This window comes from Umezawaea sp. (assembly GCF_036375055.1).
In the GTDB taxonomy this organism is placed as follows: domain Bacteria; phylum Actinomycetota; class Actinomycetes; order Mycobacteriales; family Pseudonocardiaceae; genus Umezawaea.
In genome coordinates, this window is record NZ_DASUSQ010000127.1 from 1 (window position 1) to 42826 (window position 42826).

Genomic DNA, 42826 nt, shown 5'->3' on the forward strand with positions numbered 1-42826 from the left:
ACGGTCATCGTCGGGGCCGGCGGCGCCGGCATGCGGGCGGCCCTGGAGGCCAGCAAGCGCAGCCGCACCGCGGTGCTCACCAAGCTCTACCCGACCCGGTCGCACACCGGCGCGGCCCAGGGTGGCATGTGCGCCGCGCTGGCCAACGTGGAGGACGACAACTGGGAGTGGCACACCTTCGACACGATCAAGGGCGGCGACTACCTGGTCGACCAGGACGCCGCCGAGATCATGGCGAAGGAGGCCATCGACGCCGTCCTCGACCTGGAGAAGATGGGCCTGCCGTTCAACCGGACGCCTGAGGGCCGCATCGACCAGCGCCGGTTCGGCGGGCACACCCGCAACCACGGCGAGGCCGCCGTCCGCCGGGCCTGCTACGCGGCCGACCGCACCGGCCACATGATCCTCCAGACGCTCTACCAGAACTGCGTCAAGCACGGTATCGAGTTCTTCAACGAGTTCTACGTGCTCGACATCTGCATGACCGAGACGGCCGACGGCCCGGTGTGCACCGGCGCGGTCGCCTACGAGCTCGCGACCGGCGAGATCCACGTGTTCCAGGCCAAGTCCGTGGTCTTCGCGACCGGCGGCTTCGGCAAGGTCTTCAAGACCACGTCGAACGCGCACACCCTGACCGGCGACGGCATGGGCATCGTGTTCCGCAAGGGCCTGCCGCTGGAGGACATGGAGTTCTACCAGTTCCACCCGACCGGCCTCGCGGGCCTGGGCATCCTCCTCACCGAGGGCGCCCGCGGCGAGGGCGCGATCCTGCGCAACGCCGACGGCGAGCGGTTCATGGAGCGGTACGCGCCGACCATCAAGGACCTCGCGCCGCGCGACATCGTCGCCCGCTCGATGGCGCTGGAGGTGCTGGAGGGCCGCGGCGCGGGTCCGAACAAGGACTACGTGCTGCTGGACTGCACCCACCTCGGCGCCGAGGTGCTGGAGACGAAGCTCCCGGACATCACCGAGTTCGCCCGCACCTACCTCGCGGTCGACCCGGTGACCGAGCCGGTCCCGGTGTACCCGACGGCGCACTACGCCATGGGCGGCATCCCGACCAACGTCCACGGCGAGGTGCTGCGGGACAACGACCACGTCGTCCCCGGCCTGTACGCGGCGGGCGAGTGCGCGTGCGTCTCGGTGCACGGCGCCAACCGCCTCGGCACGAACTCGCTGCTGGACATCAACGTGTTCGGCCGCCGCGCGGGCATAGCCGCCGCCGAGTACGCGCTGGCGCACGAGCAGCTCGACCTGCCGGAGAACCCGGCCGCCGCCGTCGAGGCGCAGGTCGCGCTGGTGCTGTCCGAGCACGGCCACGAGCGCGTCGCGGACATCCGCATCGCGCTCCAGGCCACGATGGACGCCAACGCGTCGGTGTACCGCACCGAGGACACGTTGAAGCAGGCCCTGCACGACGTGCAGGCGCTCAAGGAGCGCTACGCGCGGATCACCGTGCAGGACAAGGGCAAGCGCTTCAACACGGACCTGCTCGAAGCGGTCGAGCTGGGCTTCCTGCTGGAGCTGGCCGAGGTGCTGGTCGTGGGCGCGCTGGCGCGCAAGGAGTCGCGGGGCGGTCACGCCCGCGAGGACTACCCCACCCGCGACGACACGAACTTCATGCGCCACAGCATGTACTACAAGCAGGGCGAGGCGCTCAGCGCCGACATCAGGCTTGACTACAAGCCCGTGACCTTTACCCGGTACCAGCCGATGGAGCGCAAGTACTGATGACCGCCTCTACTGCTGAACAGACGTCCGCTTCGGGTTCCAAGGGGTCCGAGCCGCCGGTGCCCGAGGGCGCGATCACCGTCACGCTGAAGATCCGGCGCTTCAACACGGAGTTCGACGACGAGCCGCGCTGGGACTCCTTCGAGATCCCGGCCCTCCCGTCGGACCGCGTGCTGAACCTGCTGCACTACGTGAAGTGGTACCTGGACGGCACGCTGACGTTCCGCCGGTCGTGCGCGCACGGCATCTGCGGCTCGGACGCGATGCGGATCAACGGCGTGAACCGCCTGGCGTGCAAGGTGCTGCTGAAGGACCTGCTGTCCGCGGGCGGCAAGCCGACCACGATCACCGTCGAGCCCATCAAGGGTCTGCCGGTCCACAAGGACCTGCTGGTCGACATGGAGCCGTTCTTCGAGGCGTTCCGCGCCGTGCAGCCGTACCTGATCAACTACTCCCCCGAGCCCACGCGGGAGCGGTTGCAGTCGGCGGCGGACCGCGAGCGGTTCGACGACACCACCAAGTGCATCCTGTGCGCCTGCTGCACCACGTCGTGCCCGGTCTACTGGTCGGACGGCTCGTACTTCGGGCCCGCCGCGATCGTGAACGCGCACCGGTTCATCTTCGACAGCCGTGACGAGGGCGCCGAGGAGCGGCTGGACATCCTCAGCGACAAGGAGGGCGTGTGGCGCTGCCGCACGACCTTCAACTGCACCGACGCGTGCCCGCGCGGCATCCAGGTGACGAAGGCGATCCAAGAGGTGAAGCGCGCGCTGCTGTTCAAGCGCGTCTGATCCCCTGCTGCGGCGAAGCCCCCGTCCGGACTCCGGGTGGGGGCTTCGCCGTGTCGCCGGGGGCGTACCGGACACCCCCCAGAAAGTTGGGATATCGACCCTCGCGAGCCCCTCGTTAAGTTGAGTCGAACTCACATAACGGCTCTTCTCGGGGGCAGGACATGCGGTTATCGGTTCTCGGCGAAGTTCGCCACGATCAGGTGGGCGACGAGTTCGCGGCGGCTGCGCGTGCCGGTCTTGGCGAAGATGGACTTCAGGTGGTCCTGCACGGTCACCTGCGCCATGCCCAGCAGCCGGGCGATCTGGGCGGTGGTGCGCCCGCGCACCGCGTGCAGCGCCACCTCCTGCTCCCTGGTGGTCAGCCCGTAGGACACCAGCGCCACCGGGACCAGTTCGGCGGGCGTGGCCTCGGTGACGACCACCGCGACCGGACCGTCCGCGCGCCGCTCCAGCAACGAGGCCTGCGCCACCAGCCAGGTCCCCTCGCGGGTGCGCACCCTGGTCCTGGCGGGCAGCCCCCGGCGGGCGCGGTGCGCGACCACGAGGAACGGCGCGGGCGCACCGCGCACCGTCGCGCCAGCGGTCAGGTCGGCGATCACCGCCTCGGCCCCCTCGTCCGCGGCCACCAGCGCGTTGTCCGGTCCCAGCACCGCCACCGCGGGCAGTGCGACGAGCCGCGGGTCGAGCCGTTCGTCCGGCACGTGCAGGTCGCGCAGCGCCACCCCGATGCGCCGGGCGACGACGCGGGCCAGCCGCAGCTCGTCCGGCCGGAAGTGACCGCGCCCCTCGTCCCGCATGAACGCCGCGCAGCCCCACAACCCGCCCTGCGCGTCGAAGTTGGCCCGCAGCTCGTCGCCGTAGCCCAGTGGCCGCAGCTGTTCCCGGTACCGGGCGCTGACCTGCGGCCTGCCGCCGGTGGCCCGGCTGATCGTGTCCGCGAGCTCGCCGGACCCGCGGATCTTGTCGAACGTCGTCACGTCGTCGAACGTGGTCGCCAACTCGATGGCCAGCGCGAACCCGCGCAGGTCCAGCTCGTCGGACTGCACCGTGCTCACCAGCCCGGTGACCGGGTCGTTGAGGTGCCAGCACACCGCGTCGAACCCGAGTGCCGCGGTGAGCACGCGCCCGCTCTCCCGGAACAGGTCCTCGGCGGGTGGCCCGGAGCGGAGCACCTCGTCCAGCTCGCCCAACGTCCTGCGCTCCACGTCCCGCCGCGCGACCACGCCTGAAGCGTACTGACCGCGCACCTCTCCGCGACAGCGGAACCCCTTGCCCGGAGCGCGATCCCGCGTTCCGCCGGCGCTTGCCGCCCCTGCGCGGAAAGCGCTTGCTCCTCCTGTGAAGGGAACCGATGAACCAGTCATCCCGCACGTCCGGCCGAAGAGGGGTCGCCGCGCTGCTCGGCGCGCTGCTCCTCTGCTCCACCGCCACCGGCCAGGCGGCCGCCGCCGCACCGGAGAAGGACTCCACCACCGCGTCCACCCCGGCGGCCACCGCCGTCGGCCCCACCGGCGACGACGTCCTGATCTCGCAGCGGATGCAGGCGCTCGTCGCACCGGTGCTCGGGATCGCGGCCGACAGCCAGGTCCGGTCGCTGGTGCGCACCATCGCCGCCAGGCAGACCGACGGCGACACCGACGCCCTGCTGCTGACCGTCTGGCAGGAGGCGGAGGAGTCCGGGATCGTCAACACCTCCGACCCGAAGTGGATCGCGTTCAAGAACGCGCTCCCGTCGTTGGGGATCATCAACGGCTACACCTACTTCCCGCAGGTCTACATCCCCAACCTGGACGAGGGCCTGCCGACCAGCAGCACGGTCGTGGTCGCCGTGGCGCCCGCCGACGAGAGCGCGGAGAGCGCGGCGGGCTACGTGCTCAACGCCTCCGGGCAGGTGGTGAACACGACGGCACCGGTCACCGAGGCGGTCGCGGCCGCGCAGGAGGTGTGGGTGCTGTCGGCCGACGAGCCCGACCCCGGCAGCGGCGGCGCCAGCGGCGTGCCCGTGCTGCACGCCGAACCGGCCGACGAGGTGTTCGGGGCGGCGGTGACGTGCAACCCGACCGGCCTGCGCAACAACAAGGGCCAGGAGTACCTCCAGCGGTGGCGGCTGAAGGACAAGAGGTCGTTCGGCGGCCTCTTCGAGGGCAAGCGCGAGATGCGCGCGCTGGTGATCACCTCGGCCGGGGCGACCATGCGCACGATCGTGTTCCCCAGCGTCAAGAAGAAGAACATCGAGTCCTGGCAGAACTCGGACCTGTTCGTGACGACGTGGGACCGGGCGCTGTGGGGCGACGTGCTGGCCTACCAGTGGTACGAGGAGGACGGCGGACCGGAGATCACCGTCGGGGTGAAGATCCCGATCTACGGGGTGGAGCTCGGCGTCAACGTCAAGTGGGCGGCGCGGGACGACAACGCGGGCAACACCGTGGTCGTGTTCGAGGAACCCACCAGCACGCCGTACAGCACCGGCTCCGTCGAGATGAACGTGTGCGGCCAGGGTGGCGAGGGCGGGACGGGCAACGACAACCTCGCCTGCGGGTCCACGGCCTCCGCTTCCAGCACGTACACCGGGTACTCGGCGTCCAGGGTGAACGACTGCAAGCGCGACACCACCCTCGGCGCGCCGCACAGCTGGTCCAACGCCGCGGGCACCTACCCGCCCAGCAACCCCGAGTGGGTGCAGGTCGACTTCGGGGTCACCAAGACCGTGCGGCGAGCCGTCGTCCACACGACCGCGAGCTACCCGATCCGGGACTTCGACGTCCAGGTGTGGAACGGGGTCACGTACCTGACGGTGGCCTCGGTCCGGGGCAACACCAGCCCCAGCGCCACGGTGACGTTCGCCGACCGCTCCACCCGGCTGGTCCGGGTGCTGGCGCACAGCGGGCCCACCCACCAACCGGGGTTCGCGCGGGTGAACGAACTGGAGGTCTACGCGACCTGAGCACCGCACCGACCTGACCGGAGGGAGGAGAAGCCCCCACCCCGATCGGGGTGAGGGCTTCTCCTCCCTCCGGAACGCCTCTCACAAGCCGAGTTGCGCCAGCTTCGCCTCCTGCTCGGCGGCGCGGCGGGCGCGGGCGGCCTTCGCGCGCCGGGTCCTGAGGTACATCAGCAGGCCCAGCACGACACCCAGCGCCGCGACGCCGGTGATGGGCAGGCCGACGTTGCCGAACGCGGCCTCCATCGGGGTCTTGCCCGCCGTCAGCCTGTTCCCAGCGCTGCTGTTGCCCTTCGGGGCGCCGGGGGCGGCACTGGTCTCGGTCGGCTTGGGCTCGGTGGTCTTCTTCTTCGGCTGGGGCGCGCCGTCGACCAGCTTGCCGACACCCTCCGAACCCTGGAGCTCGAAGCCGTGGTCGAGCAGCGCCGCAGCCTGGTCGACGATCGGCACCGGTTCCTGCGTGCCGCGCAGCAGCGCGACGACGAGCCGCTTGCCACCGCGTTCGGCCGCGCCCACGTAGGTGTTCAGGGCGTCGTCGGTGAACCCGGCCCGGCCGCCCAGCGCGCCCTCGTAGTTGCCCAGCAGGAGGTTGTCGTTGACGACCTGGATCGTGCCCCGGCCGCTGCGGGCGGGGAAGCTGATCTGCGGGGTGCTGATCGCCTTGGCGAACTCGGGGTACTTCATGGCCGCGCGGAAGATCACCGCCACGTCGTAGGCCGACGTGCTCGTGCCGGGGGCGTCCAGGCCGGACGGGGTGATCGCCCGCGTGTCCAGGGCACCCAGCTCGGCGGCGAGGGCGGTCATCTTGCGGACCGCGCTGGGCACGCCGCCCAGCCGTCGCGCGAGCGTGTGCGCCACGTCGTTGCCCGACATCATCAGCAGCGCCTGCATGAGCTGCTCGACGGTGTACTCACCGCCGTCGCGCAGCCCCACGCACGTGCACTCCTGGTCCACGTCCTCCTGCGTCGCCACGACCGTCGTGTCCAGCGGCAGTTCCTTGGCCACCACCATGGCCAGCAGCACCTTCATCACCGAGGCGGGCCGCTGCCTGCCGTGCGGGTCCTTCGCGGCGAGCACCACGCCGCTGTCCATGTCCGCCAGCACCCAGCCCGCCGCCGTCACCTGGTCCGGCGCGGGCTTCGCGTTCGGCGACTGCACCAGGCCGCACTCCGCCATGCGCTCGCCGCCCACGGGCGTCTCCGGGACCGGGAGCGGGCTCGGCGGCTTCGTGCCGTCCGGCACCTGCTCCGACGTGTCCACCGGCGGCGGAGGACTCAAGCGGTTCTCGCAGTTCGCGGGCTGGGCCACCCGCACGGGCGCGGGCTGCGCGGTGCCGACCGGCGCGCCCAGTGCGGCGCCGGCGATCAGCGTGCAAGCGGACAGGAGAAGGGCGAGGGCGGGCCGTCGAACGGTGGAAGGCACCCGACCAGGCTATCCACCCCCGTCGAGTGACGTGCACCCACCACGTCCGATACTCGTCGGGTGAAGCTCTCCCGGTGGATGTCCGCGTTCCTGGTCGCCTTCGGGGTGTGGTCGTGGGTGATCTGGCCTACCTTCCTGCGCAACATCTGGAAGGACCCGCGCTCCTGGGCCGACGGCGCGACCGCGTTCTTCACCGTGCACCTCGTGCTGGTCGTGGCGTCGTTGACGTTCGGGACCGTGATCGGGGTGCTCGGGGTGCGGGGCCTGCTGGCCCTGCGCGCCCCGCGTTCCTGACCCACCACGACTTGGAGGCTCGTCCCGTGGAATTCGTGCGGCTGCTGCTGGTGTTCCTGCACCTGCTCGGCATGGGGATGCTCGTCGCGATGTTCTTCCTCCAGATGCGCGCGGGAGCGGGTGCGCCGCTCAACAAGGGCTGGCTGCACGGCGCCGGGCTGCAACTGCTGACCGGTCTGGCGCTCGTCGGCCTGGCTCCGGTGACGGACCAGGACTACGACCACGTCAAGATCGGCGTGAAGCTGCTGGTGCTCGTGGCGATCGGCGTGCTCGCCCTCGTCTTCGCGCGCAAGCCCGCGGCACCGGCCTGGCTGCCGCGGGCCCTCGCGGGCCTGGTCGTGCTCAACGTGGGCGTCGCGGTCTTCTGGACCTGAGGGTCAACCCGGCCAGCAGACCCGCACCGACGAGGCTCGCGGCGGTGCGGGTGCTGGGACGGCTGGTGACCATGATCGTCGGCCGGATGACGGCGGGCGGCGGCGCCGCGACGGGCTCGTCCGGGAGGTTGTCCTTCGCCGTGGCCGTCCACGCGGTGATGAACAGCAGGAACTGCGCGACCAGGTTCGCGAAGACCAGGATGCCGATGACCGGTCCGAACGCGGCACCGGCCGGGGAACTCGTGACGCTCGACAGGTAGATCGTGGCCACCTGCTTGAGGACCTCGAACCCGATGGACGCGGCCAGCGCGCCCTTGACGGCGCTGCGCCAGGTGACCGGGTCCCTGGGGAGCTTCGCCAGCACCCAGAGGAAGACGAGCCAGTTGGCCGCCAGCGCGAGCACGATGGTGCCCACCTTCAGCATGAACTCGGCCCAGCCGACCCCGTCCAGGCCGACGAGGCGCAGGAGCAGGTTCGCGAACCCGGAGCCCGCGGCGGTGAGGCCGAAGGAGACGACCAGGGCGGCTCCGAGGCCGATGAGGGCCAGGAAGTCCTTCAGGTAGGTCTTCAGGAACGGCAGGTCGGCCTTCGGGTGGCCCCACTGGGCCGTCAGGGCGTCCCGGAGGTTGCCCATCCAGCCGAGCCCGGAGTAGGCCGCGCCCAGCAGGCCGAACACGCCCACGGTGCCCTTGGACTCGATCGCCTGCTCGACGATGTCGTTGAGCGTCTCCCCCAGGGTGCCGGGCACGGCGTCCTGTATGCCCACCCGCAGCTCGTCGAGCAGGGCCGGTTGCGAGGAGAGGACGAAACCGGCGACCGCGAAGGCGATCATGAGGATCGGGACCAGTGAGAGGACGCTGAAGTACGTCACCGCGGCGGCGTAGTGCGAGCCGTAACTCTCGGTGTACCTCTGCGCGGCTCGCATGATGTGGTCCAGCCACGCGTGCTGACGTCGGAGCTTGTCTAGCTTGGATTCGCTTTCCGCCACGGGGTGACGTTACCCAGAGCTACCTTGACCTGCACGTTGGTGCCGTGCGTCCGGCCGTCCCGCCGGTTGGTCCTGGGGTCGGGGTCCGTGCGCCCAGGGGTGGCCGGGTGTTCGGCCGATGCGACTCGGGGACCCCTCATCCGAGCCTTGGACCGGGCCGAAGGGGCAAATCCAGGGCCCCGAGTCACACCGACCGCACCCACCCGACCAAGACCACTACGCGGGCGCCAGGAAACCGATCCGCTCATAGGCCCGAGCCAAGGTCACCGACGCGACCTCCCTGGCCCGCTCAGCCCCACGGGCCAGCACCTTGTCCAACTCGGCCGGGTCGTCCAGGTACGACCGCACCCGAGCCTGGAACGGCGTCGCGAAGTCCACGAACACCTCACCGAGGTCCTTCTTCAGGTCCCCGTACCCCTTGCCCTCGTACGCGGCTTCCAGCTCGGCCACGGCCCGGCCGGTCAGCGCCGAGTAGATCGTCAGCAGGTTGCTCACACCCGGCTTGGCCGCCGCGTCGAACACGACCTCGCGACCGGTGTCCGTGACCGCCGAGCGGATCTTCTTGGCGGACCTCTTCGGGTCCTCCAGCAGCTCGACCACACCGCCCGGCACCGACTTGCTCATCTTCGCCGTCGGTTCCTGGAGGTCGAAGATCTTGGCCGTGTCCTTGACGATGTAGACCTCGGGGACGCGGAACGTCTTGCCGTAGCGCTTGTTGAAGCGCTGGGCGAGGTCGCGGGTGAGCTCCAGGTGCTGGCGCTGGTCCTCGCCGACGGGCACGTGGTGCGCCTGATACAGCAGGATGTCCGCCGCCTGGAGGATCGGGTAGGTGAACAGGCCCACGCCCACGTGGTCGGCGGTCTGCCTGGCCGACTTGTCCTTGAACTGGGTCATGCGGCCCGCCTCGCCGAAACCGGTGAGGCACTGCATGACCCAGCCCAGCTGGGCGTGCTCGGGGACGTGGCTCTGCACGAACAGCGCGCTGCGGTCCGGGTCGATGCCCAGGGCGAGCAGCTGCGCCGCCGAGACCCTGGTGTTCTGCCTGAGCGTCTTGGGGTCCTGCTCGACCGTGATGGCGTGCAGGTCGACGACGCAGTAGAACGCGTCGTGCGTGTCCTGGAGGGCCACCCACTGCCGGATCGCGCCGAGGTAGTTGCCCAGGTGGAACGAGCCCGCCGTCGGCTGGATGCCGGACAGGACTCGGGGACGGCTGGTGGGGGCTGCGCTCTCGGTCGACACGGGACTGATTGTGCCGGGTGCTCAGGCCTGGGTGGTGGCCGGTGCTGGTGTCGGGGCGTCCGGAGCGGGCGGCGCGACCACGCGCTGGTTCTGCTCGGAGACGACCACGCCCTTGCGGCGGCGCAGGAAACCGGTCACCAGACCGATGACGCCCACCGCGACCGCGCCGACACCGACGGGGCCCGCGAGGGCGCTGTCGAACGCCGTCCGCGCCACCGTGCCGTCAGCGGCCAGGGCGACCCCCGGCAGCAGGACGGACGTGCTGGACACGACCACCAGACTCAAAGCCGCACTGCGACCGCGCACTGCCGAGCCTCCTCAGAAGACAGCCGTCACCGTTTCGGGTGAACTCTGTGGCCTGGATGTCGCGACTGCACCGAAGCTGTGCGATTGTCTTCGGCCACTCCGGTGAACGCGACCGGCCGAAGATTAGCGGTCGACCGGTGCGCGCTCCACGAGTGGGGTCTTCCTCACAGTGTCGATTCGACCATATGTCGTAGTCCGCTGTCGCGCCGGGCGGCCCGCGAGGGCCGCCGTGGCCTCCAGCTGGTGGGCCGTGCGGGCGGACCCGTGCTCCGAGCCCGCCATGCGGCTGATGGTCTCCTCCATGAGCGTTCCGCCCAGGTCGTTGGCCCCGCCGCGGAGCACCTCGGAGGTGCCCTCGTCGCCGAGCTTCACCCACGAGACCTGCACGTTGTCGACGCGACCGTGCAGCGCGAGGCGGGCGAACGCGTGCACGGCGCGGTTGTCGCGGCGGGTCGGGCCGGGGCGGGCGACACCCGCGAGGTAGATGGGGGCGTTGCGGTGCACGAAGGGCAGGCCGACGAACTCGGTGAGGCCGCCCGTGCGGTCCTGGAGGGCCGCGAGGGTGCGGAAGTGGCCGAGCCAGTGGCCGGGGTGGTCCACGTGGCCGTACATCATCGTGGACGACGAGCGGATGCCCACCTCGTGCGCCGTGGCGACGACCTCCAGCCACGTGGCGGTCGGCAGCTTGCCCTTGGTGAGGACCCAGCGGACGTCGTCGTCGAGGATCTCGGCGGCCGTGCCGGGGATCGTGTCGAGGCCGGCGTCCTTCAGCTCCTGGAGCCACTCGCGGACGCTCACGCCCGCCTTGGCGGCGGCGCTGACGATCTCCATCGGGCTGAACGCGTGGACGTGCATCCCCGGCAGCCGCTCCTTGATCGCCCGCACGACGTCGGCGTAGTACGTGACCGGCAGCTTCGGGTCGATGCCGCCCTGCATGCAGACCTCGGTGGCGCCCGCGTCCCACGCCTCCTGCGCGCGGTCCACGACCTCGTCGGTGGACAGCCGGAACGCGTCCGCGTCGCGCTCGCGCTGCGCGAAGGCGCAGAAGCGGCAGCCGACGTAGCAGACGTTCGAGAAGTTGATGTTGCGGTTGACCACGTAGGTGACGTCGTCGCCGACCACGCTCGCGCGCAGCTCGTCGGCGAGGCGGGTCATGGTCTCCAGCGCGTCGCCGTCGGCCGTCAGCAGAGCCATGGCGGCGTCGGTGTCGTCCAGGATGCCCGCCGGGTCGTCCGCGGCGAGGCTCAGAGCCCTGCCGACGTCCTCGGGGAGCCGGGAGATCGCCTTGGGCACCGTGAGCGAGGACCAGTCGCCGTAGACGGTCTCGAAGTCGCCCCTGCGGTCCTCGGTGCGGCCCTCGGTGTCGATCGACGTGTTGAGGTCGGCGCGGCCGTAGGTGTCGACGCCGCCGTCCGGCTCCTGCCACTCGCGTCCGACGACCTCCGCGGAAGCGTTTGCGAGCCCGTCGGCCTGCGCCAACGCGGCGACGTGCCCGGTGAGCCTGCTGTCGATCCACTGGCCGGCCATCGCCCGCACGTACCGCGGGTAGACGTTGAGGCGCTCGCGGAGGTCGTAGCCCGCCGCCGCGGTCCGCTCGGCCAGCTCGTCGATGTGCGGCCAGGGGCGTTCGGGGTTCACGTGGTCCGGGGTGATCGGCGAGACGCCTCCCCAGTCGTCGACGCCCGCGCGCAGCATCATCGGGAACTCGTCGCCGACGAGGTTCGGCGGCGCCTGCACGCTCGTGGTCGACGGCATGAGCAGCCGGGCCACCGAGATGGTCGCGGCCAGCTCGTGCAGGTCGGCGTCGGGCATGCCGCGCATCGCCGTGTCCGGCTTGGCGCGGAAGTTCTGGATGATCACTTCCTGGATGTGCCCGTACTGCTGGGCGATCCCCCGGATCGCCATCAGCGACTCGGCACGCTCCGTGATCGTCTCGCCGATGCCGATCAGGATGCCGGTGGTGAACGGGACGTTCACCCGGCCCGCGTCGGTCAGCACCCGCAGGCGGACCGCGGGCTCCTTGTCCGGGCTGCCGTGGTGCGGCCCGCCCTTCTCGCTCCACAGCCGCGTGGCCGTGGTCTCCAGCATCATCCCCATGCTGGACGCGACGGGCTTGAGCCGCTGCAACTCCTCCCAGCTCAGCACGCCGGGGTTGAGGTGCGGCAGCAGGCCGGTCTCCTCCAGCACCGCGATGGCGCACGCCCGCACGTAGTCGAGCGTCGACGAGTACCCGCGCGCCTCCAGCCACTCCCCGGCGGCGGGCCAGCGGTCCTCCGGCCGGTCACCGAGGGTGAACAGCGCTTCCTTGCACCCGGCGGCCGCGCCCTTGCGGGCGATCTCCAGGACCTCGTCGCGCTCCAGGAACGCGGCGGGCAGCTTGTGCGGCGCGGTCGCGAACGTGCAGTAGTGGCACCGGTCGCGGCACAGCCTGGTCAGCGGGATGAACACCGACCTGCTGTAGGTCACGACGCCCTCGCGGCCCTCCGCTCGCAGGTGCGCGTCCCGCACCCGCCCGGCGGCGCCGAACAGCGCTTCGAGGTCGTCGCCGCGCGCGTGCAGCAGCACGGCGGCCTCGGTCACGTCGAGGGCGACCCCGTCGTTGGCCCGCCGGAGCGCCCGCCGCATCGCACTGGCGCTCGGCACGGGCTCGGGTGCGTTGAGGGAGATGTCCACTGCCACGTCAACGACCCTAGGCGGTGGAAATTCCTTCCCGTGCGCCGAGTGAGATGCCGCACTCGCGCCCATCAGCGCGTGGCCAGCAGCAACTCCGTGTTCCGGTCGGCCGGGGTGCCGACCTTGGCCGGGTTCGCGTGGCGGTCGTTGAAGGCGAACTCCCGGCCCAGCGAGGCGAGCCCGGTCGCGGAGAAGTCGTCGTAGCCCGTCTCGTACGGCGCGTCGACCTCGACCAGCGTGGTGAACAGCGACAGCGTGCCGTCCCCGTTGTCGGCGATCTCGATCACGCGCGCGTGCTGCGGGTAGTCGACGTGCGCGGCCGTGTTGATCTCCCAGAACGCCCGTTCGGGCGTGGCGTGGCCGTGGGCGGTGATGGCGTTGGTGTGCGTGTGGCCGTTGACCCACGCCACCACGTTCGGGAAGCGCTGGAGCAGCGAGACGAGCGCGTCGCCGTTCAGCCGGAGGTCGAGCGGCCTGCGGCGGTCCGGCAGCGGGTTCGTCATCGTCGTGCTGGTGTGGTGGCTGAAGACCACGAAGCGCTCGTCGGTCACCGACCGCCGCACCAGTCGGCCGAACGGGTCGTAGTAGCGGGAGCTGCCGCGCTCCAGCACGTTCTCCAGCCACCGGTACTGGTGCAGCCCGATCGAGCCCTCGGAGAAGCCGCCCAGGGTCGTGGTGTCGAGGCTGACGCCCGTGACGCCCGGTGCGATCCGGAACGTGTAGAACACGTCGACGCCGTCGGCGTTGTCCGGCGTGAAGCCGTGCCCGACCGGACCGGGTCCGGTGTTGCGCGGGTCGAGGTGCGCGCGCACGAACTCGGCCGTGCTGAACGGCTTCCGGCGCGCGTCGGGCGTGACGGTGCGGACGAGGCCGCGGTTCGAGGCGAGCACCGCCGCGGCGTCGAGCACGTGCGCCGGATCGGTCATCGCACGGGCGACGGCGGCGTTCCCGGCGTCGTCGAACCCCATGATCTTGGTGCTGCCGGTGTAGAGCCCGTCGACGACCGGCAGGCCGTCCGGGAGCGTGCCGACCACGCTGTCGTCGTGGTTGCCGAACGTCGAGTACCACGGGACGTTCAGGCCCCGGCTGGTGATGGGCCGGACGGCCGCGTCCAACAACCCCGGCACCGTCGGGAAGCCCAGCGCCTTGTAGTCGTCCACGAACGACGAGTCGGGCTGCCAGTACGTCCGGCTGCCCGAGTTCTGCACGCCCTCGTACCGCGTCGGGTCACCGGTGTTCGGCGTGAGCGTCCCGCCGTTCAGCGTCGTCAGGTACCAGTCCAGCTCGACCTGCTCGTGGTTGTCGGTGTTGTCGCCGGTCGTCACCACGAAGTCGATCGGCCGCCCGGTGAACGGCCCACCGCGCAGCCCGTTGACCCGGTCGACCAGTGCCGCCGAGGTGTGCTGCGCGAACAGCTCCTGCGCCCGGTGCGCGCCCGCGCCGATCAGCGGGTGCGTGTACTCGAACCGCGCGGGGCTCTGCGCGTCCACCAGGTGCATGTCGGTGAACTGCACGAAGCACGCCAACGCGGTCCGCCGCTCCGCCCGCGCCGGGTTGGCCGTAGCCAGGTCGGGCCGCACGACGACCGGCCACCCCGGCCCGGCGGCCAACCGCCGGTACCCCGAGGCGCCCACGGGCGTGGCCGCGGTCTCCAACGTCGTACCCGCCACGACGGCCCACGCGGGTGGTGCGACACCCAGACCCCACAGCGCTCCGGCACCCACGACCCCGGTGGCCCGGAAGAAGTCCCGACGACTCAGCGACCCCATTGGCGCTCCCCTCTCGACCTGGGAGAACCGTTCCACGGGAGTTGCCCGCGAGTCACCAGCTCCGGGTGAACGTCGCCCGAACGTCCCCGAGTCGGTCGTCTTACCGCGACGTCAGGTCGGATCGGGTGGTCCGTCGGGCGAGAAGCTCCGCCACCTCCTGAGCAGCTCGTGCCAGGGGCGGTCGGATCCGCGGATCAGTCCTCGTACCGCACGGTCACCGGTGCGTGGTCCGACCAGCGCTCGGCGTAGGTCGCCGCCCGCTCCACGACCGCCGACACGGCCCGCTCGGCCAGCCCCTCCGTGCTCACCTGGTAGTCGATCCGCCACCCGGAATCGGCGTCGAACGCCTTCCCGCGGTACGACCACCACGTGTACGGCCCGGTGACGTCGGGGTGGAGCTTGCGCACCACGTCGACGTAACCGGAGTCGAAGACGCGGTCCATCCAGGCGCGTTCCCCCGGCAGGAAGCCGGAGGACTTCTGGTTGGTCTTCCAGTTCTTCAGGTCGGCCTCGCGGTGGGCGATGTTCCAGTCGCCGCACACGACGACCTCGCGCCCGCTCGCGGCGGACTTCTCGCGCAGCTCGACGAGGTACGGGAGGAACTCGGCGGTGAACCGCTCCTTCTCGTCCTGCCTCGGCGTGCCGACGTCACCGCTGGGCAGGTAGAGGCTGGCCACGACGACGCCGGGCAGCTCCACCTCGACGTACCGGCCGCTCGCCTCGAACTCCGGCGCGCCGAAGCCGATCCGCACGGCGTCGGGCGCGACGCGGCTCAGCAGCGAGACGCCGCTGCGGCCCTTGACCTCGGAGTGGGCGTGCACGACGTGCCAGCCGTCCGGCTCGCGCACCTCGTCGTCGAGCTGCCCCGGCTCGGCCCGCACCTCCTGGAGGCACACGACGTCGGCCTCGGTCGCGTCGAGCCACTCCAGGTAGCCCTTCTTGGCGGCGGCACGCAGGCCGTTCACGTTCACGGTCGACACGGTCAGCACGCGAGGAGCCTATCCACGGGCCGCGGTGCGGAAGCCGTACGGGTAGCGCGCCCGGCAGCCGGTGCAGTGCGCGACCAGCCCGAGCATGCCGACCAGCACGCTCGACTGCTCCGCGGGCACGGCCTCGATCGGCTCCCCGTAGGCCTCGGTGACCAGTCCGGGCCACTCCGGGTCGCACGCGCACGTCATCAACTCGGCGTCACCGCCGCGGAACCACCGGGAGAACATGGACACATCAGACCATCAGGTCACCGAGCACTCGCTGTCGGAGGTCGGTGCGACGAACTCCTCGTTCACCCAGCGCCCGGTGTCGAGCATCCGGTAGCCGTTCTCGACCTTGCGCTCGGCCCGCGTCACCGCGTCGCGCTGCAACGTCGACAGGATGGGCTGCGTGTCGGCGGGCCCGGACCGCACGTTGAGCACGTCCGCCGTCACGGTCATCCGGCACACGGTCGAGGCGTCGGCCGCTCCCATCGGCTTCCCGCCGCTGGCGGCGTACATCAACCCCGCACCGGCCAGCACGCCGATCACGATCATGCCCCGCACCGGAATCCCGAACATCACTCGCCTCCCCGATCAGCTTCCCACCAGCAGGTATAGCTACTGGGAGGCCGGTGTGGACGGTTCGACGGGACAACCACCCCGCAGGCCCACCCAACGGGTGAGGCGGTCACCGAGCGGTGAAGGCCCGACCACCCGGTCGGGCCTTCACCTGCGTCCCGGTGCCGGCCCCCTACGGGGCGGGCAGGAGCCCGGTGTACCAACCGGCGCGGCAGTGGGTGGCGCAGGTGCCGATGGTGAACTCCGCGTGGCCGTGCTCGAACCGCCACGGCCCGTGCGGCTCCAGGTCGTACGGACCCGCCGGGAGGTTGGTGAACTCCAGCCTGCCGTCGGCGTCGGTGGTCGTCGTGGCGACGACCTGGTCGGCGATCCGGTCGATCGCGGCGACCTCGACACCGGCCACGAACTCGTCGGCGTCGGCGACCGAGTCGCCGTCCTCGTCGTGGTACAGGCGGCCCCAGGTGTCGCCGGGCCCGGCGCCCGGCACCCGCGCCTCGGCGCGGACGGCCGGGTAGCCTGCGGGGTCCTCGCCGGGGCCGAAGTCGCACACCGCGGAGACCGCCGCGAAGCCCGCCGCCTTCGCGGGCACGACACCGGTGAGCGTGAACGTCCGCGACGCACCCGCGGCCAGCGTGACGCCCTCCGCGTCCCAGGCCAGGTCGCCGAGCGCCATGTCGACGACGTGCGGTCCCTCGCCACCGCTGCGGTCGCAGCCCGCCTTGACGCCGCTGATGGCCGCACCGCCCCTGTTGGCCAGCACCAGCGTCATCTCGGCGGTCTGCCCCACCGCGTAGGTGTCCTCGGTGAAGGCGATGGACGCCGTGAGCTGGTCGCTGAGCGGGCGGACCGCCCGGTACTCCAGGTACTCGTCGCCGTCGACGTCGACGTACCGGGAGGGCGGCAGGACCCAGCCGTCCGGCGCCTGGTGCGCGAACACCCCGTAGGTGCGCGCGGGGAGGTCGCCGACCGTGAACCGGCCGTCCGCCCCGGTGCGGGCCCGCACCACCCCCGTGCCCGCGCTGATGTTCACGTCGACGCCCGCGAGCCCCTCGCCCGCGTCCGCCGCGCCGTCGCCGTTGGCGTCGCCGTAGATGAGGCCGCTGATCGACCCTGGCGCGTCGACCGGGGCGGACCGGTCGACCGGACCCGTGGTTCCCGGTCCTCCGGCGTGGGCGGTGGCGCTCAGCGTTCCGCTGAGCGCGAGAGCTGCTGCGAGCGCGACGAATCTGCGCGCGAGATACGCGGACATGATGGTGTTCCCCCCGGACGAGGCCCCACGACGTGGAGCAGGACAGGCCCCCCTGACCTGTCCAGGACCATAGCGGTCCGGCCCACCCGCCCACCGGGCTTTCACCGATCCCGCACGACGGAGGGCCCGACCGGAACCGGTCGGGCCCTCCGCCTCACGAGATCAGATCAGAAGGAGGCCATCTTCTTCTGGAGGTTCTCGTCCAGCGTCGCGAGGAAGTCCTCGGTCGTCTGCCACTCCTGGTCCTTGCCCACGAGCGCGGCGAGGTCCTTGGTCATCTTGCCGCTCTCGACGGTCTCGATGACGACCTGCTCCAGGGTCTCCGCGAACTTGGTGACCTCGGGGGTGCCGTCGAGCTTGCCGCGGTGCTTCAGGCCACCGGTCCACGCGTAGATCGACGCGATCGGGTTCGTGGAGGTGGGCTTGCCCGCCTGGTGCTGGCGGTAGTGCCGCGTCACGGTGCCGTGCGCCGCCTCGGCCTCGACGGTCTTGCCGTCCGGGGTCATCAGGACGGAGGTCATGAGGCCCAGCGAGCCGAAGCCCTGCGCGACGGTGTCGGACTGGACGTCGCCGTCGTAGTTCTTGCACGCCCAGACGTAGCCGCCCTCCCACTTCATCGCGGCGGCGACCATGTCGTCGATCAGGCGGTGCTCGTAGGTGAGGCCCTTGGCGTCGAACTCCGCCTTGAACTCCTCGTCGAAGATCTTCTGGAAGATGTCCTTGAAGGCGCCGTCGTACGCCTTGAGGATGGTGTTCTTGGTCGACATGTAGACCGGGTAGTTGCGCTGCAAGCCGTAGGAGAACGAGGCGCGCGCGAAGTCCTCGATGGACTTGTTGAAGTTGTACATGCCCATCGCGACGCCGCCGTCGGCCGGGTACTCGGCGACCACGTGCTCGATCGGCTCGGAGCCGTCCTCGGGCTGGAACGTGATGGTCAGCTTGCCCGCGCCGGGGACCTTGAAGTTGGTCGCCTTGTACTGGTCGCCGTGGGCGTGGCGGCCGATGATGATCGGCTTGGTCCAGCCCGGCACCAGGCGGGGAATGTTCGAGATGATGATCGGCTCGCGGAAGACGACGCCGCCGAGGATGTTGCGGATCGTGCCGTTGGGCGAGACCCACATCTTCTTCAGGCCGAACTCCTCGACCCGCGCCTCGTCGGGCGTGATGGTCGCGCACTTGACGCCGACGCCGTGCTTCTTGATGGCGTTGGCGGCGTCGATCGTGACCTGGTCGTCGGTCGCGTCCCGGTGCTCGATGCCCAGGTCGTAGTACTCGAGGTTGACGTCCAGGTACGGGTGGATCAGCTTGTCCTTGATGAACTGCCAGATGATCCGGGTCATCTCGTCGCCGTCGAGTTCGACGACGGTGCCCTGCACCTTGATCTTGCCCATGTTCTCGGACTGCTCCCTTCGAGTTCCTACTCGCGACCCGCGCAAGCGGTACAAGCGTACTGCTAAAGCCTGATGGCCGTCGGTCGACCGTGACGTAAACGACGCCGCGACTTCACCGAGCCTGCCATGAGCCCCCGGAACGCGCGGAACTGACCGGTAGGTTCCGGTGATCACCTACGCTTCCCCGAACGAGTGATCTTGGGGGGGAAGCAGTTGTCCACGGGACCAACGCACGCCATGAGCGGACTGCTGGCGTGGGCCGCCGTCACGGCGTTCGCCGCCGAGCACCCGATCGGCCAGCTGGAGCCGCGGAGCTGGGCCGTCGGCGCCGTGCTGGCGACCGGGGCCGCCCTGCTGCCCGACCTGGACCACCCCGGCTCGACCGTGTCGCGCACCTTCGGACCGCTCACCCAGGGCATCTCCGGCGGGGTGAGCGCGGTCAGCGCGTTCGTCTACCGGACCACCCGCACCAAGCGCGACTCGAAGCGCGAGGGCGGCCACCGCGGGCTCACGCACACGCTGGTGTTCGCGCTGTTCGCCGCCGTCGGCACCACCGCGATCGTGCAGACCAGCGAGAAGTGGGTGCTGCCGCTGCTGATGTTCGTCTTCGCGGGCCTGGCCGTGCGCGGGATCATGAACGACTGGTGCCCCAAGCAGGACGCCCTGCTGATCACCGGCGCGTCGGCGGCGATCACCTGGATCTGCCTGTCGTGGACCGCGCAGACGTCCGCGAGCGCGGCGGCGTGCGGGCTGGCCGTCGGCATCGGCTGCGTCGCGCACTACCTCGGCGACGCGATCACCGAGCAGGGCTGCCCGATCCTGTGGCCGATCCCGCTGGGCGGCAAGACGTGGTTCGCCGTGGCCCCGCCCAAGGTCATGCGGATGAAGACCGGCGGCAAGGTCGAGATGGCCGTCGTCGGACCGATCATCACCGTGCTGTCGGTGTGGCTCTCGGCCGCCGCGCTCCAGAACGCGGGCGTGCTGCCGTTCCTCGGCGGGTTCGACCTGCTGCCGGTCTGACCGGCGGGGTTGTTCACCGACCAGCCATTCGGCGGCTACCGGCGCATCACCCGATCGGACTAGCCTCCACGCGCAGGACCAACGCCGAGGAGGCGCCGGTGCAGGGCAGCACCTGGCTGGGGCTGGACGCGGACCACCGCACCCCGGACGACGTCGACACGACCGCGCTCCACCTGCACGCCGCCCTGCTGCACACCGCCAGGGTGGTGTGCGCGCACGAGGTCGACGGGCACCACGCGATGTCGTTCCGGCTGGCCGAGCAGCCGTCGGAGAACACCATCTCCACGCTGGTCGAACGCGGCTACGGGGTGGCCGTGCACAACGGTTCCCTGCAACGGCTCGAAGGCCCGGAAGCGCTGCGGCGCGGGGCGCTGCGCGCCGCGCTCGCCCACCGCGACCGGGTCGAGGGCCGCGCGCTGCGGTTCCCCGGCCAGAGCGCGCTGCGCGGCAGGCACGGGGTGTCGGACGTGCTCGCGTTCAGCGCCATCGACGAGGTCCTGCCGCACGGCGTCAAGAGCGTCGACGCGCGCGGCGACCTCCGGCCGTCGTTCGAGCACGGGAGGCTGGTGCTGCGCTGCGCACCGGAACGCGGCCGGGGCGCCTAGCCGGGATGGGCGCCGACGGTGTCGCGGATCTGCGCGCCGAGGCCGCTCGCACCCTCGCGGGCGCAGTGGGCGCAGCAGAAGAACCGGCCCTCCACCTCGACGCCGTGGCCGAGGATGCGGCAGTCGCAGTGCTCGCACCGGGGCGCGAGGCGCTGGACCGCGCACTCGAAGCTGTCGAACGTGTGCACACCACCGCTCACCGTGCGCACCTCGAAGGCCATCCAGTAGTCGTTTCCGCACACGTCGCAGGTCGCCATGACGCGGAAGCCTGGGGCAGGTCCCACCCGCCCGCAACTTTTCGCCGCGCGACGGGCACGGCGAGCGCGCTGACCACCGACCGCTGCAGGGCGGGCCGGTGGCCAGCGCCTCCGATCAGCCGACGCCGTCCTGCACGACGGTGATCAGTTCACCGTTGGTCGCGCCTCCCGCGGGCTCCGGGGAGAACGCGCCACCGAGGTTCGGTCGGCCGACCGGGCGGCGGCGGGCATCCGGTCGGTGTCGAGGTGTTCGGAGCGTGATCGTTCGAGCACACCAAAGTTAAGTGGACTAGACCACTGAGTCAATGGCTCGCGCGTGTTTGGCCGAACTTCACCCCGCCCCGGCGGACGGGTCGGTCGGCGGGGGCCGGGGCCAGGAAGCCCTGGGGCTGAGGGGGTTCCACTCCGGGTGGACTCGACGCGCCCTCGACCGCGCGCGCCGACGGCAGGCGGAAGGGCGGACCAACGGACCAGGCCGGACTCGAACCGGCGTGCTCCCGCTCTGAGTGAGAGGGCGCGACAACCACTGCGCTACAGGTCCCCGTGTGAGCCGGGCCGGATTCGAACCGGCGTCCTCCCCACGTTCTGTGGAGCGCGACAACCACTGCGCTACCGGACTCGTGGTCCAGCTTAGTGGCTCCGCGTGGAGGTGGTGCCAGATCAAACCCAAAGGAGCAACGGGGGCGCGGCGGGGCGGCCGTCGACCGGTCGGGTGATCAACTCACGACGGGTCTGTTCGGCTGGTTCGGCCGCACGCAATAAGGTCTGCTCCGCGGGGTCACTGATGATGGGCGGTTTCGTGCACGCGGTCGACTACTACGAGGTGCTTGGCGTCGGGCGCAGCGCGTCCACCAGGGAGATCAAGTCCGCTTACCGGGCCCTCGCCAAGGTCGTCCACCCCGACGCGGGTGGCAGCGGGGACGGCTTCCGGACGCTCCAGGAGGCCTACGAGACGCTCCAGGACCCGGTGCGGCGGTTCCACTACGACCGCGCGGGCGCGACGACCACCGTCGCCACCAGGGCGGCGTCCCGGCACCGGCGGTCCGCGAAGCTGCGGGTGTTCGGCGACGACCCGACCTTCGTGCCGCCGCGGCCGAGGGTCGACCTCGGCGACCTCCCCTGGTGGCACCTGGTCGACCTGACGCAGCGCGTCCGGTACGTGCCGACGAGCGGCCCCGGCCACGCGCCCGCGCTGGCGGCGATCACGGGCTGGCTGCTGCTGTTCCTGGCCGTGGCGGTGTTCGGGTTCTCGCTGCTGCTGCTCGCGGTGTGGCTGCCGCTGGTGGCGGCCGCGGCCTCGGCGGCGTTCAAGCTGGTCCGCAAGCACCTGCGCACGGCGCGGGAGGACCGGGCGTTCGCCGGGCGGTTCGACACCGGCATCGTCTACGGCCAACCGGACGAGCGGCTCTGCGAGCGGTACAGCGCCGACGTGCTCGGCGAGTACCTGACCAGGCTGCCCGGCGCGCGGATCTTCCACGGCCTGTCGTGGCCGGGGTCGGTGTTCGCCGACGTCGACCACGCCGTGCTGTGCGGGAAGCGGCTCGTGCTGGTCGAGTCGAAGTCCTGGTTACCCGGCCACTACGGCGCGGACGACGACGGCACGCTGTGGCGCAACGGCCACGTGTTCCGCGGCGGCGGCACGATGCTGCCCGAGGGCCTGGCGGCCTACCGGCGAGCGCTGCCGGACGTCGAGGTGCGCGGCGCGCTGCTGCTCTACCCGAGCCGCGCCGGGGAGATCACCACGGACGAGGACGAGAACCAGGAGGTCGTGCCGATGACGCCCGACCAGTTCGTGGAGGTCTTCGGCGAGTGGTTCGCCGAAGACCCCGCGACCGTCGACCGCGAGGCGCTCCGGGTGCTGCTGAACCAGGTGGTCGCTCAGGCCCGCGCGGCGGGCGCCTGAGCGACGAGGTCGTCCGGCCCCTTGCCCGCGAGCTGGCGCGCGGTGTCCACGTACAGGTCGAGCAGCAGGCTCATGTCCACGATCTTGCGGCGCACCTGGTCGGCCTTGGTGCCCTCCTTGGTGAACGGCGGCGGGAAGAGCGTGATGCCCTCCCACGGTGCCGCGCGCGCCGCCTCGGAACGCCAGTCGGGCCAGTAGCAGTCGGCGTAGAACTTGGTCAGCGCGCCGCCGAGGAACCACTCCAGCATCCCGCTGTAGGTCGAGTCGATGCTCTCCCACTCCAGCGTGTCCGGGGCCCAGTACCAGAGGCCGCCCGGCGGACCGTCCAGCGCGGTGCCGTTGAGCGCGAAGCGGCCGCCGAGCAGGTCGTAGCCGACCGTCATCTTGCCCACCTCCTCGTACTCGCCGAGGGCGGGCAGTGCTCCGCCGCCGCCGAGCAGGCGGACCCAGTTGTCGATGACGAGGCCACCGGTGTGCAGGGCGATCGCGCCGAGCGCGGACCCCGCCGTCACCTGGAGCCGGTGCAGCGTGCGCCGCGCCGACTCCGGGCCGACCGGCAGCACTTCCACCGACAACTCGGACTTCTGGATCAATCCCTGCACCCAGGGCCATGCGGGACGGTCGACGTCGACGAGATCCTCGACCTGACGTGGTGCGCTCACCCGACCATTCTCACCTACTCCGGGGCTTCAATCACCCATTCCGGGGCACCGAGCTTTTCAACTTCTACTGGACGTAACCGTGGGGAAGAACACGTAACGTTCGAGCCGTGTGGTGCGAGCGCTGTTCACAGGTCTCTGATCAGGCGTTGAGCGTCAGGCCATGATCGACCGCGAGTCGCCGAGCAGATCAGCCGACTCTGTAGCTTGGCCCACATGAGCGCCGACCTGGTGGGCCGATGGAGCGTCGACTACGGCTACCACAGCGCGATGGAGGACGAGGAGCTCGTGTTCCGCGCCGACGGCACCGGCTGGTGCGAGTGGGCGCGGCCGGGGATCTGCGAGTTCACCGTCTTCGACTGGACGCCCACCGGACCGGGCGCCGTCCGGATCGTGCCGACCCGCACGGCGCGGGGCGAGTTCGAGGCGATCGTGGAACTCGACGTGCCCGAGCCGGTCGACGTCGAGTACTCGATCGTCGAGGAGTCGAGGCCGCTCTACCCCGGCATGGAGGTGCTCGCGCTGCGGATGGCGCTGCCCTTCGCCGTGTTCCCGGCCGAGAGCTACGGGCTCGTCAACCGCGAGACCCCGGAGGGCGACCGGCCCTACGTGTCGTGGTTGGACGACGAGCTGTAACCGTCCCGGCCTCGTATCGCGGACGCCACGGCCTTACATTGCCCGCGAGACCACTAGTCAGTTCGGAGCGTTACAACCATGCAGTCGCATCACGAGTTGGTCGGCACGCAGGTCTGGCGGACGTCGTTCGACCACCAGGTCCGCCTCACGCTGGTCGCGCACCCGCGGCTCAGCGCCGAACTCGTCGTGGAGGTCCCGTTCCAGCTGTGCGACGGGACGGGCGGGAAGCACGAGATCAAGCCGGGTGAGCCCGGCACGCTCACACCCGTGCTCGGGCTGTTCATGAAGACCGTCGCCTCGGTCGACGTGACCGACGAGGAGTCGCTCACGCTGACGTTCGAGGACGGCTGGTCCCTCGCGGCCCGGCCGGAGGGCGACTTCGAGTCGTGGAGCATCGTGGAGCTGTGAGGCGTTCCCCCCAGGAACATTTACCGCCAATGGGTGCAGAAGCGCGACAAACCGTAATCAGATTCTCTCCGCTCCACGGAATTCGCTAGTCCGAAGCGGTGAACCTCGCGAATAATTCGAACGACCTCTTTCCGAACTCCTGAGCTCCGTTACCTTGGGGCGTCGGCGCCACCGAACCGGTGAAGCTGATTCACGGAGACCTGGCGGGGGCATGGAGCACAACGAGGACGAAGTCGGCGACCGAACGCACAACGAACACTCGGGCGCGGCTCACCACGCCCTGCAAGCACGCGACATCCAGGGGGGAATCAACTTCCACACCACCACCCCGGAACCGCTGCCACCGTGGCCCAGGAGTTATACGGCCGCCGCGTACGGGGCGCTTTTCGCGGTGACGAGCGCGTACTCGTACACAATCGGCAAGATAGACCTGTCGGTCTGGGACTGGCTGAAACTGACCCTCAGCGCAACGATCCTCATCCCGGTCTTCATCACCACCGAGTACCGCCTCCAGGGCACAGAATTCGCACCACTGCGATTCCTCGCGGCGACCGTGCTCATCGCGTTGGCGATCAACCAGGGCCCGAGCCTCCTACCGGGCCTCGTGCCACTGCTGTCGAACTGGATAATCTGGCGCTTCTGACGGACGGTGACCGCGCCCGGCTTCGCGATCACCGCAACGAAGCCTTCCCACCGAGCGGCTCGACCGGGAACGCGCGGAACACACGACGATCACCGGGAAGTATTGGATCTTCTTCTCCATGGTCCAACCGGATGAACGCCCACCCTCCTCCGTAACGCGCAGTTACAGCAGCCCGATGGCTTGAGTACATCAGATGGCGGACCTGGTGCGTTGCTCACGATGGGGAGGGAACGCGTCCATGGAGCCGTCGCAGAACCACGATGCCGGTGCACGTCCGCCAGCCACCACCGGTGTCATCACCTACCTCTTCCTGACGATCAGCCCATTCCTCTTTCTCGTGGACTGGGTGCACGAACTTCCCACGAACACCTTCTGGTCGCTCGTGACGATCGTCGCCGTCCTGTACGTCCGCACCGCCCTCGACACGGCATCGAGGAAACTGCTCAATCGCAAGTCGAAGGGACGCAGGAATTTCAAGGGGTCGATCGACGAGGAAACTTTGACGTCCCTCCAAGACTCCCTGATGTCCAACGCCGAACGCATGACCGTGGACCAGGTCCGCTACTTCGCGTTGTCAGTGCTCGCACCTCAGGTGATCCGCCGGAGGGTGACCGACGAGTACACGCCCGGCAGGCGAACCCTCACGAAGTCCGTGACGGTCGAACTGGACCTGTACCACCAGTACGTCAATGGTGCCGGGCCCACGAACGACGACCTGTTCATCGCGTTGACGCTTCCGCGAAAGGGAGCGCTGTACGACCAGCTGCGCACCTCGGACTGCTCAGGCAAGCTGTTGCCGTCGCTCTCACACCGGGAATACCGCGAGCTGGCCGCGAGGACGCTGCGCACCCTCCTGCAATCGGCGCTCCCCGACGGGAAGCTCACCAACGAGGCGGTGTCCGCCGAAAAGCTGGCGCTCACGGAGATCCTCCGCTTTTCCAGGGTAGTGCGCGACGAGAACGAAACCGACCGGGAGTTCATCAGACGGGACGTCGAGCAAGACGCCAAGAGAAAGGCGGCCTTCGCCGCGATCAAGGCTCTCGGCGACGATGACAACCACTACCTGAAGCTGGCGGTGGAGTTCACCGCCAAACTTTCCACCCACTACGCGATAGTCGTGGTCGTACCGACGAACGGATCTGCGCGCTCGATCGTGACCTACTCCAGGGTGATCATCCCCGACCTCTGCCTAGCCAACCTCACTAGCAGAGAAGGAATCAGGGACCGTCTGCGCATGGCGTTGGGGCTCCGCCCCAGTTCGTTGACGATCAGCGCGCGGAACGCCGCGTCCTGCCACAGCTACCACCTGATCGTCGCGGCGAGTTCCGACCTGTTCCTCGGCGACTTCGACACCAGTTCGGTGCTGCGAATCCAGCGGACCGACGAACCGCGCCTGGAGCCCTACTGGCGTGTGCGCGGACGCCGTGGCCAGAACTACTTCCACCTCTACGGCCGCTCCCTGGTCTCGAGCGACAAGGACCTGAACGTCAGCATGCACTTCCACGAGATCCCTCCGGGTTCGGTGGGACGCGCTTTCACCGCCGCACTGACGACGTGCCTCGTGGTGCTCCTCGTCGGCTTTCTGTCGTACGCCGCCGTGGACCTCGGCGGCGTGGACAGCCAGGTGGCCTCGTTCCTCCTGGCCGTGCCCGGACTCGCCGCCGCCTGGATGGGTTTCGAGACGCGACCGGACCAGCTCTTCGAGGGCACCGTCATCTCCCGGCTCTCCCTGGTGTCGACCTTCATCCTGTCCTTCAGCGCGAGCGTCATGCTGATGTTGAACAAATCCGGTCTGGTGGTCCCCACGGGACACGAGATCTTCTTCTTCGGGAAAACCGACGTGTGGTGGTCGATCCTCGGCTTCCTCGCAACGCTGCACATGATCACGATGGGCAGCATCTGGTGGCTGCGCAACCGCGTCTACCGAAGCCTGACCACACGACCGGTCGGCGATTCGGCCGTCATCGCGTAACCGCGACAGGAGGAAGCCATGCGGTTCAGAGAACTGGTTCTCGGCAGGTCGACCGTCGAATACAGGAGCTACCTCCGCAAGGAGCGCAGGCTCAACGAAGCCGGGCAGAAGGACCTCAAGGAGTCGCGCTGGGTCGCTGCGGAGGAGGACTGGCCCGTCCACCATTCGGCAGACGTGCCCGATCGAAAGGCTGCCGAACTGATCTGGTCCAGAACGTTCGCCGTGGTGGCGGAACGGATTCAGGACAGTTTCAAGGAGCGCCCGGTATCCGATTCCGCCCAGGACGGCAAGAATCCCGTGTGAAGCCGGTCGACGCGTGTCGTGCCACGATGGTGCCCATGACCCGCACGCTCTGCCTCGCCCAGGATCCGGCGTCCGACGAACTGCTCGCCAAGGACCCGTTCGCACTGCTCGTCGGAATGATGCTGGACCAGCAAATCCCCATGGAGAAGGCCTTCAAGGGGCCGAAGGTGATCGAGGAGCGCCTTGGGGCCTTCGCGGTGCGGGAGATCGCCGAGATGGACGAGGGTGAGTTCGTGGTGGTGGCGTCGACGCCTCCCGCGATCCACCGGTTCCCCGGGTCGATGGCCAAGCGGGTGCAGGAGTTGGCCCGGTACGTGGTCGAGCACTACGACGGTGACGTGTCGCGGATCTGGGCCGACGGGGACGGGGCCGCGGTGCTCGGGCGGCTCAAGAGCCTGCCTGGGTTCGGGGATCAGAAGGCGCGGATATTCCTCGCCCTGCTGGGCAAGCAGAGGGGGGTGGAGCCCGACGGGTGGCGGGACGCTGCCGGGGACTACGGGGTGGCCGGGGCTCGGCGGAGTGTGGCCGACGTGGTGGACGCGGTGTCGCTCGGTGAGGTGCGGGAGTTCAAGAAGGCGGCCAAGGCGGCGGCGAGGAAGACGTAAAGTCCTCGGGTGCACATTCCCGGACTGACGAACCTGCAACCGCTCGGGTCCGGCGGTTTCGCCACCGTCTACCGCGCGCACCAGGTGCAACTCGGGCGCGACGTCGCTGTGAAGATCGACAACCGGGTGCTGGGCAACGAGCGCGACCGGCGGCGGTTCCTGCGCGAAGCCCATGCGGCGGCACGGTTGTCGGGACACCCGAACGTGGTCGCGGTGCACGACGCGAACATCACGCCGCAGGGCACGCCGTACCTCGTGATGGAGCTGTGCACGGGCGGGTCGCTGCACGACGTGCTGAAGAAGAACGGGCCGCTGCCCGCCGAACGGGTCCGGAACCTCGGGGTGCAGCTGGCCGACGCGCTGGCGGCGGCGCACGCGGAAGGCGTGCTGCACCGGGACATCAAGCCCGCGAACATCCTCGTCGACCGGTACGGCACGGCGAAGCTCGCGGACTTCGGGTTGGCCGCGCTGCTGGACGCGGCGGGTGGCAGCACGGTCACGCGGGACGCGCTGAGCCCTAGCTACGCGCCGCCCGAGGCGTTCGCGATGGCGGCGCCGACCGTGGCGGGCGACGTGTACACGTTGGCCGCGACCCTCTACGACCTGCTGGCGGGCAAGCCGCCGCGGCCGGTGCCGTGGCCGATCACGTCCTTCGACCACCTCGGCGAGGTGCTGCGCTCCCCCGTGCCGCAGGTGCCCGGTGTGTCCGACGAGTTCCACCAGATCCTCGCGCGCGCCCTGCACCCGGACGTGTCGGCTCGGACGCCCACGGCCGCGCGGTTGCGGGACGAGCTGCGCGGCACGGAGCCTCTGCCCTCGCCCGTTCCCGCCGGGTCGCCGGTCCGCCAGGCCCCGGCGACGGTGCCGGGGCCGAGGAGGCGGTGGCCGGTCGCCGCCGCCGCGGTGGTCGGGGCCGTCGCGATCGGCGTCGGCGTGTGGTCGCTGGTGCCGAGGGGTGACGGAGGTGGCGGCGGGACGACGTCCGGCACCGGCGGCACGTCCGCCACCGGAACGGCGCGGCAGGCCGCTGACGAGCTGCCGCCGCCGTTCCTCAAGGCCTGCGCGACGGGCTACTGCGTCGCGGAACCGGCCTGCTTCCGGGGAATGGTCTCGATCGGCGGCCAGGCGACCACGGCCCGCAAGGCCGCCAGCTGCTCCGACCAGCACTTCTGGGAGGCCTTCGCCGGCGGGTGGCTGTCGGGTGGGATCCCCGAGGTCGACAGCGACGAGCTGCTGACGGCTCCGGAGATCGCCGGTGTCTGCACGAAGGCCGCGATGGCGGCCAACACCCGGCCCACGGTCGACACGTCGACCTGGCAGCTCGGCGTGGTCGGCTTCGAGGAGGGTGACCGCAACTACTTCCTCTGCATGGGTTCTCCCGAGGAGGGCGGCGAGTTGACGACGAGCGCGTTCGGGTCAGGCGGCTAGCAGGACCGGCTCCGGGGTGCGCGTCACGCGGCGGGCGTGCACCAGGAGACCGAACGCCACCAGTGCCAGCACGCCCGCGATCGGCGGGAGCAGGGTGATGCCGACGCTGTCGATGACGAGTCCGCCGAAGACGCCCGACAGGCCGACGCCGAGGTAGATGGCGGAGGCGTTGAGGGACAGCAGCAGTCCGCTGTTGGTCGGTGCGAGCTCGATCAGCCAGTTCTGGATGGGCGGGTTGACCGACCAGGTGAACAGGCCCCAGACGAACAGCGCGATGCCCGCGGTGACGGTGGTCGTGGTGGTGAGCGGCAACGTCACCAGCACGGCCGTGAAGACGGTGAAGACGACGTACAGCAGGCGCTGGCTGCCGAAGCGGTCGGTGAGCCTGCCGCCGAGCGAGTTGCCGATCGCGCCGCCGACGCCGTAGGCGAACAGCAGCAGCGAGATCACCGTGCCGTGCACGCCCGCGGTCGTGGCGAGCAGCGGCGAGATGTAGGTGAACACGCTGAACGCGGCAAGGCAGGCCAGGACGGTCATGCCGAGGACGGGGACGACGCGGCGGTCGGCGGCGACGGCGAAGCGCTCGCGGATGCTCACGACGGGCGGCGCGGCGACCTGCGGGACGCCGAGGCGGACGATGACGGCCGCGATGAGCGAGGCTGCGCCCACGAGCGCGAAGACGCCCTGGTAGCCGATCGAGCCGCCGAGGAGGCTGCCCGCGGGGACGCCGATGATCAGCGAGAACGTCAGCCCGCCGAAGACCGTGGCGACCGCGCGGCCCCGGTGCTCGGGTGCGGTGAGCGCGGTGGCGACGAGCGTGGCGGCGGGTGTGTAGGCGGCGGCGCCGACGGCGCTGACCACGCGGGCCGCCATGAGCAGCGGGTAGTTCGGGGCGAGGGCGGACAGGACGTTGCCGAGCGCGGAGACGGCCAGTGCGACGACCAGCAGCTCGCGCCGGTTCCAGCGGCCGGTGAGGGCGGCGAGGACGGGGGCCGCGACGGCGTAGGACAGCGCGAACACGGTGAGCAGCTGGCCCGCGGTGGACAGCGACACGTCGAGTTCCCGGCTCACGGCGGGCAGCAGCCCGGACAGGATGTAGCCGCTGGTGCCCACGGTGAAGGCGCCGGCGGCGAGCAGGTAGGTGCGGGCGGACATCGGACTCCCAGCGGCGGACATCGGACTCCCAGCATCGGCTCAATGGTTCGACGCTGACCGTACTACGACTTTCGTCGAACTACGACCGTTGTCGTACTATGGGTGACATGGACAACGCCCTGGAGCACCCCGACCGGAACGAGATCCGGATCGAGGCCGTCCTGCACGCGCTCGCCGACCCGGTCCGCCTGACGATCGTGCGCGCCCTCGCGACGTCGGACACCGGCATCGCCTGCGGGGCGCTCGAACTCGACGTCAGCAAGTCGACCCGCACCCACCACATCCGCACCCTCCGCCAGGCGGGCGTGGTCCACGTGCGCCCGGAGGGGACGTCCCGGATCAGCACGCTGCGACGGGACGACCTGGACGCGCTGTACCCCGGCCTGCTCGACGGCGTGCTCGCGGCGGAGCGCTGAACGCATTCCCCGAACGCTGATTCCGCAATTATGCGGAATTAGCGTCAAATGCCCCGACATACCGCCGAACGAGTCTCCGGACCAGCGAGCGGATCGATTTCCAGCGGTGGCCGTGACTTTCTCGCGACCATTCACCGCTCCAGTCGAGCGAACCGCTGACCTGCTGGGGTACGGACAGCTAGGGTTGGCCGCGTTCAGCTCCCTGCCTGTCCCATTGGAGATCGCGCGCGGTGGACTTTCTACTCGGCCTTCCCGAAAAATCCGCACTGCTGGCCCTCATGCTGATCGTCGAGGAAGCGTCCAACACGGACATCCGCGAGCAGTACGGCTTCACGATCGACAAGAGGGTTCGCGACCGCCTCGTCGGTTCCGGGTACATCACCGCCCGCAAGTCCAGGGAACTGCGCGGCGCGTTCGTGCACGAGCTCACCGAAGCGGGCTGGAAGCAGTGCCGCGAGGAACTGGCCGCGGCGACGCCGTCCGGCGTGCAGAAGGGCTACCGGCTGCTCTTCGGCCTCGCCCGCGCCCTCGACGGCCACCTGACCAGGTCGCGCCTGGAGATGGCCGACGTCTTCGTGCCGGGCAGGGCGGCGGCGGTCCCGACCGCTCCGCGGGCCGTCGACCCCGAGGCGGAGATCCGCGCGGCGTACGACGCGCTGGTGTCCCGGCCGGGTGCCTGGGTGAACCTGAGCAGGCTGCGCGACGCGCTCCCCCACCTGTCGCGCGACGAGGTCGACGAGGCGCTGGTGCGGCTCAACCTGGAGCCGTGGGCCTACCTGATCCCCGAGGCCAACCAGAAGACCCTCTCCGAGGCGGACCGCGAGGCGGCCGTCCACGTCGGCGGCGAGGACAAGCACCTGCTGTCCATCGACCGCGGCTGAGGCCACCGGCCATGGACGAGCTGGAGCGCAAGGCCCTGGAGAACCTGCGGTTCGACTGGGCACCGACCCCCGAGGACGTCTGGGACTCGACCACGCCGCACGTCGAGGGGCTCAACGACGGCGCGCTGAAGGCGGTCATGGACGCCTACGAGGACGCCAGGGCGAGCCGCGGGTCGAGCCCGCTCGGCGTGGCCATCACCGGCCAGCAGGGTTCCGGCAAGACGCACATGCTCGGCGCGGTGCGGGCCGAGGTGCAGCGGCGGGGCGGGTACTTCTTCCTGGTGAGCCTGCTGCACGGCAGCGACTTCTGGCAGAACGTCGTCCACGCGCTGCGCACCGGCCTCCAGTACCCCGGCTGGGGCGGCGAGGCGCAGCTCACGGTCGCGCTGGGCAGGCTGGCGAACCGGCTGGAGCTCACCGACGAGGTCCGGCGGCAGGTGGTCGGGGCCGCGCCGATCACCAGGCGGGCGCTCGACGACGTCGTCCGCGCGCTGGGCGGGCTGGACCCGCAGCGCGGCCACGGGTGCAGGCACACCGCCAGGGCCCTGGTCCTGCTCGCGTCGAAGGACCTCGCGGCGGGCGAGGTCGGCGAGTCCTACCTCATCTCGGCGGGCGAGGCCGTGCCCGGCGAGCGGGCCGAGTGGGGCATCCACCCCGATCCGAAGAGCCCGCACCAGATCGCGGGCGAGCTGTCCCGGCTGCTGTCGCTGACCGGTCCGAGCCTGGTCGCCGTCGACCAGATCGACACGCTGATCTCGCAGTCGTTGAACCCGACCGACGAGCACCAGCCCGCGCTGGCGGGCGCGGCCGAGGACGTCCTGCTCGACCAGATCGGCCACGGCCTGATGGCCATGCGCGAGACGATGCAGCGCACGGTGTCCGTGGTCGCCTGCCAGGACCAGGTGTGGGAGAGCCTCGGCAGCCGCACCAACGGCGCGGTGGTCTCCCGGTTCCGCCAGGCGACGCGGTTGAAGGCGGTGCCGTCGGCGGAGATCGGGCTCGCGCTGGTCGTGACCCGGTTCGAGCCGCGGTTCAGGGCCGTGGGCTTCGAGCCGCCGTTCCCGAGCTGGCCGGTGCTGCCCGAGGCGTTCGCCGGGGCCGTGCACTTCACGCCGCGGCAGCTGTACAAGGAGATCGACCAGCACGTCAGGACCTGCCTGGACGCGGGCACCCTGGTGACGCTCGCGAGCCTCACCAGCCGGGTCGGCCTCACGCCGCGGCGCAAGCAGCGGGCCGAGACCGCGTCGGACGAGCAGGTGCACGCGCTGGACGAGCGGTTCGCCGAACTCGTGCGGGGCGCCGACCCGAGTGCCGCGCTGGACAAGGGCAGCGAGGACTCGCGGATGCCCGAGCTGCTCGACGCCGGGCTGCGCACCTACGTCTTCGAGCAGGGCGACGAGCGCGAGCAGTACTCGCTGGACCCCAAGCCGAGCGCGAACCCCCCGCTGCACGCGCGGCTGCGGCGGATGCTGGACGAGAAGACCGACGACCAGGCGCACTGGTCGTTCCGCTCGATCGCCAGCCCCGACGCCAGGGCCGCGCAGAACCGGATCCAGCGGCTGCTCATCAACGCGGGCCTCGACCCGGACGTGCTGAAGCGCAAGGCGTTCCTGCTGCGCACGGGCCCGTGGAAGACCGGGACGAAGAAGACCGGCGAGGTGCTGGAGGCGTTCCGCGCGGCGGGCGGGGTGTTCCTCGACCACGTCGACACCGACGACCTGAAGGCCTTCGCCGCGCTGGAGGCGCTGTGGACCGACAACCCTCCCGGCTTCAAGCCGTGGCTGGAACAGCGCAGGCCCGCGAGCACGACCGCCTTGTTCCGCGCGGTCTTCGGCGAGCCGGACCCGGCGCCGGAGCACCGGGAGCCCGCGTCCCCCGTCCCGCACGACGACCACTCGGGGTGGCCGGACGAGGACCTCGACGTGGTCGAGGCCCCGGTGCCCGCACCGCAGGTGCACGCCGTCCCGCCGGGCTTCCTCTCGCTGGGGCGGAGCGCGGACACCGGCGAGCCGGTGCCGATCCCGCTGGAGGCGCTGCGGAAGCACGCGGTGATCTTCGCGGGGTCCGGCTCCGGCAAGACCGTGCTGATCCGCAGGCTGCTGGAGGAGTGCGCGCTCCAGGGCGTGTCCGCGATCGTGCTCGACCCGAACAACGACCTGGCCCGGCTGGGCGACGCGTGGCCGTCGCCACCGGCGGGGTGGAACGCCGGTGACGACGCCAGGTCCGCCGACTACCTGGAGCACACCGACGTCGTGGTCTGGACGCCCGCCTGGGAATCGGGGCGTCCGCTGAGCTTCCAGCCGCTGCCCGACCTGGCCGCGCTGGCGGGTGACCCCGACGAGTTCCGGCTCGCGCTCGACACCGCCGTCGCGGGTCTGGCGCCACGGGCCCGCGCGGACGGCTCGACCGTGAAGGCGGACCTGGCGCGGGCGGTGCTGAAGGAGGCGCTGGCGTACTTCGCCCACACCGGCGGCGGGAGCCTCGACTCGTTCCTCGACCTGCTCGGCGACCTGCCGGACGGCGTCACGTCGCTCACCAAGGGCCAGGCGATGGCCGAGGACATGTCCCAGACCCTCACCGCGGCCATGATCAACGACCCGCTGTTCGGCGGCTCGGGCACACCGCTCGACCCAGGGGTGCTGCTCACGCCCGCGCCGGGCAGGCGAGCCCGGATCTCGGTGATCAGCCTCATCGGCCTGCCGTCCGACGAGCAGCGGCAGAGCTTCGTCAACCAGCTCCAGATGGCGCTGTTCGCGTGGATCAAGCAGAACCCGGCGGGCGACCGGCCGCTGGGCGGGCTGTTCGTGATGGACGAGGCGCAGACCCTGGCGCCGTCGGGCGCGATGACCGCGTGCACGTCGAGCACGCTGGCGCTGGCCTCGCAGGCCCGGAAGTACGGGCTGGGGCTGGTGTTCGCCACGCAGGCGCCCAAGGGCATCCACAACCGGATCGTCGGCAACGCCGCCACGCAGTACTTCGGCTTCATCAACAGCCCGACGCAGGTCGCCGCCGCCAAGGAGATGGCGGCGGCCAGGGGCAGCACCGTCCTGGACATCTCCCGGCTGAACGCGGGCCAGTTCTACGCGGTCGGCGAGGGCATGCCGTTCCAGAAGGTCCACTCGCCGATGTGCCTGAGCCACCACCCGTCCAGCGCGCTGACCGCCGAGGAAGTCCTGGTCAGGGCCCGTACCGAACAGCACTAGAGGGGACCCGCGCGTGGACCTCGTCATCCAGGGGCTCGTCAAGGAGTTCCAGGACGTCCAGAGCCTCACCGAGCTGCCGCGGAGCGAGGCGTTCGAGGCGTTCGCCGCCTACTGCGTGCTCAGCTCCTACTACGAGGGCGAGTTCAGCCCCGACGACCACCGCACCGGCGGTGGCAACGACCTGGGGATCGACGCGTTCGGCGTCGTGGTCAACGGGGAGCTGTGCCACGACGTGGAGGAGGTCAGGGCCGCCGTGGACGCGGTCTCGAAGCCGGACGTCCAGATCGTCGTCGTGCAGGCCAAGACCACGTCCGGGTTCGAGACGAAGGTCGTCTCCGACCTTGCCGACAACCTGTGCCACGTCCTGGGTTCCGACCCGCTCGCCTACCAGGCCTCCGAGGACGTGCGGAACCTCCGCGACTGCGTGAAGGCGGTCTACGGCGACATCGGCAAGCTGTCCAGCAGGCTGCCGCAGCTGCACGTCCACTACGTGACCACCGGCGACACCGTCGCGGACCTGGTGGCGCAGAAGGCGCACTCCGCGGAGAAGCAGCTCGCCGAGCCGGGGCTGTTCGAGACCGTCGAGTTCCACTGCGTGGTCCGCGGCGAGCTGCGCAAGCTCTACCGGAGGGCGACCACCAAGGTCGCGGCCACGTTCCCGATGCCGAAGAAGGTGTTCTTCCCCAAGGTCCCCCACGTCGACCAGTCCCTGCTGGGCCTGCTGGCGGCGAAGGACCTCGTCCACCACGTCCTCTGCGACGAGGCGGGGCGGCTGCGCAAGACGCTGTTCAACGACAACGTGCGCGACTTCCAGGGCTACAACGACGTCAACTCCGAGATCCGCGACACGCTGCGCGACCCGGTGCGGCGGGAGCGGTTCGCCGTCCTCAACAACGGGATCACCATCGTGACGCGGGGGCTGACGGTGGTCGGCGACGACGTCCACGTGGACGACTTCCAGATCGTCAACGGCTGCCAGACCTGCCACGTGCTGTTCGAGCACCGCGACCAGCTCACCGACGCCGTCCACGTCAGCGTGCGGATCGTGCACTCGCAGGACGAGGACCTCATCAACGGCATCGTGGCGGCGACGAACCGCCAGACCGTCGTCACCGAGGAGGACCTGACCGTCCGCGAGGAGTTCCACCGGTTGCTGGAGGACCACTTCCACCGCGGCCGGGACAAGCAGCGGAGCCTGTACTACGAGCGGCGGTCCAAGCAGTACAGCGAGAGCAAGCACGTCGAGAAGACCCGCGTCATCACCAGGGCCCAGCTCACCCGCGCCTACGTCGCCATGTTCCTGGAGGAGCCCTCCCGGTCGGGGCACCTCAAGACGCTGCTCGCCGCCCGCGGCAAGGAGCTGTTCTCCCCCGACCAGCAGCCGATCGTCTACTACGCCGCGGCGGCCACGTTCTACCGGGTGGAGTGGCTGATCCGGAACCGGCGCATCCCCACGGGCTACAGCCCCGCCCGCTACCACCTGCTGGCCGCGATCAAGCTGCGGCTGCTCGGGTCCGACCGGGTGCCGCCCTCGTCGAAGGCCGCGGTGAAGCAGTGCGAGCGGATCCTCGACCTCGTCTGGGACGCCAACGAGTCGGAGCGCCTCGTCCTCGAACTGCTCGACTCGCTCCAGCGCGCGATCGACGCCGAGACCGGGCTGGGGGTGCGGCTGGGCGAGATGGTGCGCACCCAGAGGTTCGCCGAGCGCGTCCGCCGCGAGGTGCTCGGCCCGGCCCGGTAAACCGCTTGCGCGCCGCCGTAGCGTTGACCGACGTGCGTGCGTGGGGTTCCAGTCAGTTCCGGCTCGCGGTGGCCGGTTTCCGGAGGTATTCGACCTATCGACAGGCGATGCTCGCGGGCTCGGCCACGAACGTGGTGTTCGGCCTGCTGAGGATGGCCGTGCTGCTGGCGGCGCTCGAATCGTCGCCGAGCGGGCGCATCGCGGGGTACGACGTGGCCGCGACGGTGACCTACGTGTGGCTCGGGCAGGGCCTGCTGTCCTTCGTGGTGCTGTGGGGCGACACGGCGCTGGCCGACCGGATCCGGTCCGGGGACGTGGTGGTGGACCTGTACCGGCCGTGGGACCTCCAGTGGGCGCTGGCGGCGGAGGACCTGGGGCGGGCGGCGTACTGCGCGGTGACGCGGCTGGTGCCGCCGGTGCTGGTCGGGGCGCTGCTGTTCCCGTTCCGGTGGCCGACGCCCGAGCGGTGGCCGGTGTTCGTGGTCAGCGCCGTGCTGGCCGTGCTCGTGAGCTTCGGGATGCGGTTCCTGGTGAACGTGTCCACGTTCTGGCTGATGGACAACCGCGGTGTGGTCGCCCTCTACGGCGTGGGGACCTCGATCCTCTGCGGGTTGACGGTGCCGCTGGACTTCTTCCCCGAGTGGGCGCGGTTCGTGCTGTGGTTCACGCCGTTCCCCGGTGTCGTGCAGGGGCCGATCGACGTGTTCATCGGTCACGGTCCCCTGTGGACGACGGTGGGCCACCAGGTGTTCTGGGTGGTGGCGCTGTTCCTGGGCGGCAAGCTGGCGCTCGCGCGGGCCGTGCGGAGGGTCGTGGTGCAGGGTGGCTGACGCGATCTACCGGAAGATCCTGCACGCGCGGGTGCGCGGGCAGCTGTCGTACCGGGGCTCGTTCCTGCTCGACTGCCTGGCGCAGGCCATCGCGCAGGGCGGGGAGCTCCTGGTGATCCTGGTGCTGTTCAACCGGATCACCGCGCTCGGCGGGTTCTCGGTCGACGAGGTGCTGCTGGTGTACGCGTTCGCGGGTACCGCGTTCGGGTTGTCCGACCTGTTCGCCGGGCAGCTGAACGCCCTGCCGACCTACATCCGGCAGGGCACGTTCGACGTGCTGCTCCTGCGGCCGTTGGGGACGTTGCCGCAGCTCATGGCCTCGGACCTGCCGTTGAAGCGGATCGGGCGGGTGTTCGCCGGGCTCGTGGTGCTGGTCTACGCCCTGCTGCACAACGACGTCGTGTGGACGCCGTGGTCGATCGGGCTGCTGGTCGTGACGCCCGTGGCGGGGGCGGTGATCTTCAGCGCGATCTGGGTCATCGCCTGCTCCGTGTGCTTCTGGCTGGTGGACGGGCAGGAGCTGACGAACACCGTGACCTACGGCAGCAACACGTTCACCTCGTACCCGATCAGCGTGTACTCGGGCTGGCTGCGGCGGCTGATGGCGTTCGTGGTGCCCGGCGCGTTCGTCGCGTACTACCCGGCGCTGGCGGTGCTGGGCAAGCCCGACCCGCTCGGGGCACCGGCCTGGCTGGGGTGGGTGTCACCGGTCGTCGCCGCGCTGGTCGCGGGCCTGGCCGCGGTGACCTGGACGTTCGCCGTTCGACACTACCGAGGGACTGGATCATGATCGAGGTGCGCGACCTGCGTCGGGAGTTCCGCGTCAGCGAGAAGGCGGGGTTCCTGCGGCGCACGCACCGCACGGTGGCGGCGGTGGACGGGGTCAGCTTCGACGTGGCGGCCGGGGAGGCCGTCGGGTACGTCGGGCCGAACGGGGCCGGGAAGTCGACCACCATCAAGATGCTGACCGGCATCCTGGTGCCGACGTCGGGGACCGTGCGGGTGTCCGGCGTCGACCCGTCGCGGCAGCGCAAGGAGCTGGCGCGGCGGATCGGCGTGGTGTTCGGGCAGCGCAGCCAGCTCTGGTGGGACCTGCCGCTCCAGGACAGCTTCGAACTGCTGAGGGCGATCTACCGGGTGTCCACACCGGACTTCACCGCGCGGCTCGCGGAGTGCGTGGAACTGCTGGAGCTGGGGCCGTTCCTGACGACCCCGGTGCGGCAGCTCTCGCTGGGCCAGCGGATGCGCGGGGAGGTCACGGCCTCGCTGCTGCACGCCCCCGAGCTGCTGGTGCTGGACGAGCCCACGATCGGACTGGACCTGGAGTCCAAGGAACGGCTGCGGGAGTTCCTGGCCGAGCTGAACACCACGCGCGGCACGACGCTGCTGCTCACCACGCACGACCTGGACGACATCCAGCGGCTCTGCCCGAGGCTGGTGGTCATCGACCACGGGACGGTGCTCGCCGACGGCCCGCTGGCCGACCTGCGGGCCGAGGTCAGCCCGGAACGGGTGCTCGTGGTCGACCTGGAGGTGGCCGTTGCACCGCTGGCGGACCTGCCCGGCGTCACCTCGGTGCGGGTGGAGCTGGGGGGCAAGCGGCAGCACCTGGCGTTCCGCCGGGACGTGACCACGGCCGCCGCGCTGATCACCGCCGTGGCGGCGCGCGCCGAGGTGCACGACCTCGCCGTCGTGGAGCCGGAGATCGACGACGTGGTGCGCCGCTTGTACGAACGCCGACACGAAGGAGCGGAGTGTCGGTAATGTCGGAGTTCCGCAAGACAGTCGAGTGAAGACAAACTGGAGTCCCCATGCGCGCTTCCCGGTCAGTGGCCACCGTCGTGCTGGCGCTCGGACTGGCAGGTGCTGCCTCCGGGTGCGATGCCGTGAACGAGGCGACCAACGCCGCGAACTCGGTCAACGACGCCGCGAACAAGGTTCAGCTCTGCCTCGACGCGGTGAAGCTGATCGGCTTCACGCCCGACCTGAGCAACCCGCAGGCAGCGGTGGACGACGCGCACAAGAAGGCCGAGGAGATGACCAAGCTCGCCGAACAGGCGGGGGACGCGACGCTCAAGCAGGCCCTCGAAGCGTCGGCCCAGCAGCTCAGCTCGGTCACCCTGAGCGACCTCGACCCGGCCTCCGCGGCCGGGTGGCTCCAGGAGAAGCTCGACAAGCTCAACGCGTTGAACACCGCCTGCGCCAACTGACGAACTTTCACCCACGTGTTCGCACCCGTTGGGGGAACACGTTTCCACCGGGTGAAACCAAACCTTGGTGGCCTGTTGCCCGCCGTCCCGGCGTCCTACGCTGTTGGGCATCGGGAGGTGTAGAGATGCAAGCATTGGTAGGCGACCGGTTGCACGTCCACAGCCGCGTGGTCGGCGTCGAGGAACGTCTCGGAGAGATCCTCGAGGTTCGCGGCCGTGAAGGTGCTCCCCCGTACCTGGTTCGCTTCGTGGACGGGCACGAGGGCCTGGTGTACCCAGGACCCGACTGCCTCGTCGAATCGCGGTCGAACAGCTGAACCCGTCGCCAAGGCCGGAAACGGCCTTGGCGGCAGCGGGTCGGCCTCCCTCACCCCAGAGCGACCTCGATCAGCGCCTCGGCCAACTGGGGCGTGGCGGCCGCGACCCCCGACCAGCGCCGCGTCAGGTCGTGGTCGAACGTGAACGGCCTGCCCCGCAGGTCGAGCAGCACACCACCCGCCGCGGGCACCGTCACCAGCGCCGCGGCGAGGTCCATGATCCTGTGCGTGTCCGATCCGACGTCGATGAACGCGTCCACCGAGCCCTCCGCCACCAGCGCCGTCTCCAGGCACGTGGTGCACAGGACGCGAATCCGATCGGCCCGAGCGGCAACCCGCTGCCACGCCTCCTCGGTACCGCGCTTGGGCCGCATCAGGCAGACGGAAGCACCGTCCAACGCCGTGCGCCCGGTGGTCCGGTAGGGCGTCGGCTCACCAGCACGCGCCCACCAAGCCCGCCCGGTGTCGAACCACACGGTCAACGCCTCGCTGGGCACCCCGTCGCGCACCACAACACCGGCGAAGCACGACAGCGGAACCCCGAACGAAGCGTTGGCGGACCCGTCCACCGGGTCGATCACCAGCGTCTCGGCGGACCCGTTGTCGATGAACCCGGCCTCCTCGGACAGCAGGTTCGCACCGGAGCGCTTGGCCGCGTCCGCGATGGCACCCTCCACGATCGCGTCGACCCGCATGGTCGGCGTGCCGTCAGCGCCATCGGCGACCTCCTCGCGCAACTCCAGCCGGGTGTGGGCCAGCCGGGCCTCGCCGTAGGCCGCGGAAGCGGCGCGGGCGGTGGCGGCCAACGCGGGGTGGACGTCAGCGGGCAACTCGGGTTCCGGCACGGGCCAGGTGATGCGCAACGAGCGCCTCCTTGCACGGGGAGTGGACTCCGGTCTTCCTACCAGGAAACCGGCAGCCGCGGCCCACGACAGACCAAAGGGGCGGCCCGACCGGACCGCCCCTCGGGAGAAGAACCAGCTCAGATCAGCCCGAGGGCCTTCACGGCGTCGCGCTCCTCGACCAGCTCGGCGACCGAGGCGTCGATCCGCCCGCGGGAGAACGAGTCGATCTCCAGCCCCTGCACGATCTCGTACCGACCACCCGAAGCGGTGACCGGGAACGACGAGATCAGCCCCTCCGGCACCCCGTAGGACCCGTCGGACACGACGGCCGCGGACGTCCAGTCACCCTCGGGCGTCCCGTTCACCCACGAGTACACGTGGTCGATGGCCGCGTTGGCGGCGGACGCCGCGGAGGACAGCCCACGAGCCTCGATGATCGCCGCACCGCGCTTGGCGACGGTGGGGATGAACGTCCCCTCCAGCCACTCCTGGTCGTCCACCGCGGAAGCGGCGGACACGCCGTTCACCTCGGCGTGGAACAGGTCCGGGTACTGGGTGGCGGAGTGGTTGCCCCAGATCGTCAGCTTCTTGATCTCGCCCAACGACACGCCGAGCTTCTTCGACAGCTGCGCCAGCGCCCGGTTGTGGTCGAGGCGGGTCATCGCGGTGAACCGCTCCGCGGGCACGTCCGGCGCGTGCTGCTGCGCGATGAGCGCGTTCGTGTTGGCCGGGTTGCCGACCACCAGCACGCGGACGTCCTCCGCCGCACCGGCGTTGATCGCCTCGCCCTGGGGCTTGAAGATGCCGCCGTTGGCCGAGAGCAGGTCGCCGCGCTCCATGCCCTTGCTGCGCGGGCGGGCGCCGACGAGCAGTGCGACGTTCACGCCGTCGAACGCGGTCTTCGCGTCGTCGGTGATGTCGATGCCGGACAGCAGCGGGAACGCGCAGTCGTCGAGCTCCATGGCGGTGCCCTCGGCGGCCTTGACCGCCTGCGGGATCTCCAGCAGGCGCAGGCGGACCGGGGTGTCCGGGCCCAGGAGCTGGCCGGAGGCGATGCGGAACAGCAGTGCGTAGCCGATCTGGCCGGCCGCACCGGTGACGGTGACGTTCACGGGCGTGCGGGTCATGAGCCTTCCCGAATGACGGTCCAGGGGGCGGAGTCCTCGGGTGGCACGACCACTAGGCAGGACTGACCTGTCAGCGGCGGTCTCTGCACCGGGACCGCGCGCCGGGCGTTTTCGCCCGGCTCCCGCAGGTTACCAACTGGTCATCGTCCGCCGTCGGTGCGGTGAGCAGCCTCTCAGGTGGTTAGGTGTTCGACGTGGACGACGAAGTGATCATCGGCGAGGACTTCGCCGACGCGGTGATGTTCCAGGAGACGTGGGAACGGCGGACCTTCGACCGCTGCGACTTCAGCGAAGCGGACATGCGGGGCTTGGTGACCAAGAGCTGCACGTTCACCAACTGCACGTTCGCCCGCACGGACCTCGGCGATTCGAAGCACACGGCGACGGCGTTCCGCTCGTGCACGTTCGACCGGACGGTGCTGTCCGGGGCGTCCTTCACGTCGTGCAGCCTGCTCGGGTCGTCGTTCACGGCGTCCGTGCTGCGGCCGATCTCGTTCCACGAGACCGATCTCACGCTGGCCAGCCTCGCGGGGGTCACCCTGCGCAAGGTCGACCTGCGGGGGCTGCGGATGCGCGAGGCGAACCTCAGCGACGCGGACCTGCGGGACACCGACCTGCGCGGCACCGACCTCCAGGGCGCCCGGCTGCTCGGGGCGAACCTGGGTGGCGCCGACCTGCGCGGCGCGCGGCTGGACGCCAACGGCTGGGTGCAGGCGAAGATCGCGGGAGCCACGGTGGACCTGTCGATGGCCATCGCCTTCGCCGCCGCCCACGGCCTGGTCGTGGAGGAACTGGGCGACGGGAGCTAGCCGGACGGGCCGCCCGCCCCGCTGCGGGGCGGGCGGCCTCCGGTCACGGTGCACAGCGGTGGTCTTCCCCGCCGACCATCTCGTCTCCCCGGACGTCACCTCGCGGTGGGCGCTTCCCGGTAGCTCGCACGGGGG

42 protein-coding genes and 2 tRNA genes are annotated in these 42826 nt (G+C 70.4%); 25 read left to right on the forward strand and 19 right to left on the reverse strand.

The window, feature by feature from the left end:
- Together sdhA and VFZ92_RS31840 are read left to right on the forward strand one after the other, a co-directional pair.
- On the forward strand, nucleotides 1–1731 hold a 1731-nt coding region (gene sdhA, locus VFZ92_RS31835; protein WP_330879781.1), incomplete at its 5' end, for a succinate dehydrogenase flavoprotein subunit.
- A complete protein-coding gene (locus VFZ92_RS31840; protein ID WP_330879782.1) occupies nucleotides 1731–2522 on the forward strand; it encodes a succinate dehydrogenase iron-sulfur subunit in 792 nt (263 codons plus the stop codon). The genes sdhA and VFZ92_RS31840, both read left to right, overlap by 1 nt.
- Nucleotides 2523–2689: 167 nt before the next feature.
- On the opposite strand, the gene VFZ92_RS31845 is transcribed toward VFZ92_RS31840, so the two are convergent.
- Nucleotides 2690–3745, reverse strand: a complete 1056-nt coding sequence (locus VFZ92_RS31845; protein WP_330879783.1) for a helix-turn-helix transcriptional regulator — start codon at nucleotides 3743–3745, stop codon at nucleotides 2690–2692.
- A 128-nt stretch (nucleotides 3746–3873) separates the two neighbouring features.
- Between VFZ92_RS31845 and VFZ92_RS31850 the strand changes: the two genes are divergently transcribed.
- Nucleotides 3874–5466 (forward strand): discoidin domain-containing protein, encoded by a 1593-nt coding sequence (locus VFZ92_RS31850; protein WP_330879784.1) that lies wholly within the window; start codon nucleotides 3874–3876, stop codon nucleotides 5464–5466.
- Between the two features lie 81 nt (nucleotides 5467–5547).
- Here VFZ92_RS31850 and VFZ92_RS31855 read toward each other — a convergent pair whose 3' ends face one another.
- Entirely contained in the window at nucleotides 5548–6885 is a 1338-nt protein-coding gene (locus VFZ92_RS31855; RefSeq protein WP_330879785.1) for a D-alanyl-D-alanine carboxypeptidase family protein, read from the reverse strand.
- Between the two features lie 60 nt (nucleotides 6886–6945).
- On the opposite strand from VFZ92_RS31855, the gene VFZ92_RS31860 reads away from it, so the two are divergent.
- Together VFZ92_RS31860 and VFZ92_RS31865 are read left to right on the forward strand one after the other, a co-directional pair.
- Entirely contained in the window at nucleotides 6946–7179 is a 234-nt protein-coding gene (locus tag VFZ92_RS31860; RefSeq protein ID WP_330879786.1) for an SCO4848 family membrane protein, read from the forward strand.
- A 26-nt stretch (nucleotides 7180–7205) separates the two neighbouring features.
- Nucleotides 7206–7553 carry a hypothetical protein gene (locus VFZ92_RS31865; protein ID WP_330879787.1) on the forward strand — a complete coding sequence of 116 codons (348 nt, stop codon included), beginning with the start codon at nucleotides 7206–7208 and terminating at the stop codon, nucleotides 7551–7553.
- Here VFZ92_RS31865 and yhjD read toward each other — a convergent pair.
- From yhjD to VFZ92_RS31915, 10 genes are all read right to left on the reverse strand, one after another.
- A complete protein-coding gene (gene yhjD / locus VFZ92_RS31870) occupies nucleotides 7522–8541 on the reverse strand; it encodes an inner membrane protein YhjD (RefSeq protein ID WP_330879788.1) in 1020 nt (339 codons plus the stop codon). The two genes, VFZ92_RS31865 and yhjD, sit on opposite strands and share 32 nt — an antisense overlap.
- A gap of 216 nt (nucleotides 8542–8757) precedes the next feature.
- Complete coding sequence (gene trpS, locus VFZ92_RS31875) at nucleotides 8758–9780, reverse strand: tryptophan--tRNA ligase (RefSeq protein WP_330879789.1); 1023 nt, start codon at nucleotides 9778–9780, stop codon at nucleotides 8758–8760.
- 21 nt (nucleotides 9781–9801) lie between these two features.
- Nucleotides 9802–10050 (reverse strand): hypothetical protein, encoded by a 249-nt coding sequence (locus VFZ92_RS31880; protein ID WP_330879790.1) that lies wholly within the window; start codon nucleotides 10048–10050, stop codon nucleotides 9802–9804.
- A 159-nt stretch (nucleotides 10051–10209) separates the two neighbouring features.
- Nucleotides 10210–12765 (reverse strand): bifunctional FO biosynthesis protein CofGH, encoded by a 2556-nt coding sequence (locus tag VFZ92_RS31885; RefSeq protein ID WP_330879791.1) that lies wholly within the window; start codon nucleotides 12763–12765, stop codon nucleotides 10210–10212.
- A 65-nt stretch (nucleotides 12766–12830) separates the two neighbouring features.
- Entirely contained in the window at nucleotides 12831–14528 is a 1698-nt protein-coding gene (locus VFZ92_RS31890; protein ID WP_330879792.1) for a TIGR03767 family metallophosphoesterase, read from the reverse strand.
- Between the two features lie 194 nt (nucleotides 14529–14722).
- Nucleotides 14723–15517: an exodeoxyribonuclease III gene (locus VFZ92_RS31895; protein WP_330879793.1), complete on the reverse strand. Its 795-nt coding sequence runs from the start codon at nucleotides 15515–15517 to the stop codon at nucleotides 14723–14725.
- Nucleotides 15518–15526: 9 nt separating this feature from the next.
- Complete coding sequence (locus VFZ92_RS31900) at nucleotides 15527–15745, reverse strand: hypothetical protein (RefSeq protein WP_330879794.1); 219 nt, start codon at nucleotides 15743–15745, stop codon at nucleotides 15527–15529.
- Between the two features lie 15 nt (nucleotides 15746–15760).
- Nucleotides 15761–16078, reverse strand: a complete 318-nt coding sequence (locus tag VFZ92_RS31905) for an SH3 domain-containing protein (protein ID WP_330879795.1) — start codon at nucleotides 16076–16078, stop codon at nucleotides 15761–15763.
- 172 nt (nucleotides 16079–16250) lie between these two features.
- Nucleotides 16251–17327, reverse strand: coding sequence for an SdrD B-like domain-containing protein (locus tag VFZ92_RS31910; protein ID WP_330879796.1), 1077 nt, complete (start codon nucleotides 17325–17327; stop codon nucleotides 16251–16253).
- 167 nt (nucleotides 17328–17494) lie between these two features.
- Entirely contained in the window at nucleotides 17495–18718 is a 1224-nt protein-coding gene (locus VFZ92_RS31915) for an NADP-dependent isocitrate dehydrogenase (protein WP_259629317.1), read from the reverse strand.
- Between the two features lie 192 nt (nucleotides 18719–18910).
- Between VFZ92_RS31915 and VFZ92_RS31920 the strand changes: the two genes are divergently transcribed.
- Together VFZ92_RS31920 and VFZ92_RS31925 are read left to right on the forward strand one after the other, a co-directional pair.
- Nucleotides 18911–19738 (forward strand): metal-dependent hydrolase, encoded by an 828-nt coding sequence (locus VFZ92_RS31920; protein WP_330879797.1) that lies wholly within the window; start codon nucleotides 18911–18913, stop codon nucleotides 19736–19738.
- A 98-nt stretch (nucleotides 19739–19836) separates the two neighbouring features.
- Complete coding sequence (locus VFZ92_RS31925; protein ID WP_330879798.1) at nucleotides 19837–20343, forward strand: hypothetical protein; 507 nt, start codon at nucleotides 19837–19839, stop codon at nucleotides 20341–20343.
- On the opposite strand, the gene VFZ92_RS31930 is transcribed toward VFZ92_RS31925, so the two are convergent.
- The 3 genes from VFZ92_RS31930 to VFZ92_RS31940 all read right to left on the reverse strand — a co-directional run bounded on the left by VFZ92_RS31930 (nucleotide 20340) and on the right by VFZ92_RS31940 (nucleotide 21220).
- Complete coding sequence (locus VFZ92_RS31930; RefSeq protein WP_330879799.1) at nucleotides 20340–20600, reverse strand: Prokaryotic metallothionein; 261 nt, start codon at nucleotides 20598–20600, stop codon at nucleotides 20340–20342. The two genes, VFZ92_RS31925 and VFZ92_RS31930, sit on opposite strands and share 4 nt — an antisense overlap.
- A 466-nt stretch (nucleotides 20601–21066) precedes the next feature.
- Nucleotides 21067–21141 (reverse strand) — tRNA-OTHER (locus VFZ92_RS31935).
- A gap of 5 nt (nucleotides 21142–21146) precedes the next feature.
- Nucleotides 21147–21220: transfer RNA gene (locus VFZ92_RS31940), tRNA-Ser, on the reverse strand.
- A 167-nt stretch (nucleotides 21221–21387) separates the two neighbouring features.
- Here VFZ92_RS31940 and VFZ92_RS31945 point away from each other — a divergent pair.
- Nucleotides 21388–22503 (forward strand): DnaJ domain-containing protein, encoded by a 1116-nt coding sequence (locus VFZ92_RS31945; protein WP_330879800.1) that lies wholly within the window; start codon nucleotides 21388–21390, stop codon nucleotides 22501–22503.
- Here the strand turns inward: VFZ92_RS31945 and VFZ92_RS31950 are convergent.
- Complete coding sequence (locus VFZ92_RS31950; protein WP_330879801.1) at nucleotides 22479–23165, reverse strand: DUF2625 family protein; 687 nt, start codon at nucleotides 23163–23165, stop codon at nucleotides 22479–22481. The two genes, VFZ92_RS31945 and VFZ92_RS31950, sit on opposite strands and share 25 nt — an antisense overlap.
- 213 nt (nucleotides 23166–23378) lie before the next feature.
- Here VFZ92_RS31950 and VFZ92_RS31955 point away from each other — a divergent pair, with 213 nt between their 5' ends.
- The 7 genes from VFZ92_RS31955 (at nucleotide 23379) to VFZ92_RS31985 (ending at nucleotide 29157) form a co-directional block, all read left to right on the forward strand.
- The gene (locus VFZ92_RS31955) at nucleotides 23379–23798 is read left to right on the forward strand and encodes a hypothetical protein (protein ID WP_330879802.1); all 420 of its coding nucleotides are present in this window, start codon (nucleotides 23379–23381) and stop codon (nucleotides 23796–23798) included.
- A gap of 78 nt (nucleotides 23799–23876) precedes the next feature.
- Nucleotides 23877–24206 (forward strand): DUF6188 family protein, encoded by a 330-nt coding sequence (locus VFZ92_RS31960; RefSeq protein ID WP_330879803.1) that lies wholly within the window; start codon nucleotides 23877–23879, stop codon nucleotides 24204–24206.
- 211 nt (nucleotides 24207–24417) lie between these two features.
- Entirely contained in the window at nucleotides 24418–24849 is a 432-nt protein-coding gene (locus tag VFZ92_RS31965) for a hypothetical protein (RefSeq protein WP_330879804.1), read from the forward strand.
- Nucleotides 24850–25087: 238 nt separating this feature from the next.
- The gene (locus VFZ92_RS31970; RefSeq protein ID WP_330879805.1) at nucleotides 25088–26821 is read left to right on the forward strand and encodes a hypothetical protein; all 1734 of its coding nucleotides are present in this window, start codon (nucleotides 25088–25090) and stop codon (nucleotides 26819–26821) included.
- A gap of 18 nt (nucleotides 26822–26839) precedes the next feature.
- Nucleotides 26840–27124, forward strand: a complete 285-nt coding sequence (locus VFZ92_RS31975) for a hypothetical protein (RefSeq protein ID WP_330879806.1) — start codon at nucleotides 26840–26842, stop codon at nucleotides 27122–27124.
- Nucleotides 27125–27159: 35 nt separating this feature from the next.
- Nucleotides 27160–27729 (forward strand): HhH-GPD-type base excision DNA repair protein, encoded by a 570-nt coding sequence (locus VFZ92_RS31980; RefSeq protein WP_330879807.1) that lies wholly within the window; start codon nucleotides 27160–27162, stop codon nucleotides 27727–27729.
- 9 nt (nucleotides 27730–27738) lie between these two features.
- Nucleotides 27739–29157: a serine/threonine-protein kinase gene (locus tag VFZ92_RS31985; protein ID WP_330879808.1), complete on the forward strand. Its 1419-nt coding sequence runs from the start codon at nucleotides 27739–27741 to the stop codon at nucleotides 29155–29157.
- Here VFZ92_RS31985 and VFZ92_RS31990 read toward each other — a convergent pair.
- The gene (locus VFZ92_RS31990; RefSeq protein WP_330879809.1) at nucleotides 29146–30312 is read right to left on the reverse strand and encodes an MFS transporter; all 1167 of its coding nucleotides are present in this window, start codon (nucleotides 30310–30312) and stop codon (nucleotides 29146–29148) included. The two genes, VFZ92_RS31985 and VFZ92_RS31990, sit on opposite strands and share 12 nt — an antisense overlap.
- Nucleotides 30313–30419: 107 nt before the next feature.
- On the opposite strand from VFZ92_RS31990, the gene VFZ92_RS31995 reads away from it, so the two are divergent.
- The 9 genes from VFZ92_RS31995 (at nucleotide 30420) to VFZ92_RS32035 (ending at nucleotide 39910) form a co-directional block, all read left to right on the forward strand.
- Nucleotides 30420–30728 (forward strand): ArsR/SmtB family transcription factor, encoded by a 309-nt coding sequence (locus VFZ92_RS31995; protein ID WP_330879810.1) that lies wholly within the window; start codon nucleotides 30420–30422, stop codon nucleotides 30726–30728.
- A gap of 230 nt (nucleotides 30729–30958) precedes the next feature.
- A complete protein-coding gene (locus VFZ92_RS32000; RefSeq protein ID WP_330879811.1) occupies nucleotides 30959–31609 on the forward strand; it encodes a hypothetical protein in 651 nt (216 codons plus the stop codon).
- An 11-nt stretch (nucleotides 31610–31620) separates the two neighbouring features.
- On the forward strand, nucleotides 31621–34812 hold the full coding sequence (locus VFZ92_RS32005) for a helicase HerA domain-containing protein (RefSeq protein WP_330879812.1): 3192 nt from the start codon (nucleotides 31621–31623) through the stop codon (nucleotides 34810–34812).
- Between the two features lie 13 nt (nucleotides 34813–34825).
- Nucleotides 34826–36553 (forward strand): AIPR family protein, encoded by a 1728-nt coding sequence (locus tag VFZ92_RS32010; protein WP_330879813.1) that lies wholly within the window; start codon nucleotides 34826–34828, stop codon nucleotides 36551–36553.
- 107 nt (nucleotides 36554–36660) lie between these two features.
- Nucleotides 36661–37383: an ABC transporter permease gene (locus VFZ92_RS32015; protein WP_330879814.1), complete on the forward strand. Its 723-nt coding sequence runs from the start codon at nucleotides 36661–36663 to the stop codon at nucleotides 37381–37383.
- On the forward strand, nucleotides 37376–38173 hold the full coding sequence (locus tag VFZ92_RS32020) for an ABC transporter permease (protein WP_330879815.1): 798 nt from the start codon (nucleotides 37376–37378) through the stop codon (nucleotides 38171–38173). Before VFZ92_RS32015 ends, VFZ92_RS32020 begins: the two co-directional genes overlap by 8 nt.
- Nucleotides 38170–39147 (forward strand): ABC transporter ATP-binding protein, encoded by a 978-nt coding sequence (locus VFZ92_RS32025; protein WP_330879818.1) that lies wholly within the window; start codon nucleotides 38170–38172, stop codon nucleotides 39145–39147. The genes VFZ92_RS32020 and VFZ92_RS32025 overlap by 4 nt, the downstream gene beginning before the upstream one ends.
- A gap of 47 nt (nucleotides 39148–39194) precedes the next feature.
- Complete coding sequence (locus VFZ92_RS32030; protein ID WP_330879820.1) at nucleotides 39195–39593, forward strand: bacteriophage spanin2 family protein; 399 nt, start codon at nucleotides 39195–39197, stop codon at nucleotides 39591–39593.
- Between the two features lie 125 nt (nucleotides 39594–39718).
- Nucleotides 39719–39910 carry a DUF1918 domain-containing protein gene (locus tag VFZ92_RS32035; RefSeq protein ID WP_330879822.1) on the forward strand — a complete coding sequence of 64 codons (192 nt, stop codon included), beginning with the start codon at nucleotides 39719–39721 and terminating at the stop codon, nucleotides 39908–39910.
- Nucleotides 39911–39960: 50 nt separating this feature from the next.
- Here VFZ92_RS32035 and VFZ92_RS32040 read toward each other — a convergent pair whose 3' ends face one another.
- Nucleotides 39961–40773 carry an inositol monophosphatase family protein gene (locus tag VFZ92_RS32040; protein ID WP_330879824.1) on the reverse strand — a complete coding sequence of 271 codons (813 nt, stop codon included), beginning with the start codon at nucleotides 40771–40773 and terminating at the stop codon, nucleotides 39961–39963.
- Nucleotides 40774–40892: 119 nt separating this feature from the next.
- The gene (locus tag VFZ92_RS32045; RefSeq protein WP_330879826.1) at nucleotides 40893–41882 is read right to left on the reverse strand and encodes a malate dehydrogenase; all 990 of its coding nucleotides are present in this window, start codon (nucleotides 41880–41882) and stop codon (nucleotides 40893–40895) included.
- A 239-nt stretch (nucleotides 41883–42121) separates the two neighbouring features.
- Here VFZ92_RS32045 and VFZ92_RS32050 point away from each other — a divergent pair, with 239 nt between their 5' ends.
- A complete protein-coding gene (locus VFZ92_RS32050; protein WP_330879828.1) occupies nucleotides 42122–42691 on the forward strand; it encodes a pentapeptide repeat-containing protein in 570 nt (189 codons plus the stop codon).
- The last annotated feature ends 135 nt before the right edge of the window (nucleotides 42692–42826 follow it).

What these genes read in the sequence shown, in the direction of transcription:
- VFZ92_RS31905 (WP_330879795.1), bottom strand. Translation starts at nt 16,078, where the DNA reads ATGTTCGGGATTCCGGTGCGGGGCATGATCGTGATCGGCGTGCTGGCC.
- VFZ92_RS32045 (WP_330879826.1), bottom strand. Translation starts at nt 41,882, where the DNA reads ATGACCCGCACGCCCGTGAACGTCACCGTCACCGGTGCGGCCGGCCAG.
- VFZ92_RS31850 (WP_330879784.1), top strand. Translation starts at nt 3,874, where the DNA reads ATGAACCAGTCATCCCGCACGTCCGGCCGAAGAGGGGTCGCCGCGCTG.
- VFZ92_RS31930 (WP_330879799.1), bottom strand. Translation starts at nt 20,600, where the DNA reads ATGGCGACCTGCGACGTGTGCGGAAACGACTACTGGATGGCCTTCGAG.
- VFZ92_RS31995 (WP_330879810.1), top strand. Translation starts at nt 30,420, where the DNA reads ATGGACAACGCCCTGGAGCACCCCGACCGGAACGAGATCCGGATCGAG.
- VFZ92_RS32030 (WP_330879820.1), top strand. Translation starts at nt 39,195, where the DNA reads ATGCGCGCTTCCCGGTCAGTGGCCACCGTCGTGCTGGCGCTCGGACTG.
- VFZ92_RS32025 (WP_330879818.1), top strand. Translation starts at nt 38,170, where the DNA reads ATGATCGAGGTGCGCGACCTGCGTCGGGAGTTCCGCGTCAGCGAGAAG.
- VFZ92_RS32050 (WP_330879828.1), top strand. Translation starts at nt 42,122, where the DNA reads ATGTTCCAGGAGACGTGGGAACGGCGGACCTTCGACCGCTGCGACTTC.
- VFZ92_RS32015 (WP_330879814.1), top strand. Translation starts at nt 36,661, where the DNA reads ATGCTCGCGGGCTCGGCCACGAACGTGGTGTTCGGCCTGCTGAGGATG.
- VFZ92_RS32035 (WP_330879822.1), top strand. Translation starts at nt 39,719, where the DNA reads ATGCAAGCATTGGTAGGCGACCGGTTGCACGTCCACAGCCGCGTGGTC.
- VFZ92_RS31955 (WP_330879802.1), top strand. Translation starts at nt 23,379, where the DNA reads ATGAGCGCCGACCTGGTGGGCCGATGGAGCGTCGACTACGGCTACCAC.
- VFZ92_RS31960 (WP_330879803.1), top strand. Translation starts at nt 23,877, where the DNA reads ATGCAGTCGCATCACGAGTTGGTCGGCACGCAGGTCTGGCGGACGTCG.
- VFZ92_RS31910 (WP_330879796.1), bottom strand. Translation starts at nt 17,327, where the DNA reads ATGTCCGCGTATCTCGCGCGCAGATTCGTCGCGCTCGCAGCAGCTCTC.
- VFZ92_RS31840 (WP_330879782.1), top strand. Translation starts at nt 1,731, where the DNA reads ATGACCGCCTCTACTGCTGAACAGACGTCCGCTTCGGGTTCCAAGGGG.
- VFZ92_RS31970 (WP_330879805.1), top strand. Translation starts at nt 25,088, where the DNA reads ATGGAGCCGTCGCAGAACCACGATGCCGGTGCACGTCCGCCAGCCACC.
- VFZ92_RS31890 (WP_330879792.1), bottom strand. Translation starts at nt 14,528, where the DNA reads ATGGGGTCGCTGAGTCGTCGGGACTTCTTCCGGGCCACCGGGGTCGTG.
- VFZ92_RS31975 (WP_330879806.1), top strand. Translation starts at nt 26,840, where the DNA reads ATGCGGTTCAGAGAACTGGTTCTCGGCAGGTCGACCGTCGAATACAGG.
- VFZ92_RS31915 (WP_259629317.1), bottom strand. Translation starts at nt 18,718, where the DNA reads ATGGGCAAGATCAAGGTGCAGGGCACCGTCGTCGAACTCGACGGCGAC.
- VFZ92_RS31980 (WP_330879807.1), top strand. Translation starts at nt 27,160, where the DNA reads ATGACCCGCACGCTCTGCCTCGCCCAGGATCCGGCGTCCGACGAACTG.
- VFZ92_RS31945 (WP_330879800.1), top strand. Translation starts at nt 21,388, where the DNA reads ATGGGCGGTTTCGTGCACGCGGTCGACTACTACGAGGTGCTTGGCGTC.
- VFZ92_RS32005 (WP_330879812.1), top strand. Translation starts at nt 31,621, where the DNA reads ATGGACGAGCTGGAGCGCAAGGCCCTGGAGAACCTGCGGTTCGACTGG.
- VFZ92_RS31900 (WP_330879794.1), bottom strand. Translation starts at nt 15,745, where the DNA reads ATGTTCTCCCGGTGGTTCCGCGGCGGTGACGCCGAGTTGATGACGTGC.
- VFZ92_RS31990 (WP_330879809.1), bottom strand. Translation starts at nt 30,312, where the DNA reads ATGTCCGCCCGCACCTACCTGCTCGCCGCCGGCGCCTTCACCGTGGGC.
- VFZ92_RS31965 (WP_330879804.1), top strand. Translation starts at nt 24,418, where the DNA reads ATGGAGCACAACGAGGACGAAGTCGGCGACCGAACGCACAACGAACAC.